At 70.7% G+C, this 57,671-nt stretch carries 45 protein-coding genes and 1 pseudogene (1 of these 46 running past the window's edge); 15 read left to right on the plus strand and 31 right to left on the minus strand.

The annotated features are described in order from the left end of the window. Positions 1-349: 349 nt before the first annotated feature. Complete coding sequence (locus ACZ5VQ_RS43460; protein ID WP_469109835.1) at positions 350-670, plus strand: chorismate mutase; 321 nt, start codon at positions 350-352, stop codon at positions 668-670. A gap of 638 nt (positions 671-1,308) precedes the next feature. Here ACZ5VQ_RS43460 and ACZ5VQ_RS43465 read toward each other — a convergent pair. After that, positions 1,309-2,148, minus strand: a complete 840-nt coding sequence (locus ACZ5VQ_RS43465; RefSeq protein ID WP_469109836.1) for a hypothetical protein — start codon at positions 2,146-2,148, stop codon at positions 1,309-1,311. Continuing rightward, on the minus strand, positions 2,145-3,326 hold the full coding sequence (locus ACZ5VQ_RS43470; protein ID WP_469109837.1) for a hypothetical protein: 1,182 nt from the start codon (positions 3,324-3,326) through the stop codon (positions 2,145-2,147). Before ACZ5VQ_RS43470 ends, ACZ5VQ_RS43465 begins: the two co-directional genes overlap by 4 nt. Before the next feature lie 298 nt (positions 3,327-3,624). On the opposite strand from ACZ5VQ_RS43470, the gene ACZ5VQ_RS43475 reads away from it, so the two are divergent. After that, complete coding sequence (locus ACZ5VQ_RS43475) at positions 3,625-4,626, plus strand: LAETG motif-containing sortase-dependent surface protein (RefSeq protein ID WP_362072393.1); 1,002 nt, start codon at positions 3,625-3,627, stop codon at positions 4,624-4,626. A gap of 127 nt (positions 4,627-4,753) precedes the next feature. Here the strand turns inward: ACZ5VQ_RS43475 and ACZ5VQ_RS43480 are convergent, their stop codons facing one another. The 4 genes from ACZ5VQ_RS43480 to ACZ5VQ_RS43495 all read right to left on the minus strand — a co-directional run bounded on the left by ACZ5VQ_RS43480 (position 4,754) and on the right by ACZ5VQ_RS43495 (position 11,806). Further along, the gene (locus ACZ5VQ_RS43480) at positions 4,754-6,532 is read right to left on the minus strand and encodes a GMC oxidoreductase (protein WP_469109838.1); all 1,779 of its coding nucleotides are present in this window, start codon (positions 6,530-6,532) and stop codon (positions 4,754-4,756) included. A gap of 117 nt (positions 6,533-6,649) precedes the next feature. Next, positions 6,650-8,275, minus strand: coding sequence for a succinic semialdehyde dehydrogenase (locus ACZ5VQ_RS43485; RefSeq protein ID WP_469109839.1), 1,626 nt, complete (start codon positions 8,273-8,275; stop codon positions 6,650-6,652). Positions 8,276-8,402: 127 nt separating this feature from the next. Further along, entirely contained in the window at positions 8,403-10,250 is a 1,848-nt protein-coding gene (locus ACZ5VQ_RS43490) for a serine/threonine-protein kinase (protein WP_469109840.1), read from the minus strand. Positions 10,251-10,324: 74 nt separating this feature from the next. Next, positions 10,325-11,806, minus strand: a complete 1,482-nt coding sequence (locus ACZ5VQ_RS43495; protein WP_469109841.1) for a diacylglycerol kinase family protein — start codon at positions 11,804-11,806, stop codon at positions 10,325-10,327. A 167-nt stretch (positions 11,807-11,973) separates the two neighbouring features. Here ACZ5VQ_RS43495 and ACZ5VQ_RS43500 point away from each other — a divergent pair, with 167 nt between their 5' ends. Continuing rightward, complete coding sequence (locus ACZ5VQ_RS43500) at positions 11,974-12,804, plus strand: hypothetical protein (protein ID WP_469109842.1); 831 nt, start codon at positions 11,974-11,976, stop codon at positions 12,802-12,804. A gap of 146 nt (positions 12,805-12,950) precedes the next feature. Here ACZ5VQ_RS43500 and ACZ5VQ_RS43505 read toward each other — a convergent pair whose 3' ends face one another. After that, positions 12,951-13,637, minus strand: a complete 687-nt coding sequence (locus tag ACZ5VQ_RS43505) for a DUF2848 domain-containing protein (RefSeq protein ID WP_469109843.1) — start codon at positions 13,635-13,637, stop codon at positions 12,951-12,953. Positions 13,638-13,811: 174 nt separating this feature from the next. Between ACZ5VQ_RS43505 and ACZ5VQ_RS43510 the strand changes: the two genes are divergently transcribed. Genes ACZ5VQ_RS43510 through ACZ5VQ_RS43520 form a run of 3 tightly spaced genes read left to right on the plus strand, consistent with a single transcriptional unit; the run spans position 13,812 to position 16,354 of the window. Next, positions 13,812-15,176 (plus strand): MFS transporter, encoded by a 1,365-nt coding sequence (locus tag ACZ5VQ_RS43510; RefSeq protein ID WP_469109844.1) that lies wholly within the window; start codon positions 13,812-13,814, stop codon positions 15,174-15,176. Between the two features lie 51 nt (positions 15,177-15,227). Further along, positions 15,228-16,019: a carbon-nitrogen hydrolase family protein gene (locus ACZ5VQ_RS43515; protein WP_469109845.1), complete on the plus strand. Its 792-nt coding sequence runs from the start codon at positions 15,228-15,230 to the stop codon at positions 16,017-16,019. Then, positions 16,016-16,354: a cupin domain-containing protein gene (locus tag ACZ5VQ_RS43520; RefSeq protein WP_469109846.1), complete on the plus strand. Its 339-nt coding sequence runs from the start codon at positions 16,016-16,018 to the stop codon at positions 16,352-16,354. Before ACZ5VQ_RS43515 ends, ACZ5VQ_RS43520 begins: the two co-directional genes overlap by 4 nt. A 24-nt stretch (positions 16,355-16,378) precedes the next feature. On the opposite strand, the gene ACZ5VQ_RS43525 is transcribed toward ACZ5VQ_RS43520, so the two are convergent. From ACZ5VQ_RS43525 to ACZ5VQ_RS43550, 6 genes and pseudogenes are all read right to left on the minus strand, one after another. Beyond that, entirely contained in the window at positions 16,379-17,005 is a 627-nt protein-coding gene (locus tag ACZ5VQ_RS43525; RefSeq protein WP_200401582.1) for a GntR family transcriptional regulator, read from the minus strand. A gap of 148 nt (positions 17,006-17,153) precedes the next feature. Next, on the minus strand, positions 17,154-18,797 hold the full coding sequence (locus ACZ5VQ_RS43530; protein ID WP_469109847.1) for a serine/threonine-protein kinase: 1,644 nt from the start codon (positions 18,795-18,797) through the stop codon (positions 17,154-17,156). Between the two features lie 115 nt (positions 18,798-18,912). Further along, a pseudogene (locus ACZ5VQ_RS43535) lies at positions 18,913-20,172 on the minus strand (serine/threonine-protein kinase); the annotation flags it as partial. A gap of 115 nt (positions 20,173-20,287) precedes the next feature. Then, positions 20,288-22,129 (minus strand): protein kinase domain-containing protein, encoded by a 1,842-nt coding sequence (locus tag ACZ5VQ_RS43540; protein WP_469109900.1) that lies wholly within the window; start codon positions 22,127-22,129, stop codon positions 20,288-20,290. A 177-nt stretch (positions 22,130-22,306) separates the two neighbouring features. Continuing rightward, positions 22,307-25,072, minus strand: a complete 2,766-nt coding sequence (locus ACZ5VQ_RS43545; RefSeq protein WP_469109848.1) for a protein kinase — start codon at positions 25,070-25,072, stop codon at positions 22,307-22,309. Positions 25,073-25,226: 154 nt separating this feature from the next. Continuing rightward, the gene (locus ACZ5VQ_RS43550; protein ID WP_469109849.1) at positions 25,227-27,434 is read right to left on the minus strand and encodes a serine/threonine-protein kinase; all 2,208 of its coding nucleotides are present in this window, start codon (positions 27,432-27,434) and stop codon (positions 25,227-25,229) included. A 213-nt stretch (positions 27,435-27,647) separates the two neighbouring features. Here ACZ5VQ_RS43550 and ACZ5VQ_RS43555 point away from each other — a divergent pair, with 213 nt between their 5' ends. Next, positions 27,648-27,848: a hypothetical protein gene (locus ACZ5VQ_RS43555; RefSeq protein WP_469109908.1), complete on the plus strand. Its 201-nt coding sequence runs from the start codon at positions 27,648-27,650 to the stop codon at positions 27,846-27,848. Between the two features lie 208 nt (positions 27,849-28,056). Here the strand turns inward: ACZ5VQ_RS43555 and ACZ5VQ_RS43560 are convergent, their stop codons facing one another. Beyond that, positions 28,057-29,763 carry a glycerol-3-phosphate dehydrogenase/oxidase gene (locus tag ACZ5VQ_RS43560; RefSeq protein ID WP_469109850.1) on the minus strand — a complete coding sequence of 569 codons (1,707 nt, stop codon included), beginning with the start codon at positions 29,761-29,763 and terminating at the stop codon, positions 28,057-28,059. A 273-nt stretch (positions 29,764-30,036) separates the two neighbouring features. Here ACZ5VQ_RS43560 and ACZ5VQ_RS43565 point away from each other — a divergent pair, with 273 nt between their 5' ends. After that, the gene (locus tag ACZ5VQ_RS43565) at positions 30,037-31,242 is read left to right on the plus strand and encodes a nucleotide sugar dehydrogenase (RefSeq protein ID WP_469109851.1); all 1,206 of its coding nucleotides are present in this window, start codon (positions 30,037-30,039) and stop codon (positions 31,240-31,242) included. Between the two features lie 735 nt (positions 31,243-31,977). Here ACZ5VQ_RS43565 and ACZ5VQ_RS43570 read toward each other — a convergent pair. The 4 genes from ACZ5VQ_RS43570 to ACZ5VQ_RS43585 all read right to left on the minus strand — a co-directional run bounded on the left by ACZ5VQ_RS43570 (position 31,978) and on the right by ACZ5VQ_RS43585 (position 36,658). After that, positions 31,978-33,102 carry a GuaB3 family IMP dehydrogenase-related protein gene (locus ACZ5VQ_RS43570; RefSeq protein WP_143639123.1) on the minus strand — a complete coding sequence of 375 codons (1,125 nt, stop codon included), beginning with the start codon at positions 33,100-33,102 and terminating at the stop codon, positions 31,978-31,980. A 115-nt stretch (positions 33,103-33,217) separates the two neighbouring features. After that, entirely contained in the window at positions 33,218-34,723 is a 1,506-nt protein-coding gene (guaB, locus tag ACZ5VQ_RS43575; protein WP_469109852.1) for an IMP dehydrogenase, read from the minus strand. A 464-nt stretch (positions 34,724-35,187) separates the two neighbouring features. Then, positions 35,188-35,775, minus strand: a complete 588-nt coding sequence (locus ACZ5VQ_RS43580) for a sigma-70 family RNA polymerase sigma factor (RefSeq protein WP_266497194.1) — start codon at positions 35,773-35,775, stop codon at positions 35,188-35,190. A 271-nt stretch (positions 35,776-36,046) separates the two neighbouring features. Further along, complete coding sequence (locus ACZ5VQ_RS43585; protein ID WP_003948568.1) at positions 36,047-36,658, minus strand: response regulator transcription factor; 612 nt, start codon at positions 36,656-36,658, stop codon at positions 36,047-36,049. Positions 36,659-37,038: 380 nt separating this feature from the next. Between ACZ5VQ_RS43585 and ACZ5VQ_RS43590 the strand changes: the two genes are divergently transcribed. After that, the gene (locus ACZ5VQ_RS43590; protein WP_189837172.1) at positions 37,039-37,374 is read left to right on the plus strand and encodes a WhiB family transcriptional regulator; all 336 of its coding nucleotides are present in this window, start codon (positions 37,039-37,041) and stop codon (positions 37,372-37,374) included. Between the two features lie 86 nt (positions 37,375-37,460). Here the strand turns inward: ACZ5VQ_RS43590 and ACZ5VQ_RS43595 are convergent, their stop codons facing one another. After that, positions 37,461-38,357, minus strand: coding sequence for a LysR family transcriptional regulator (locus tag ACZ5VQ_RS43595; RefSeq protein ID WP_469109853.1), 897 nt, complete (start codon positions 38,355-38,357; stop codon positions 37,461-37,463). 79 nt (positions 38,358-38,436) lie between these two features. On the opposite strand from ACZ5VQ_RS43595, the gene ACZ5VQ_RS43600 reads away from it, so the two are divergent. The 3 genes from ACZ5VQ_RS43600 (at position 38,437) to ACZ5VQ_RS43610 (ending at position 40,966) form a co-directional block, all read left to right on the plus strand. Beyond that, positions 38,437-39,120, plus strand: coding sequence for an MOSC domain-containing protein (locus ACZ5VQ_RS43600; RefSeq protein ID WP_469109854.1), 684 nt, complete (start codon positions 38,437-38,439; stop codon positions 39,118-39,120). A gap of 219 nt (positions 39,121-39,339) precedes the next feature. Continuing rightward, positions 39,340-40,113 (plus strand): SDR family NAD(P)-dependent oxidoreductase, encoded by a 774-nt coding sequence (locus ACZ5VQ_RS43605; RefSeq protein ID WP_469109855.1) that lies wholly within the window; start codon positions 39,340-39,342, stop codon positions 40,111-40,113. A 145-nt stretch (positions 40,114-40,258) separates the two neighbouring features. Next, entirely contained in the window at positions 40,259-40,966 is a 708-nt protein-coding gene (locus ACZ5VQ_RS43610) for an ester cyclase (protein ID WP_469109856.1), read from the plus strand. 120 nt (positions 40,967-41,086) lie between these two features. Here ACZ5VQ_RS43610 and groL read toward each other — a convergent pair whose 3' ends face one another. From groL to ACZ5VQ_RS43630, 4 genes are all read right to left on the minus strand, one after another. Next, positions 41,087-42,709 carry a chaperonin GroEL gene (groL, locus tag ACZ5VQ_RS43615; protein WP_362072429.1) on the minus strand — a complete coding sequence of 541 codons (1,623 nt, stop codon included), beginning with the start codon at positions 42,707-42,709 and terminating at the stop codon, positions 41,087-41,089. 139 nt (positions 42,710-42,848) lie between these two features. After that, the gene (groES, locus tag ACZ5VQ_RS43620; protein ID WP_015035628.1) at positions 42,849-43,157 is read right to left on the minus strand and encodes a co-chaperone GroES; all 309 of its coding nucleotides are present in this window, start codon (positions 43,155-43,157) and stop codon (positions 42,849-42,851) included. Positions 43,158-43,455: 298 nt separating this feature from the next. Continuing rightward, positions 43,456-44,226 (minus strand): polysaccharide deacetylase family protein, encoded by a 771-nt coding sequence (locus tag ACZ5VQ_RS43625; protein WP_469109857.1) that lies wholly within the window; start codon positions 44,224-44,226, stop codon positions 43,456-43,458. Next, on the minus strand, positions 44,223-45,224 hold the full coding sequence (locus ACZ5VQ_RS43630; protein ID WP_469109858.1) for a polysaccharide deacetylase family protein: 1,002 nt from the start codon (positions 45,222-45,224) through the stop codon (positions 44,223-44,225). The genes ACZ5VQ_RS43625 and ACZ5VQ_RS43630 overlap by 4 nt, the downstream gene beginning before the upstream one ends. Positions 45,225-45,314: 90 nt before the next feature. Here ACZ5VQ_RS43630 and ACZ5VQ_RS43635 point away from each other — a divergent pair, with 90 nt between their 5' ends. Beyond that, a complete protein-coding gene (locus ACZ5VQ_RS43635) occupies positions 45,315-46,505 on the plus strand; it encodes a THUMP-like domain-containing protein (RefSeq protein WP_469109859.1) in 1,191 nt (396 codons plus the stop codon). Positions 46,506-46,544: 39 nt separating this feature from the next. On the opposite strand, the gene ACZ5VQ_RS43640 is transcribed toward ACZ5VQ_RS43635, so the two are convergent. From ACZ5VQ_RS43640 to ACZ5VQ_RS43650, 3 genes are read right to left on the minus strand one after another with little or no spacing between them, the layout of a single operon-like run. Further along, on the minus strand, positions 46,545-47,723 hold the full coding sequence (locus ACZ5VQ_RS43640; protein ID WP_469109860.1) for a dipeptidase: 1,179 nt from the start codon (positions 47,721-47,723) through the stop codon (positions 46,545-46,547). Between the two features lie 5 nt (positions 47,724-47,728). Then, entirely contained in the window at positions 47,729-48,283 is a 555-nt protein-coding gene (purE, locus tag ACZ5VQ_RS43645) for a 5-(carboxyamino)imidazole ribonucleotide mutase (RefSeq protein ID WP_469109861.1), read from the minus strand. Further along, positions 48,280-49,503 (minus strand): 5-(carboxyamino)imidazole ribonucleotide synthase, encoded by a 1,224-nt coding sequence (locus tag ACZ5VQ_RS43650; protein ID WP_469109862.1) that lies wholly within the window; start codon positions 49,501-49,503, stop codon positions 48,280-48,282. The genes purE and ACZ5VQ_RS43650 overlap by 4 nt, the downstream gene beginning before the upstream one ends. A gap of 142 nt (positions 49,504-49,645) precedes the next feature. Here ACZ5VQ_RS43650 and ACZ5VQ_RS43655 point away from each other — a divergent pair, with 142 nt between their 5' ends. Beyond that, a complete protein-coding gene (locus ACZ5VQ_RS43655) occupies positions 49,646-50,242 on the plus strand; it encodes a GtrA family protein (protein WP_469109901.1) in 597 nt (198 codons plus the stop codon). A 115-nt stretch (positions 50,243-50,357) separates the two neighbouring features. Here the strand turns inward: ACZ5VQ_RS43655 and ACZ5VQ_RS43660 are convergent, their stop codons facing one another. Together ACZ5VQ_RS43660 and ACZ5VQ_RS43665 are read right to left on the minus strand one after the other, a co-directional pair. After that, positions 50,358-51,629 carry an ATP-binding protein gene (locus ACZ5VQ_RS43660; protein ID WP_469109863.1) on the minus strand — a complete coding sequence of 424 codons (1,272 nt, stop codon included), beginning with the start codon at positions 51,627-51,629 and terminating at the stop codon, positions 50,358-50,360. Positions 51,630-51,782: 153 nt separating this feature from the next. Continuing rightward, complete coding sequence (locus ACZ5VQ_RS43665; protein ID WP_055614806.1) at positions 51,783-52,460, minus strand: response regulator transcription factor; 678 nt, start codon at positions 52,458-52,460, stop codon at positions 51,783-51,785. 503 nt (positions 52,461-52,963) lie between these two features. Between ACZ5VQ_RS43665 and ACZ5VQ_RS43670 the strand changes: the two genes are divergently transcribed. Further along, positions 52,964-54,460 carry an oligopeptide:H+ symporter gene (locus ACZ5VQ_RS43670; protein ID WP_469109864.1) on the plus strand — a complete coding sequence of 499 codons (1,497 nt, stop codon included), beginning with the start codon at positions 52,964-52,966 and terminating at the stop codon, positions 54,458-54,460. Between the two features lie 154 nt (positions 54,461-54,614). Here ACZ5VQ_RS43670 and ACZ5VQ_RS43675 read toward each other — a convergent pair whose 3' ends face one another. The 3 genes from ACZ5VQ_RS43675 to ACZ5VQ_RS43685 form a co-directional block, all read right to left on the minus strand. Further along, on the minus strand, positions 54,615-55,898 hold the full coding sequence (locus tag ACZ5VQ_RS43675; protein WP_469109902.1) for a hypothetical protein: 1,284 nt from the start codon (positions 55,896-55,898) through the stop codon (positions 54,615-54,617). Between the two features lie 77 nt (positions 55,899-55,975). Then, positions 55,976-57,094 carry a neocarzinostatin apoprotein domain-containing protein gene (locus ACZ5VQ_RS43680; RefSeq protein ID WP_469109903.1) on the minus strand — a complete coding sequence of 373 codons (1,119 nt, stop codon included), beginning with the start codon at positions 57,092-57,094 and terminating at the stop codon, positions 55,976-55,978. 62 nt (positions 57,095-57,156) lie between these two features. Continuing rightward, positions 57,157-57,671, minus strand: partial view of a COG1470 family protein gene (locus ACZ5VQ_RS43685; RefSeq protein ID WP_469109865.1) — the 3' portion only. The gene runs 403 nt beyond the window's last position; only the last 515 of its 918 coding nucleotides appear in the window; its start codon lies beyond the right edge, outside the window; the stop codon is at positions 57,157-57,159.

The raw sequence follows: 57,671 nt of genomic DNA on the forward strand, positions 1-57,671 counted from the left end.
GGCCTTGCCGCTCCGGGGCACCCCACTCGAAGAGGAGCCCCCGAACCCCCGCTCCTCAAACGCCGGAGGGGCTGAAGTTCAAGTGGGGGTCTGGGGGCGTCAGCCCCCAGTTGTCTCAGGATCCGAACCGAGTTGGACGGCGCCGCCCGCCCGGGCATACTGCTCCCATGCTCACGCAGAAGACCTTCGTCTTTACCTATGGCAACCGGCCCACCGGCTGCCATAGTCGTGCTGCTTGAGCAACTGACAAGCGACTTCCCAGGCGCCCCGGGCCGACAAGGCCCGGGGCGCCTCGCGGTTTCCGGACCTTGCCGCTCCGGGGCACCCCACTCGAAGAGGAGCCCCCGAGATGAGCACAGCCGCCGACACGGCCGGCCACACCGCCGCTAACACCTCCACGGACCGGACCGGCGCCCGTACCGAAGAAGCCGCCGACGTCGTCACCGGCGCCCGCGAACGCATCGACGCCCTCGACGACCGGATCATCGGCCTCGTCCAGGAGCGCATGGCGATCTCGGCGGTCATCCAGGAGGCCCGGATCGCCTCCGGAGGCCGCCGTGTGAACCTGTCACGCGAGATGGACGTCCTCGGCCACTACAGGGACGCGCTCGGCAAGCCGGGCACCTCGCTCGCGATGACGCTCCTGGAGCTGTGCCGGGGCCGCATCTGAAGACCGCCTCCGGAGACCGCGTCCGAGGATGCTGAGGGCGGGCGGGATCCGCGTACGACGGACGTCCGGTGCACGCACGTACGCATGTCCTCTCACCCGTACGGCGCGTGACCGCCCCTGCGCGGGCTTCGTTGGTCCCGGTGTCCGTGTCAGCCAGGGGCGGGCCCGAAGAACCACGCGTGGCTCCGCTGGAACGATGAGGCGTACGGACGTGCGCCGTGGGACCTCGTTCCAGAGAAGTGACCGGACGGCAGGGGACAGCAGCCCGGTCACCCAAGAGAGGTCGGCTCCGGGGACGCCCGGAGCCGACCGGCGGAATCTGTGCAAGGGCGGTCGAAACGGTTGCGGAGGCCGCGGCCCATCGAGCACGATGTTTGGAACCACCCCCAAGTCCCAGAGCAGACAACAGCATTGGACCGTCTTACCGCCATTGGTCGAGACCATGCGCACTCCCCCGGTGCGCCGGGGCGCCGACCGGGCGGAGAAGCCAGTTGGCGGCGCACCCCCCGGCGCCGTCCCGCAGGCACCGGCGCTGCCCTGACGTCGGTGCTGACCACGAAGGGCCCCGCGGTTGTCCCGCGGGGCCCTTCGCCTGTCCGGTACGGCGTGCGACCGGTCCCGTGTCCCGGGCCGTCCGGTCAGGCGGTCGTCTTCTTCAGCTTGGCGAGCTGCGCCTCGACGAGTTCGGCCGGGACCTCGTCGGCGTCCAGCATGTTCATCGAGCTGAAGGCCACCAGAGTCGAACCGTCGCGCACGACCGTGTACGCGGCCGGGACCTCCGCCCCCTCGATGGAGGCGACCAGCCGGAACGCGACGGACTCGTCGCCCAGCTTCGGATCGGCCAGCGCCTCGACCCCGGAGTACTTGTAGCCGACGTACCGGTACGCGGTGCACTCGCCCGTCGCCTTGCGCAGCCCGGCGAGCACGTCGTCGGCCTCGCCCGACCCGTACGAGAGGAGCGCGAGCGTCGTCACCGAGGCGTTCGTCTCGTCCTTGGCCGTGACTCCTCGGCTGAGGGAGGTCCGTGAGGCCGGGTCGGTGGTGAACAGGAACATGTCGGCGACCGGCTGGCACTTGGCCGGGCCCGCCGGGGAGGACGCGCCCTGGAGGTCGGCGGATCCCGCGCCCTCGACCTTGTACCCCTTGACGTCACCCGTCGCGAGCGCGGCCTTCTTCAACTGCGCCCGGGTCAGGGGATCGCCCGTGTCCGGGGCAGCCGAAGAATCGCCCTTGCCCGGCGCCTCCGCCTTGTCCTCCGCCTTGTCCCCGTCCCCGCCCCCGTCCCTTTCCCCGTCCTTCGCCTGCTCCTTCGACTCGTCGGCCGACTGTGCGGCGGCCGACGCCCGTGCCGCCTTCTTGTCCTTGTCGTCGCCGCCGCCCGCGCACGCCGAGGCGCATCCGAGGCCGGCCACGACCGATGCGGCCACAAGGGTCCGCACGATCCTTCTGTTCACGCCCGTACTCATGTCCGTACTCATGTCCGGGACACCGTTCCACACTCCTCCGTCCCGGACTTCCCGATGTCCCGGCTGCGGTCGTACGGGTCGCTCGTGGGCCCGCTCGGCGGCGCGCCCGTGGGATCGGCCGAGTCGAACTGCGGGTGCAGGAAGCCGTCGTAGACGTCGCAGGCGGAGTTGGCGAGGTCCTGGTCGAAGCGGTTGACCGAGAGCCTGCCCGGGGTGACCTCGTACTTCGCCGGGTTGAGGAGCTCCAGGTCGAGGACGCGGCGGACGATGGTGCGGGAGACCTCGGTGGAGTCCGGGTCGGCCGGGGCCAGCGGGTAGACGAAGGTGTAGTCGGCGTGGATGGCGACGCCACCGTCCCGGCCCGCCTTGAAGGTCGTACGGCCACGGGTCTTGACCACGTCACCGACGAGCCGCACCTCGTCCGGGTCGAAGCGGCTGAAGAGCCAGAGCGGGTCGCTGTCCTTGCCGGGCTCGCGGAGCCAGGACTTCGCATCGGCGATCATGTCCGGCTGCTTGGGGTCGAGGATCTTGTCGAGCGTGGTCTCGGGGGTACCGCCGAGCAGGGTCTTGCGGTCGAGGTTCGTGTCGACGAGCAGGGACTTGGTCTGCGCCAGGGCCCTGGCCACCTGGTCCTTGCCGAACGCGCCGACCGGCTTGGCCTCCGGCAGGACGATTCCGGCGGCGCCGTCGGCGTACCGCACGGCCGGGGAGCCGGCGAACGGCTTGTCCAGCGTGGGCGTTCCGGGAGCGCCGGAGGGGGCGTTCGTCGGGGCCGCGGTCTCGTCGGGCAGCGGGTTCGCCGACTGCGTGCCCCCGTCCGTGTCCGTGCCGGTGCCGAACAGGTCACCCGGCAGCAGGGACGGCTTCATGGCCACCACGGCCAAAGCGATCGCCAGCACGACGCCGATGACCGTCCACACCTTGCGGCGCCGGGCCGCCCGCCCGTTCATCTCCTGCCAGGCGGGCCCGGTGCGCCACCCCGGGGGCAGCTCGCCGCGCGCCTCCTGCTGCCGCAGCCTTTCGGTCACCATGCGGGCCCGCGCGGACGGCTCCTTGGGCGCCTCGGACGTGCGGATGTCCCGCTCGCTGTCCTGGACGAACTGCGCCCACACATCGTCCGGCATGGACTCCCCGGGCTCCCCGGATCCCTCGTGCTCCCCGGGTGACTTCTCCGACGGCTTCTCGGCCACGGCGCTCGCGCCTCTCCCCCATGATCGACCCGCGGATCGACGTGTTCTTCGAATTACTCGACGGACTACTCGACAGACAAACGATGGACAGTTCTAAGGCGTGGGCAAGGGAGTTCACAAGTCCGGGCCTGCTGTGACCCAGCCCACATAAGAATTCTGTGAGTTCGAGGACAACCCTTTACAGGAGTCACAGGTCTCACTTGCGGAACCAACGGCCGTACCCGCGTATCCCGCACGCGGAGGCCTCCCAACCTCTCGTGCCGCAACGCTGCGGTACGCCGGACTCTCCGAGGTCTAAATGAAGCTTCGCCGTGTCATGGCCGCCGCGGCCACGACGGCCGTCATAGCTCCGCTCGCGCTGCTGTCGGCTCCTGCCGCCTTCGCGACGGACCCGACGCCCACCGGGACCGAGTCCGCGTCCACGACGCCGACCGCGACGCCGTCCACCACCGAGACGACGACGCCCAGCGCGACGCCCACGACGACGCCGCCGAGCACCGAGATCCCCTCGGGCACGCCGACCCCGAGCACCAGCACGACGCCCACCGGGTCGCCGACCACGACTCCCGGGCCGAGCGAGGAGCCGACCGACCCGGACGTCCCGTACTGCGAGGACCTCGACGAGAACTACGGCGACGCCAAGGTCTCCGCGGACATCAAGGGTCTGCCCGGCAAGATCGTCGCGGGTGACGGCTTCCACAACTTCAAGCTGGTCGTCACCAACGAGTCGAAGGCCGACATCAAGGGTGTCGCCTTCTACGCCGAGATCGAGAACTACGAGCTCGACGAGGCGAAGTTCCTGAGCCCGTACGTCACGCTGGAGTTCAAGAACACCGAGTCCGGCAAGTGGGAGCGGATCGGCGACGAGAACTGGGCCGGTGACTACTTCTTCTACGTCGAGTCCCTGAAGGCGAAGGCGAGCGAGAAGGTCGACCTGCGCTTCAGCGTCGACAAGGGCGCCCCGGCCGGTGACTCGTACTCCTTCGGCTCCGGCGCCTACCTGGACAACATCAAGGGCCAGGACTGCATCGCCGAGGGCTGGGCGCAGTACGACTTCGAGGTGCTGAAGGCCGGCTCCGCCAACCCGAGCCCGGGCACCGCCGAGCCGGGTGACAACGGCAGCAAGGACCCGGTCAAGAAGCCGCAGGGCAACGTCTCCGAGCTGCCGACCGGCAACCTCGCCGAGACCGGCTCCAGCTCCGCCCTGCCGACCATCGGTCTCGTCGGCGGCGCCGCCGTCGTCGCCGGTGTCGGCGCGGTGTTCGTCGTCCGCCGCCGCAAGGCCGCTGCCGACGTCTAGGACGCGTAGGGCGTAACTCGCTTCACGCGACCAGCGCTTCACGCAAGAAACGAAGGACCTGCACTCGGAGGGGGGTGCAGGTCCTTCGTCGTTCCCTGGCCGTCTGTCGCAGGGAGTGCGGCCGGAGTTACTTCTTCGGTGGCACCGTCGGGATTCCCAGGAACGGCAGGCGCAGCGCGCCGAAGGCGTCCGCGGGGACGGCGGGCGCCAGGGGCTCGACCGGCTTCAGGCGCTCGTACGCTGCCCCCTGCGCCGGACGCGGGTCCGCCTCGCCCTTGTTGGGCCAGTACGACATCGCGCGCTCCGCCTGCGCGGTGATGGTGAGCGAGGGGTTGACGCCCAGGTTCGCCGAGACCGCGGCGCCGTCGACCACCGAGATGCCCGGGTGGCCGTACAGCCGGTGGTACGGGTCGATGACGCCCTCGTCGGCCGACGCGCCGATCGGGCAGCCGCCCAGGAAGTGGGCGGTCAGCGGGGTGCCCATCAGCTCGCCGACGTTCGAGCCGGCGAAGCCGTTGATCTCCGCGGCGATCGCGGAGGCCGACTCCGAAGCGGCCTTGATCTGCTTGGGGTTGGGGGCGCCGTGGCCCTGCCTGGCCGTCAGCAGGCCCTTGCCCGCGCCCTTCGGCTTCAGATACGTGGTCAGGGAGTTGTCGAGGGACTGCATCACCAGGCCGATGATGGTCCGCTCCGACCAGCGGCGGTTGGAGAGCGACCGGGCCACGAGGGTGGGGTGCTTCACCGCGTTGACCAGCCAGCCCAAAACCCTCGACGAGCCCTCCGTGTAGGGGACTTGGAGGATCGACAGACTGCCCATCGAGTTGGAGCCCCTGCCGTAGCGGACGGGCTCGATGTGCGTGTTCTCGTCCGGGTGGATCGACGAGGTGATCGCGACTCCGCGCGTGAAGTCGACCTTCGCCTCACCGGTGGCCTTGCGGTAGCGGCGGTTGTCGGTCTGCGCGCCGACCAGGGCCTCGGAGTTGGTACGGGTCAGCTCGCCGAGCCTGCCGGACAGGTACGGCAGTCGGCCGCTCGACTTCATGCGGTGCAGCAGGGTCTGGGTGCCGTACGTACCGGCGGCGAGGACGACCCGGCGGGCCTTGAAGGTCCTGCCCTCGCCCTTGCGTTTCTCGTCCGTCGGGAGCGTCGTGACGGCGTAGCCGCCCTGCGAGTCGTCGGTGACGGACACGACGGTGGTCATCGGGTGGACGACCGCGCCCGCCTTCTCGGCGAGGTAGAGGTAGTTCTCGTTGAGGGTGTTCTTCGCGCCGTGCCGGCAGCCCGTCATGCACTCGCCGCACTCGGCGCACGCCCTGCGGGCGGGCCCTGCCCCGCCGAAGTACGGGTCGTCGACCTGTTGTCCGGGACTCGCCTTCGCGGTTCCGTCGGCGTCCTCGCCGTCCCCGAAGAAGACACCTACCGGTGCCATGTGGAAGGTGTCGCCCACTCCCATCCGCTGGGCGGCCGCCTTGAGATGGACGTCCGAGGGGGTCATGGTCGGGTTGAGCCGTACGCCGAGCATCCGCTGGGCCTGGTCGTAGTACGGCTTCAACTCCTCCTGCCAGTCGGTGATGTCCTTCCACTGCGGGTCCTCGAAGAACGGCTTCGGCGGTACGTAGAGGGTGTTGGCGTAGTTGAGCGAGCCGCCGCCGACGCCTGCGCCCGCGAGCACCATGACGTTGCCGAGGAGGTGGATGCGCTGGATGCCGTACATGCCGAGTTTCGGCGCCCAGAGGTAGTTCTTGAGGTCCCAGGAGTTCCTGGGGAGGGACTCGGGGGTGAAGCGGCGGCCCGCTTCCAGGACGCCTACGTGGTAGCCCTTTTCTGTGAGGCGTAGGGCGGTCACCGAGCCGCCGAAGCCCGAGCCGACCACGATGACGTCGTAGTCGTAAGTGTCCTGAGGCACGTGTGCTCCTCGTTGAGTGTCCGTGCGGGCCGTATGTGGTTGCTCGCGCTCACGCGGCGGAGCCGCATATCGATGCAGCCCCGCGCCCCTGTCGGGGCGAAGCCCCTGAAAAGACTCCTAGCGGAACCGGAATGCCTTCATGAGCCTCAGGCTGCGGCTCATGAACCGGGCGTAGCCCTCGTCGTCCATGCCGAGGGACGGGGCCATCGGGAGCAGGCGCTGCTGGGCGACCGTCTGGGCCTCGGTGTACTTGAGGATGCCCTCGGAGCCGTGGCGGCGGCCGAGGCCGGAGTCCTTCATGCCGCCCATCGGGGACTGGACGCTGCCGTAGGCGGGCGCGTAGCCCTCGTTGACGTTGACCGTGCCGGTGCGCAGGCGGGCCGCGACCTTGGCGCCGCGGCGGCCGTCCTTCGTCCACACCGACGAGTTGAGGCCGTAGGGCGTGGAGTTGGCGAGTTCGACCGCCTCGTCCTCGTCCTTGAAGCGGTAGATGGAGACGACGGGGCCGAAGGTCTCCTCGTTGCAGACCGCCATCGGCGCCTCGACGCCGTCCAGGATGGTGGGCTCGAAGAAGTACGGGCCGATGTCCGGGCGTGCGACACCGCCCGCGACGAGCTTGGCGCCCTTGGAGACCGCCTCCTCGACGTGCCGGGTCACCGTCTCCAGCTGGCGCTCGCCGACCAGCGAGCCCATCTCGGCGCCGTACGCGAGGGACTTGCCGAGCCGCATCGCCCTGGTGCGTGTGGCGAACCGCTCCACGAAGGCGTCCGCGATCGACTCGTGGACGTACAACCGCTCGATGGAGATGCAGAGTTGACCGGCGGACGAGAAGCAGGCGCGGACCGCGCCGGCCGCCGCCTTGTCGATGTCGGCGTCCTCCAGGACCAGCATGGCGTTCTTGCCGCCGAGTTCGAGGGAGACGCCGACCAGGCGGGCCGCCGCACTCTGGGCGACCTCGCGGCCCGTGCGGGTGGAGCCGGTGAACGAGACGTAGTCGGCGCGCTTGACGACCTCCGGGCCGACGACCGGTCCCTCGCCCAGGACGACCTGGAAGACATCGGCCGGCAGGCCCGCCTCGATCAGCAGGTCGCGGGCCCACAGGGCGGTGAGGCAGGTCTCGGTGTCGGGCTTCATCACGACGGCGTTGCCCGCGACGAAGGCGGGGATCGCGTCGCCTACGGAGAGTTCCAGCGGGTAGTTCCAGGGGGCGATCTGGCCGACGACGCCCCGGGGGTGGCGCAGCTCGGTGACCTTGGTGAGGGTCGGCACGGCGCCCGCGTGGCGCTTGGGCCTGAGGTAGGAGACAGCCTTGCGGCCGTAGTGGCGGGCCGCCACGGCGACGGCCTGCACCTCCTCGTGGGCGTGCAGCCGGGCCTTGCCGGTCTCCAGCTGGATGAGGTCCAGCACCTCGGCCTGGCGGGCGAGCACCAGGTCGTGGAAACGGAGGAGGACGGCGGCGCGCTGCCTGACGGGGGTCTGGGCCCAGACGGCCTGGGCGGCGCGGGCCTTCTCGTAGGCCCGCTCCACGTCCTCGGGGGTGGACTCGGGCAGGTCGGCCAGCTTCTCGCCCGTGAACGGCGTGTGGTTGGCGGTGCGGCCCGAACCGACCACGCCACGCGTGAGCTGCGCGATCAGCTCCGGCGTGACCACGTCAGCAGCCGTGCGGGCGCCCTCCGGGGCGGGCGCGAGGGGGTTGGTGCCGGTCTTTTCCGGGGCCTGTACCGGGGCCTGCGAGTCGGTCATGGCCCGCAGCGTATGCCCGGGCCCGCCGCTTTGGGTACCCGGCGGTAATAGGGTTTCACCGAGTGCACACACGGCGCCAGCGATCACTGGCAATGAATGGCCTGATCAGGGGGTTGTCCGGCGACGATCAGGAACCGGCCGAAAAATCGGAGCGCGGCGACCACTTCCTCGACCCGCCGATCTTCAGCCGGTCGCGCGCCCCCTTGAACACCTCCGTGCCCCTTTTCTCGTCCGCCGTCCCCTTCGGCATGTCGACGCGCAGCTCGTACAGCCGGCTGTCGTCGGTGAGGATCATCAGCTCCATGACACGAACCAGCCTGCCCTCGGTCTCGTAGGTCGTGTCGACGAGCACGGCCTCGTTCCCGTCGAAGGACGTCTTCGTGTACTGCGTCTGCGACTGCCCGTATCCGGCCCACGTCTCGGCCGAGTCCTTCGCCTGGCCCATCGGCGAGCGCGGCGCCTCGTCCCACTGGGTGAGGCGGACCTGGACGACCTCGTCGTTGTCGTAGATGGCCATGCGCGGCTGGTCGTCGGGGCCGCCCTGCTCGTGGAAGCGCACGTACTGCCTGGGGAGGGAGAGGACGGCGTTCAGGTCCTCCTCCTCGTGGGCGACCCAACTGTCCCTGGTGGTCGGCGGGTTCGGGGTCACCGACGGCTCGCCCCCTACGGCGGTCGCACTGTCGTCGGTGAGCGAGGTCCCGGCCCAGACACCACCCGCGACGAGGACGGCACCGGCCAGGACTCCGGCCACGAGGCGCGCGGTGGACCGCTTGCGCCTGGGGCGTACGGGGATGGGCTCGGCCCGGGTGTCCTCCGAAGGGGCGGGGGGATCGGGCGGGGCGGGCGCGTCGGAGGAGGCGGCCGTCTCGGAGGGGGTGGCCGTCTCCGGCCGGGCGGGCGACTCCGGCCGGGACGATGCCACCGGCGCCTTGGGCGGCCCGGACAGCCCGGAAGCCCCCGGCTCCTCGGGCGACTCGGACGGCTCGGACGGCTCAGAGGACTGGAACGCCTCAGGCGCCCTCGGCTTCTCCGGTGCCTCGTCCGAGGCGGGAGGCCTGATGAGTTGCACCGTCCCCGAGTCGTCCGCGAACTCCCTCAATACGGAGGCATCCTGAGGGATCGTCAGATCACTCTGCGCAACCGGAGCCGGCACCGGCCACCGTTCCGCCACCGCCTCCAGCACGGCGACCACCTCGTCCGCGTCCGGTCTCTCGTCCGGGTCCTTCGCCAGGAGCCGCACGATCAGGGCGCCGAGTGGCCCCGCCTGCTTGGGTTCCGGCGGTTCGCCGGACAGGATCGCGGCGAGGGTGGACTCCAGCGTCGTACGCCGGAAAGGGGACCAGCCCTCGACGGCCGCGTACAGGCAGACGCCGAGGGACCACAGGTCCGCGGCGGGACCCGCGCCGCGGCCGGACATCCGCTCGGGTGCGATGAACTCCAGGGAGCCGACGAACTCCCCGCTCATGGTGATGGATTCCTCGCCCTGGATGTGGGCGATGCCGAAGTCGGTGAGCACGACACGGCCGTGCTGTCCGAGCAGCACGTTGGCCGGTTTCACGTCCCGGTGCACGATGCCCTTGGTGTGCGCGGCCTTCAGCGCGCCCACGACGGCGAGCCCGATCCGGGCGGTCTCGGCGGGCGGGAGCGCGCCGCGCTGCAGTACCTCGTGGAGGGACTCGCCGCGGATCAACTCCATGACGATCCAGGGCAGTCCGTCCTCCACGACCACGTCATGGATGGCGACGGCCGCCGGGTGTTCCACGCGCGCGGCCGCCCGCGCCTCCCGCTGGAGCCGGTTGTACGCGCGCTGGTGGGCCGCGTCCTGCGGATCGCCGGGCAGCCGCGGCTCCTTGACCGCGACGTCCCGCTCCACGAGTTCGTCGACGGCCCGCCATACGGTGCCCATCCCGCCGGAGCCGATGCGCTCGGCCAGCCGGTAGCGGCCGCCGATCAACCGCCCCCCGTCATCGCTCATGCCCCATCAGTACCGTGCGGGGCCTGAGCTTGTCGATGTCCTGCGGTGGGTCATGAGGAGGGGCATGCGGTGGGTCATGCGGTGGGCGGGGTCCGGTTCTCGGGAAGAGGCTCGTTCCTGGGCAGGGCCCGGTGCTTGGGGAGTGCCGTACGGCCCACCGCCGCGGCGAGTTTGCGCAGCCGGCGCCAGTCCATCGGCGGCTTGGTCTCCGGCACGCCCGGCCGGTTCCGGGGCACGCGCACGCGCAGCGCGCCGGGCTCGATGCGGCACCGTACCGGGGTGGGCAGGACGAATGCCTCGCCGTCCACGCCGACCTCGATCTCGGGGCGGTCGGCGTCGACGACCACCTCGCGGGCCGTGAGCACCGTGAGCCCGGTGGAGTGCACTCCCAGCAGCAGCCCGGCGGCCTCGGCCGCGTTCTCCACCTTGATGCCGAGGACGCCGAGCAGGCCGGACTCCAACCGCTCGCGGTAGCCGAGGCCCGCCGGATCGTCCATGCGGTAGGAGTTGTTGCTCACGAGGAGGGCCTGGGGCGCGTCGATGACTGCCGCCTCGGCCACCCCGGCCGCCTCCGCCCCGCCGCCCGTCCCGCCGGCCCCACTCGTCGCGCCGGCCCCGGCGGTCCCGCCCGGCTCCTCGATCCGGGCGCTCAGCCGCGGCCCCCGCTGGTGCGTGAGCAGCTCCGGCAGCAGTTCCAGCGTCGTACGCACCTTGTCGTCCCGGTACTCGGGGCTCTGCACGACCACCGCGTACGCCCCGAACGAGGCGTTGTTGACGAAGGGGTGCCCGTCGGCGAAGCCGAGGTCGACACGGACCTCGACCCCGGCCTCGGTGAGCGCGTCGAGGCAGGTGGCGGGGTCGGTCCGGTCGAGTCCGAGGTCCATGGCGAAGTGGTTGCGGGTCCCGGCGGAGACGACGAGGAACGGGATGTCGTGCTCGGCGGCGATCGCGGCGACCAGCGCCTGTGTGCCGTCACCGCCCGCGACGCCCAGCAGATCGGCCCCATCGGCGACGGCGCGCCGGGCGAGCTCGGTGACGTCCTCCTTCTGCGCGGGGTCGAGGAGGTGGACGCGCGCTCCGAGCCGCTCGGCCCTCTCCTTCAGCCCGAACCGCTCGACCTTCCCGCCGCCGGACCGCGGATTCATGATGAGGAAGGGCCTGGCGGGGGCGGGGGTCCGCCGCTCGGACACGCGCACGGCGTGCGACTTGGTCAGGCTGAGCGCGAACTTCCCGGCCCAGACGGCGAAGCCCCACAGCGCCAGGGACACCACGACGACCCAGAGCAGGTTCGCGGCGGCGAAGAGCCCGATGACCGTGGCGGGCGTCGCGAGGGCCAGCACCCCGGCCGCGCCCCTGGCCGGTCCCCGGAGGGTCAGTACCCACCAGAGCGCGGCCGCCGTGATCGCCGTACCGAGCACCCCGATCACTACGAGCAGCACACTCGCGGCCCCGGCGAATCCGATCGGCAGCAGCACGGCGAGGCCGACGGCCGTCAGGGCACCGCGCGCCGCCCACCGCTGGCGCGCGTGCGCACGCCCGTCGAGATCCAGGCCCACGCCCGTCACCTCTCTCCACAGGAAGCCGCGGGGAGGGTCGGCGGCTGTCGTCCCCGTTGTCCGTCGGCGCAGAGCAGTATGCCGTTCCCGGAACCGGCTTGACGTTTTCTTGACCGGCCCTCAGACTCCCAGCTTCACCGCAATACCACCGAAGGAACATTCGAATAATGAAGAGACTCGCGCTGCCGCGTCCCGGCGCCGCAGCCGTTGTGTCCGTCCTCTCGCTCGCCCTGGTGACCGGCTGCTCCGACAGCGGTTCCGACTCCGCATCGGGCAAGGACGACAAGGCCGCGGGCAAGGAGCCGGCCGCGGCAGCGAAGACCCTCAGCGAGGGTGAGCTGGAGAAGCTCGTCATCGCGACGGCCGACGTCAAGGGCTTCAAGGTCGGCCCGGCCGACCAGTCCGAGCAGTTCGCCTCCTCCAAGGAGGAGATCAAGGTCGACAACGAGAAGTGCAAGCCCGTCGCGTACGTGCTCACCGGCTTCGCGCCGGGCGACTCGGCCTCGTCCGTCAACCGGATGGCCCAGGAGGACCCGACGGCCAAGGCGAGCGCGTCCCCCACCAAGGACCTGGAGGACATGACCGAGGAGGAGATGGAGGACGCGATGAACTCGATCACCGACGCCCTCGGTTCGACCGTCACCCTCGTCGCGCTGTCCTCGTACGAGGGTGACGGCGCGAAGGAGACCATGTCCTCGCTCTCCGCGGCGATCGAGGGCTGCGGCGGCGGCTTCACGGCCACGGCCAAGGACGAGCCGCAGAAGTTCAAGAAGGTCGAGGCGGAGAAGGCCTCCGGAAACGGCGACGAGTCGCTGGCGTTCGCGGTGACCGCGGACTCCGAGGGCAGCCCGGTCGTGCACGCGGAGGTCGCGCGGCACGGGAGCACGATCGCCACGTACTACTCGATCAGCATGGCGGCGTTCGCCGACGACGCCAAGGTCTCCGACTACGACGTACCGGCCGCCCTGATCAAGGCCCAGACGGCGAAGCTCGGCTGAGCCGACGCCTGTTGGGGCGACACCGACAAGAGGGCGGGCCGGACTCACCGGCCCGCCCTCCGTCGGTCGCGTGCGGCAGCGGCACCGCGGCCGGCCGCTTCACGGGACCGCGTCGGCGAATCAGTCGCACAGCAGGCCCGGGCGTGTCAGCCGATGGGCTGCGGCATGGGACGGACGTCGTAGGCGAGGCCGATGGTGTCGCCGCCCGCCGGGTCGGCCAGCTCGACGCGCCAGCCGTCGGCGAACTGGTCGACGCCGGGAGCCATCGGGATGGTGCCGGAGATCAGAACCGTCCCGGGCGTCAGCTCGCCGCGGGACCGCAGGACGTCGACCCAGTAGCCAGGGGTGAGGAGTTCGGCGAGCGTCCCGGCCTGGATCTCGGTCTCGGTGCCGTCGTGGCTGACCCAGGCGCGCAGGGTGAGCTCGTCGATGCGGGACTCCACGTCGGCCAGCCGCCAGGCGCGGCGGGCGAGGACGTCGGGGCCGGCGTTCTTGCTCCACGCCACCCCGTGCACCTCCAGGTCGCGGTCGGTGTGGTCGCAGGCGGCGGTCAGCAGCAGTTCCCCGCCCTGAGCGACGACCAGCGCCCACTCCGCCTCGCCGGAGGTGCGGCCGTGCTGGACCGCGACGCGCTCGGTCTGCTGGGCGAGGTACGGGGAGACGGGATAGAGCGCCGGGGTCACGGACGGACCCGGCACGCCCAGCTCGGCGAGCTCCGCGACGTGCGCGGCGACGTCGTCCTGGCTGCGCCCGGCGTACCCGGCGTTGAGTACCTGGACGACATCGACCTCGCGCGTCGATCCGTCGGGCAGTTCGAAGGTCAGCAGGGCCATGAGGGCACTCCCAGGGATCGGGGAACAGGAATCGGGATCGGCGAACGGGATCGGGGAACGGGTCCCGCCGATCCTGATTTCTCCACGGTTAACTTCCGGCGCAGGGCTTGCGCATACGACCTGTATACAAGAAGTATGCCGGAAGGTCGATGTCCCCGAGCAAGGATGGGCACCATGCACGACACCCCGAAGAGCGACGCCGGGGCCGCGGAGAAGCGCTCCGGCGTCCGCCGCGCCTTCGTCGCCAGCCTCACCGGCACGGCCCTGGAGTGGTACGACTTCGCCGTCTACTCCGCCGCGGCCGCCCTGGTCTTCGGTGATCTGTTCTTCCCGTCGGAGGACCCGCTCACCGGCACGCTCCTGGCGTTCTCCACCTACGCGGTCGGCTACGTCTCCCGTCCCCTCGGCGGATTCGTCTTCGGCCGCCTCGGCGATGTGATCGGCCGCAAGAAGGTGCTGATCGCCACGCTTGTCCTGATCGGCGTGGCGACCTTCCTGATCGGTCTGCTGCCCGCCTACGGAACGATCGGCGTGGCCGCGCCGATCGCCCTGGTCGTGCTGCGCTTCGCCCAAGGCGTCGGCGTCGGCGGCGAGTGGGGCGGCGCCGTACTGCTGTCCAGCGAGTTCGGCGACCCGCGCCGCCGGGGCTTCTACGCCTCCGCCGCCCAGGTGGGCCCGCCCGCGGGCAACCTGCTCGCCAACGGTGTGCTCGCCGCCCTCGGCGCCCTGCTGACCGAGGCGCAGTTCGAGTCGTGGGGCTGGCGTGTGGCCTTCCTGCTGTCCGGCGTGCTGGTCGCCTTCGGACTGTGGATCCGGGCCAAGCTGGAGGAGACCCCGGTCTTCAAGGCGATGGAGGCCGAGCAGTCCCGGCCCGAGGCCCCCATCCGCGAGGTCTTCACCACCCAGCCCCGCGCCCTGACCGCCGCGATCCTGTGCCGGGTCGGCCCCGACGTGCTGTACGCCATGTTCACCGTCTTCGTGCTGACCTACGCCACCCAGGAACTCGACATGTCGCGCGGCTCCGCCCTCGCGGCCGTCCTCATCGGCTCCTCGGTCCAGGTCTTCCTGATGCCGCTGGCCGGCGCGCTCTCCGACCGCGTCAACCGGCGCCTGCTGTACGGCGTCGCCGCGGTGGCCGCCGCGGTGTGGCCGTTCGTGTTCTTCCCGATGGCCGCCGGCGGTTCCTGGCTGCCGCTCGCCGCCGGGGTCCTCGTCGCCCTGGTGATCCACTGCTGTCTCTACGGACCGCAGGCAGCCTTCATCGCCGAGCAGTTCTCACCCCGGCTGCGCTACACGGGCTCCTCGTTGGCCTACACCCTGGCCGGGATCATCGGCGGCGCCATCGCCCCGCTGCTGTTCACCACCCTGCTGAGCGCCTACGACAGCTGGGTACCGCTGGCCGTCTACATCGCCCTCGCCTGCGCGATCTCGGTGGTGGGCGTCCTCCTGGGCCGCAACCCCGAGGCCGCCGTCGACGAGGACGCGGAGCTCGCCGCGCCGAAGACCCGGGCCGCGGCGGACGTACCCCTGCCCCGCTGACAACAGCCACCCAACCCCGCCCAGACTCGCCCCGGACAAGGAGGCCCCGCAGTGCGGATCGCCATCGGCCAGCTCACCACCGGCCCCGACCCCGACAAGAACCTGCGCCTCGTCGAGGAATGGACGCGTCGCGCCGCGGACGCCGGAGCCCGCGTGGTCGTCCTCCCGGAAGCGACGATGGCCTGCTTCGGCACGCCGCTGGCCCCGCTCGCCCAGCCCCTCGACGGGCCGTGGGCCGACGGGGTCCGCGAGATCGCCCGGGCGACCGGCACGGTCGTCGTGGCCGGCATGTTCACCCCGGCCGACGAGGGACGGGTGGCCAACACCCTGCTGGCCACCGGCCCCGGCGTCGAGGAGTCGTACGACAAGATCCATCTGTACGACGCCTTCGGCTTCCGCGAGTCCGAGACCGTCGCCCCGGGCTCCCGCCCCGCCGTGATCGACGTGGACGGCGTCCGGCTGGGCCTGGCCACCTGCTACGACGTCCGCTTCCCCGAGCTGTTCCGGGCGCACGCCGACGCCGGGGCGGTGGGCACCCTCCTTGCGGCCTCCTGGGGAGCCGGCCCCGGCAAGCTCGACCAGTGGGAGCTGCTGGTGCGGGCCCGCGCCCTGGACGCCACCGTCTGGGTCGCCGCCGTCGGCCAGGCCGATCCCGGCACCCCTCCGGGCCCCGCCCCGACCGGCATCGGGCACAGCCTGGTGGTCGGCCCCGACGGGACCGTACGGGCTTCCCTCGGCGCCGAGCCGGAGCTGCTGGTGACGGATCTGGACGTCGAGGAGGTCGGCGCGGTCCGCGAGAAGACGTCCGTACTGGCGAACCGGCGGCCGGAGGTGTGGCGATGAGCGGGCCCGAGCTGGAGTTCCACCGGCCCGACGGGCCCTGGCGCCCCCCGGCGGGCGCCGGACCCGGCGTCGAGGAGTGCCTGCTGGCCGAGGACCCCGAGAGCGGCCGGCGCACCGCGCTCGTCCGATGGGCGCCGGGCACCGACACCTCGGCCGCGGGCGTATCCCGGCACGACGTGTGGGAGGAGGTCTATCTCGTCGAGGGAGCGATGTACGACCTGACGCTGGAGCGCACCTTCACCGCGGGCATGTACGCCTGCCGTCCCCCGGGCATGCCGCACGGGCCCTGGACCTCGCCGGACGGGGTGACGATGCTCGTGATCACGTACCCCTGATCCCGGGGGGCGCTTTCAGGCGTCTCAGCCGTCGAGGAGCACCTTGAGGGTCGACTCCAGGTGGTGGTCGATGGCCGCGCACGCGGCCCGCGCGTCACCGGCGGCGAGGGCGTCCACGATGGCCTCGTGCTCGTCGAGCACCGCCTTCTGCCGTCCCTGCTGGTTGAAGACGGCGACGACCCCGGCGCGGACCTGGCGGCTGCGCAGACCGTCGTAGTGCCGGTCCAGCAGGGTGTTGCCGACGGCCGCGACCAGGGACGCGTGGAACCGGTGGTCCACGGCGATGAACTCCCGGGTCTCCTCGGCGCCGGTGAGCGCGCGCTGCTGTTCCAGCAGGGCGCGCAGCTCCTCCAGGGGCACCCGCCCGGCCGCGACGAGCCGCTCGGCCGCGTACCGCTCGACGAGGCCGCGCAGCTCCATCAGCTCGCGCACCTCCCGCCCCGTCAGAGGCGCCACCCGGGCACCGCGCTTGGGCACGAGCTCGACCAGGTCCTCCGCGGCGAGCAGCAGCAGCGCCTCCCGGATGGGGGTGCGGGAGACACCGATACGATCGGCGAGCTCCTGCTCCGACACGAAGGCCCCCTGCATCTCGGGGTCCGTCAGCACCGTGTCCTTGAGATACGCGTAGGCCTTCTCCCGACCGGACGCCACGGCAACCCCCAGACATCGCATACAGTTTGTATACCGACGCTACCACGCGCGTTCCCGCACGACACCGGGCCGTGAGCCGTCGCGAACCCACAGTGGGAGCTTGCACGAACCGCCGTGGGAGCTTGAGCGTCCCGTCCACGCGGCGGGCTCAGAGCGTGTCGATGTCCAGGTTCACGATCGCCGTCTTGGCGACCTCGCGCCCGCGCTCGGTGAAGTCACCCTTGCCCGGGTAGCCGATCATGAGCTTGTACATGTCGCCGGACTTGGTCTTGTAGTAGAGGACCTGCATCTCACGCGGACGCGGGGACTCGGTGTCCGTGGTCCGGTAGGTGATGGTGTTGAGGGCCGCCTTCCGCTCCTTGTACGTCGTCGACTCGGGCTTGCTCTTGGGAGCGGGCTCGGAGTCCATGTCCATGCCGTAGCTGCCGCTCTGCCTGTAGCTCGCGTCGTCGTCGTACATCTCGGCCGCCGCCGACCCGGCGATCTCACCGCTGGTGTCCTCGATCTTCTTGGCCAGGGTGAGGCTGATCCAGAGGCTGCCGCTCGAGTCGGTGAACTGGACCCAGTGTTCGTCCTTGGCGGCGTCGGGCTTGGGCACGGTCTTCTCGTAGCCCTCCGGTACCGCCACCGTCGCGCCCAGTGCCTTCAGGTCCTTCTTCTCCCAGTTGTCGGGCAGGGGCCCCGCGAACGGGTCCGCGACCACCAGGTACGCCGCCAGCGCCGCCGCGACGACCACGGCACCGATCCCGATCCACCCCTTGCGGCCGACCCGGATCGACCTGCCGCCGGGCTCCGCCATCCGTACGACCTGCGTGGGCGCGGGCTCTGGCGGACGCGCGGCCTGCTCCAGGAGCGCGCGCACCCGCGCGGCGTCCGGGCGGCGGGCCGGGTCCTTGTCGAGGAGGCTGTTGATGGCGTCGGCCAGCGGTCCCGTGGCCGCGTTGGGCGCGGCCGGCGTGGCGTTGAGGACGGACTGGAGTGTCGCGGGCGTGTTGTTGCGGCGGAACGGCGACACGCCTTCCGTGGCCGCGTACAGGACCACGCCGAGGGACCAGAGGTCGGAGGCCGGACCCGGGCGCTGCCCCAACACCCGCTCCGGCGCGATGAATTCGGGCGAGCCGACGAAGCCCCCGGTGTCGGTCAGGTTCGTCTCGCCCTCGATCTGGGCGATGCCGAAGTCGGTGAGGACGACCCGGTCGCCCGTGCCGAGCATGACGTTGTCGGGCTTGACGTCGCGGTGCAGGATGCCCGCAGCGTGCGCGGATTCCAGCGCGCCGAGCACCTCAAGGCCGATTCTCGCCGCCTCGCGCGCCCCGATCGTGCCCTCCTGAAGAGCGTCACCGAGCGAACGTCCCCGTACGAGTTCCATGACGATCCACGGCTGGCCGTCCACGACCGCGACATCGTGGACGTTCACGACGGCCGGGTGGTCGAGCCGGGCCGCGGCGCGCGCCTCGCGGCGCATCCGCTCGAAGACGTTGGCCCGTTCGCGTTCGGGAAGGTGATCCGGTACGCGCGGCTCCTTGACGGCGACCTCCCGGTCCACCGTCTCGTCCTTCGCCCGCCACACCGTGCCCATACCGCCGTGACCGAGTTTGCCGAGCAGCCGGTAGCGGCCGGCGATCAGCCGACCGGTGCCCGGCTCCTGCGGCGCCTGCTGGTCGGGCACGACCTGGGTGGGCGCGGCGTACGGGTTCCCGGGGTGCGGCACGGCGACCGGTGGCCGCGGCGGTTGCAGGCCGAAACTCGTTGGTTCCTCGGGTCCGTAAGGGGCTCCCCCGTTGTTGCTCATGGGTCCATCCCTATCGCGGCAAGCGCTTCGGGAGCCACCCTGGGCGCCTTCCAGTCACAGACCCGTGACGCACGGCGTCGCTTATGTTCCTTTTACGCGGCCGCGCGACTCACGTGCCCGAGGGGGCGGCTCCGCCGGATCCTGGGCGGGTCGCCGTGGCGGTGGGCGCAGTACTCGGGGGCGCTGGGCTCGGGGTGGCCGGGCTCGTGGGCGCGCTCGCCGTCGGGCCGGTCGTCGACGTGGTTGTCGCGGTGGTCGTAGCAGTGACCGTCGCCCGTGACGAGGGCACGGAACTCGTCGGCGACAAAGGCCCGTTGCCCCCGCCGTCCATCAGCAGCGCGGCCGCCGACACACCCGCCACGGCCATCGCGGCGACGAGCGCGACGGCGATCAACACGTTCCGCGTGGCGGAGCGCGAGGAGGCGGCGGGCCTCATCGGCGAGGTCACGGGCGAGTTGGACACGGGCGACGACGCACGCAGTGGCTGCGGCGGCCTCGGCGCGTCCCGCCGGGTCGGTCTGTAGCCGGGCGACACCTGCGGCATACGGCCCGTGTCGAGGAACGCCCGCAGCAGCCGCTCCGCCTCCACCGCGTCGAGCCTGCGCTCGGGGTCGCGCTCCAGGAGTCCCCGTACGACGGGAAGCAGGGGCGCGGCGGCCGCGGGCGGGCGTATCTCGTCGACCACCACCGCGTGCAGGATTCCGCCCAACGAGTCGCGGTGGAAGGGCGATTCGCCGCTCAGGGCCGTGCAGAGCAGCGCGCCGAGCGACCACAGGTCGGACTCGGGCCCGGTCCTGACGCCGGACATCCGCTCGGGCGCGGTGTACTCGGGCGAGCCCACGAACGACCCGCTCTCGGTGAGTGTCGTCGACCCCGCGACCTGGGCGATCCCGAAGTCGGTGAGGACGACACGGCCCTCCCCGGTGAGGAGTACGTTCGCGGGCTTCAGGTCCCGGTGCAGTACACCCGCGCCGTGCGCCTTGCGCAGCGCGCCGAGCAGGTCGATCCCCATCCGGGCCGCCTCGGCCGCGTCCACGGGCCCGCTCCGGGAGATCCGCTCGGCGAGCGAGCCGCCCTCGATCAACTCCATGACGATGCAGGGGCGTTCGTCCTGCTCGACGACGTCGTGCACGACGATGATGTGCGGGTCCCGCAACTGGGCGACCGCACGCGCCTCACGCAGGGTCCGTTCGCGTTGCAGCCGGGACTCCTCCGCCGAGAGCGAGGTGTCGAGGACGAGTTCCTTGACCGCGACCTGCCTGCCGAGCAACAGGTCCGTGGCCCGCCATACGACGCCCATACCGCCCCGGCCGAGTCTGGCCTCCAGCCGGTAACGGCCCGCGATGACACGGACGTTGTCCCCCTCGGTCACCATGCGCCCCATCATGCCGCACCGGACGGAGGCCTTCCGGGATGCCCCGGCGCGGGTGGCCGACAAGCGACGTACGCGGTCGCGTGTCGGGCCGGCCGTACCTACGGGGTGTTCGGGGTCACTGGGCGCCCGGGGGCCGCCAGCTGCGCAGGATCGTGTCGAACCGTTCCTTCGCGGTGTCCCAGTCCGCCGCCGGCGAGGACATGTAGATCACGTACTCGACGCCGTCACGGCTGAGATACGCCTGCTCGATGGCCCGGCGCGGGCCGGGGAACTCCGTGTCCTTCGGCAGCGCGGTCCAGGTGAAGTCCCAGAGCGCGCCCGGGCGGTCGCGGAAGGTGTTCTCCTCCAGACCGACCCGCCGGTAGTCCTGCAGCCGCCCCAACTGCTCCTCCAGGTCGAGCAGATGCGTGTACGGGGTGTCGAAGTCCGGGGCGTCGTCGACGGCGATGCGGACGAAGTGCTCGCCGTTGTCGGGCGTGTAGTCGACCTGGGTGTTCTCGACCTGGCGCTTCCAGCCCTTGGGCAGCGCAAGGCTGAAGCCCTGGGGGTCGTTGACGCGCTCCCAGCCGTCCGGCACACCGCCGGTACCAGCGCCGGTGTCGGGGGTCTGGTTCCCCTTCCCGTCGTCCGTCGCACCCGCCGAGGACGACGGGGTGGAGGAGGACGGGTCGGGCGAGGACGAGCCGGATGAGGACGTCGAGTTGCTGTCGCTGCCCCACCCGTCCGCGTACAGCAACGCCGCCACGCCTCCGCCGCCCACGAGCGCGGCCAGAATGACGACGAGGACGAGCGTGCTGACCTTGCGGCGCTGCGTCCCGGCGACCGCCGGCTGGTTCATGGTGGCGACGGCCGGGTCGTGCGTGGGACGGCCGTGGCTGTCGTAGGTGTCGTGGCCGCCGTAGGTGTCGTGGCCGCCGTAGGTGTGATGGCCGCCGGGGGTGCCGGGTCCGCCCTGGGTCCCGTGAGCACCCTGAGGGCCGTACGTGCCCTGCGCCCCCGGGACACCCTGAGGCCCGTAGGCGGCGTGGGCCGGGCCGTAAGTCCCCTGGGGCACAGGTGACTCGGGAGACTGAGGGGTCTCACCAGACTCGTGCGAGGCGGCCACATGTTCCGTCGGCACATAGGCCTGCGCCGAACTCGGTGCGCGCCCCTCCGCGGCCTCGGCGAGCATCTGCTCGGCCTCCTCCGGCCCGGGCCGCTCGGCGGGATCCTTGCGCAGCAGCGCGGCGATGACCGGCGCGAGCGGGCCGGCGTGCGTCAACTCCTCGGGCTCCTCGCCGACCACGGCCTGCATGGTGGTCAGCGGGGTCGTCCGCCGGAACGGAGACCTCCCCTCGACCGCCGTGTAGAGCGTCGCGCCGAGCGCCCACAGATCGGAGGAGGGACCCGGGTCGTGGCCGCGTACACGCTCAGGCGCCAGATAGTCGACCGAGCCGACGATCTCCCCGGTGCGTGTGATCGTCGTGTCGCCCTCGACCTGCGCGATCCCGAAGTCGGTGAGCAGGACGCGCCGGTCGTTGGAGATCAGTACGTTGCCCGGCTTGACGTCGCGGTGCAGTACGCCCGCGGCATGCGCGGCCCGCAGCGCGCGCAGCACCCACAGCCCGACCCGAGCCGCCTCCCGGGGCTCGACGCGCCCGGACTCCTTGACCGCGTCGGCGAGCGAGTGGCCCTCGACCAGCTCCATCACGATCCACGGGCGGCCGTCGTGCTCCAGCACGTCGTGCACGGTGACGACGGCCGAGTGGTTGATCCGCGCGGCCGCGCGCGCCTCGGCCCGGGTCCGGGCGAGGAGTACGGGCCGGTCGTTGTCCGCCACATAGAGCGCGGCCGTCAACTCCTTGATGGCGACGGCCCGGTGCAGCACCTCGTCGTGCGCGCGCCACACCCGACCCATGCCGCCACTGCCGATGGAGTCGACGAGCCGGTAGCGCCCCGACAGCAGCAGGCCCTGCATCTGATTCACGTTTCCCCGCAATGCTCTTGACAGGGTCAGACTAAGGACCGGCCCCGGCCCAGGGAACCGGCGGGGCCCTACGGAGACAGCACTGTGACGGTTTGCCCGGACGTTAACGGGCGGTTGACACCGGGCAATCGGATGTCAGCCGGACGTCGGCCAGTGGCCTGACAGGTCTCAGCCAGTGGCCTGATAGGTCGCCGCCGCCTGCTCGTAGAGCCGCGTCACCTCGTCCCGCTCGGCCTCCGGACCGAGCACCTGCACCACGTGGTACCGCCCGTCGACGATGATCGCGAGATTGCGTACGAAGACCTCGCGCCCCTGGGCGTCCTGCCAGGTGAACTGCCCCTCGGCCATGGTCCGTCCGCCCACCTCGATGCGCCGCATCCCGCTGGACGTGGCCCACGTCGAGTCGCGGAACGGCTGCAGCTCGCGCTCGTCCTCACGCTGGTACGTCATCGGATCGGTGCCGTACTCACTGGTCGTGTCGCGGCCGGGCACGACCAGCAGCTCGAAGTCGCCCTGGGAGTAGACGATCTGGCCGCGGCCGTTCTTCCCCGTACGGTCCCAGCCGTTGGCGACCGCGACGCGGAAGCCCTCGGAGTCCTTGCGCAGGGTGAAGCCCTGTGCGACCTCGGGTCCGGTGGTCCGGGTGCTGGAACTGGACGACTGCGTCGGGCTGTTCTCCTTGCTCGGCGACTTCTCGTCCTGCGGATCCGTGCCCGCGTTCCCGTCCGTGCCGGTGTCCGTGTCGGCCGAGTGCCCCGGGGTCGGACTGACGAGGTCCCCCGCGGAACCGGTCCGCTCACCGGCGTTGTCGGACTTGGGCATGAAGGCCACGGCATACGCGACGGCCGCCGCCATGGCCAGCAGTATCAGCAGAAGCAGCGTGCGGCCGAGCCGACGGGGCTTGGCCTCCCTGCCCCGCTTGGACCGCTTGTGGCGGCCGTGCGGGCTGGTGTCGGGCAGCCCGGCGCGGCGCCTTCGGACGAGCTCGCCCCGGCGGCGCACGACGGGCAGCCGCTTGGGATCCACGGGCGGCGCGGCCACGACGTACGTCCCCGCCTCCGGCTCGGGCGCCGACCGCACCAGCGAACGCAGCCAGCCGCGCAGCTCCTCGAAGTCCAGCCGCTCGGTGGGGTCCTGGCGGAGCAACGACTCCACGACCGGCCGGAGCGGCCCGCACTCCTCGGCGAACGCGGGCGGCTCGGCGCACACCAGCTGCACCAGCTCGGCAGTGTTCTCCTCGGGGTAGGGCGCGTGCCCCTGAACGGCCCGGAAGAGCAGCGCCCCCAACGCCCACAGGTCGGTCGCGGGCCCGATCGGCGCCGCCAACTGCCAGTTCTCGTGCACGGGCCCGGCCTGCTCGGGCGCCCAGCGCTCGGTGACCGGTCCGACGACAGCCATCCGCGCCTGCCGCGCCCGCTCGGCCGCCAGCGCGGTGGCGGGGCCCCGATGGGCGGCGGGCGCGGAGTCGGCGGTCAGCCGGCTCCACTGGGTCGGGGCCTCAGTGGTGGTGCTGGCGCTGTGGGCAGGGTCCGCGGTGTGGGCAGGATCCGTGCCGTAGGCGGGATCGCCGGTGTTGGCGAAGTGGCCGGCGATGCCGTTGCTGTGCCCGGTGTGGGACACGCCGTTGCCGTTCCCGGGGAATCCGGTGCCGTCACCGTGGCCCGGTAGGCCGCTTCCGTTGCCCCCGCTGCCGCTGCTTCCGGCGCCGGGACCGGGCAGCGCGGGAGGCTGGCTCTGTCCGTTCCCGCCCAGTTCGGGCGCACCATGACGCGGCGCCGCGCCGTGCCAGGAACTGGACCGCCCCACCCCGTACGGATCGGCGATCTGCCCCGGCGGAGAGGTGTGCTCCACTCCGAGCCCGGAGGTCTGTCCGACCTCGGCCTCTCCCTCGGCGGGCTGGGACCGCGGCGCGGGCAACGCCGCGTTCCGGCCGTCCCGCTGTTCCTCCTGCACGCGGGCCGCGGCCCGCGCGCCCGCGCGGTAGGCCGCGATGGCCCCGGCCCGCGCGGCCCGCACATCACCGCCGGCGTCCAGCGCCCGCTGCCCCGCGGCCGACGCCTGTGCCCGGGAGACGGGCGACAGCCCTCCGCCACCGCCGGGCACGGCCTCGACGGCGGCACGACCGCCACCGGCAATCCGCGCACCGGGCACACCACCCGAACCGCCCTGCTGGGACTGCCCGTGCTGACCATGCTGACCGAGCTGGCCATGAGGCCCGGACGAGCCTGTGGGACCAGACGAACCGGCCGAACCAACCGGGCCTGTCTGCCCTGGCGGACCGCCCGGCGTTCCGGAGCCGCCCGCGTCACCCTCACCGTCGGCGGCCGGCACCGGGTCGTACCCGCACAGCGCCTCCTCCGCGGCCCCCGCGGCAAGCCCCGTGAGCATCACGCGCCCGTCGTCGCAGACGAGCACCGTGCGCGCGGTGATGTTCCGGTGCACCCATCCATGGCCGTGCAGCACCCGCAGCGCGGTCAGCACGTCGGAGGCCACCTCGGCGGCCCGGTACGGACTCAGCGGCCGCTCCGCGAGCAGCGCCGCCAGTGGCCGCGCGGCCACCATCTCACTCACTATCCACAACGACCCGCCCTCGGCGAACACGTCGAAGACCTGGTCGAGCCGCGGATGGTCGGGGATCTGGGCCGCGGCCTGCGCGGCCTCGATCGCACGCCGCACCGCCGGTTCGGTGGGCCGCCGTGTGGTCCGCGCGGACGGCCGCCGCACTCCGGCGTCCCGGGCCACGAACCCGTCGGGCAGCCCGTCCGCGTCGAGCACCTCCGCCTCGACGATCTCGGGCAACGGCACCTGCCGGACCAGGACTTCCTGCCCGCTGTACGTGTCGAAGGCCCGGGTCTCGGCGAGTTCGTACTCGTCCGACGGCGGCAGCGGCAGACGGTAACGGTCGGCGAGTACCCGTCCCGCATAGTCGTCCACGATGCCTCCCCCGGCCGCCCGGTTGGTCAATTCCGTTCGCCATGCGTCCCGTTGTGGCTGCAGATGTGGCTGCGTACGGTCCGCAACCACTCACGATACGTGCCGGAGGCAACCCACAGTGAGGAGATACGAGATCTCAGGAATCTCGTGCCCCTCAGGACTTCGGTTCGAACGACTTCGTCAGCGTCCGCCACGTGTTTTTACGAAGCTCGGTGTCCCATTTCGAGCCCTTCGCGGTGTACATGAGCCCATATCCGAGGCTGTCGTTGACCACGAACCCGCGGTCTATCGACCGGTACTGGGTCCCACCATCAACGTAGGTGAACTCCCAGTCGGCCGTGTTCCAGCCGCGGTAGTCCACCTTCTCTATTCGGATGCGCTTGTACTGCGACCGCTGCATGAACTGCTCTTGGTTCTTCCAGTCCGCCACCGGGTCGCTCTTGGGCGTCGTGGTCCACCCGACCAGCAGCTTCTGCCCGTCAGGACCGGCGAACCGGGACCCTGCCGCACTCGTGGCCTCGTACTTCCATCCCTCGGGCAGCCCGATCGAGAATCCCTGCCCGCTCTTGTACGTCTCCGCGGCGCCGTCTCCCGAACCACTGCCGGAGTCGTCGTTCGAACCGCCGGTCCCGCTCGAAGCGCTCGCACTCGGCGAACTGCCGGTGTTCGCGCCCCCGCCGGCGGAGTCGGTCTTCTCTCCGCTGTCCTTTTCGGTACCGCTGTTCTCGTCCTGCTTGGTGTCGCTGCCCGCACTCGCCCCGCTGGACGCCGACTTGTCGTCGCCGCCCTTGTTCTCCTTGGCCCCGGAGTCGTCACCGCCACTGAGCGTGACGGCGAGGATCGTGCCCAGCACGGCCAGCACGACGACCACGGCGGCGATCACCAACGCCCGCCGGGGCACCACATCGGTGAGCGAGGCCCTGGGCGCGACGGTCCGCGGATGCGTCTCCCCGGCACCACCCGAACCCCCGCCCACCGAACTGAAGTTCACTTCGGAGGCAGCAGAAGCACGCCCCTCGGCCGAACCAGCCGCACCCGCGGAGGCAGAACGAGAAACAGCTTCAGAGGCCGAGCCCGAGGAAGAAGCAGCGGCAGAGGAGGGCGAAGCGGGGGCGGAGGTAGAGGGGGAGGCCGCAGGAGCGGCCGAGGCCGAGTTCAAGTTCGAGGGCGAGGCCTTGGCGGCCTTGCCGTCCGACCCCTCCGGCGTCGTCGGGGCCTCGGTGTCCGCGGCTTTCCCGGCACCGGCTTTCCCGGCACCGGCCTTCTCCGCACCGGCCTTCCCGGCTCCGACCACCGCGGCGGCCCCCGCCGCAGCAGCAGCGGCCCCCTTGCCCTTCCGCACGGAACGCAGCGCCCCGCGGAGCCGCTCCACCGGCTCCTCGCCCTTCTTGCTCCCGCCCGCGGCCCTGCCGCCCGAACTCTTCTTCTTGGCAGGGGCGTCCACCGGAAGCTCGGGCAACGGCACGACCTTCGTCGCGTCCGCCGACTCCGGCTCGTCCTCCTTGGGCTCGGGCGCGTGGATCACCTCGGTGAGCATCACCCGGGCGCCGGCGTCGTCGAGCCGCTGCTCGGGGTCCTTGACGAGCAGCCCGTAGATGGCCTTCTCCAGCGGTCCGGCGTTCTTCGGCTGCTCCAACGGCTCCGTCATCACCGCGGTGAGCGTCGCGATGGCGGACCCCTTGTCGTACGGCGGGACGCCTTCCACCGACGCGTACAGCAACCCGCCGAGCGACCACAGGTCGGCCGCGGGGCCGGGCTTGTGCCCCCGCGCGCGCTCGGGCGAGATGTACGAGGGCGCGCCGACGAGCATGCCGGTCGAGGTGATGGACGGGTCGCCCTCCACCTGCGCGATACCGAAGTCGGTGAGCACGACCCGGCCGTCCTCGGCGATGAGCACGTTCGACGGCTTCACGTCCCGGTGCAGGATGCCCTCGCGGTGGGCCGAACGCAGCACGTCGAGGATGGCCAGCCCCACCTCGGCCGCCCGCTTCGGCGTGAGCAGCCCGTCCTCGCGGATGACCTCGGCGAGCGACTTGCCCTCGACGAGCTCCATCACGATCCACGGCCGGTTGTCCTCGTCGACCACGTCGAAGACCGTCACCGCGCCGTTGTTCCGGATCCGCGCGATGGCCTTGGCCTCACGGAAGGTCCGCGTGATCAGCCGCCGCTTCTCGTCCTCGTCGATCCGCGCCGGCAACCGCAGTTCCTTGACCGCGACCGTCCGGCCCAGCGTCTCGTCCTTGGCCCGCCACACGGTGCCCATGCCGCCGCGGCCGAGGACTCCTCCCAGCCGGTATCGCCCGGCGAGAAGACGATCGCTCTCGTCCTGCCGGGATGCTCCCGCGCGCTCCGCCTCCGACATGCGTCCCCTCATGCAACCCGCCCTGACAGAGCCTCCATTGTCACCCACCCGACCACCGTCCGACGCCCCGGGTGCCCCCTCGCGGAAGCATTCCTTCCCCGCGCCGCCCCTCACCTGCCCCGCCCGTCACCCGGCCGAGCCCGTCCCTCACGATGAGCGGCGACAAGGAAGGACCTCATGCCACCTCATGAGGACGCTACTGACCCTTCCTGTGTGCCTGCCCCTCCTCACCCCGACCTCGACCGCCTCGACAACTCCCGCGCCCCGGCCGTGGACACCGCCCCGACCGACGCGATCCGCCCTGCCGACGCCATCCATCGCGTCCTCACCTTCCGCGTGGGCACGGATGCGATCACAGACCCCGACCTCGAACCGGCCCTGCTCGCCGCCGAGTTCTGCCCCCGCACCCCGTAGAACGACCGGGTTCCGAGCAAAGATCCCAGCTCAGGACACTCGTTCGGGTGACACCCGGGAACCATCCGCTCGGACTCCCGGACCGCCACCACAACCCGGCCGCCATCGCCACAGCCAGGCGGCCACCACGGTCAGGCAGCTCTACCTTTCTGAAGCCACCACCGCCAAGCCTCCTCGGCGCACGCGCGCCTTCCACCACCGTGCCCGCCTACAACGGCACGATGTCCGGCGCCCCCAGCCGAGCAGCGTCGGCCGTCAGATCGTCCGGCTGCCGCTGCGACTCCCGCTCCGCCTCCACCCGCTTCTCGTAGTGCTCGACCTCGCGCTCGATCTGGTCCTTGTCCCAGCCCAGCACCGGCGCCATGAGCTCCGCGGCCTCCCGCGCACTGCGCGTACCCCGGTCGAAGGTCTCGATCGAGATGCGGGTCCGCCGTGTCAGCACGTCGTCGAGATGCCGTGCCCCCTCGTGCGAGGCGGCGTAGACGATCTCGGCGCGCAGATAGTCCTCGGCGGCGGACAGCGGCTCGCCCAGGGAGGCGTCGGCGGCGATGAGATCGAGCAGCTCCTCCGCGAGTGCCCCGTACCGGTTCAACAGGTGTTCCACGCGCACCACATGGAGCCCGGTCCGCGCGGCGATCCGCGCTCGCGCGTTCCACAGCGCCCGGTATCCCTCGGCGCCGATCAGCGGGATGTCCTCGGTGACGCACTCCGCGACGCGCTGGTCGAGCCCGTGCACCGCCTCGTCCACCGCGTCCTTGGCCATCACCCGGTACGTCGTGTACTTGCCGCCCGCCACGACCACGAGCCCGGGCACCGGGTGCGCCACGGTGTGCTCGCGCGACAGCTTGCTCGTGGCGTCCGACTCGCCGGCGAGCAGCGGCCTCAGCCCCGCGTACACCCCCTCCACGTCATCACGCGTCAGTGGCACGGCCAGTACCGAGTTCACGTGCTCCAGCAGATAGTCGATGTCCGCGCTGGACGCAGCCGGGTGGGCCTTGTCGAGGTCCCAGCCGGTGTCCGTCGTCCCGATGATCCAGTGCCTGCCCCAGGGGATCACGAACAGCACGGACTTCTCCGTACGCAGGATCAGTCCGGTCGTCGAGGTGATCCGGTCCTTCGGTACGACCAGATGGATGCCCTTGGACGCCCGGACGTGGAACTGGCCCCTCTCGCCCACCATCGCCTGTGTGTCGTCCGTCCACACCCCGGTGGCGTTGACGACCTGCTTGGCGCGGATCTCGTACTCCCCGCCCCCTTCGACGTCCTGCACCTTGGCGCCGACGACGCGTTCGCCCTCGCGCAGGAAGCCGGTCACGCGCGCGCGGTTGGCGACCTTCGCTCCGTACGCCGCCGCCGTGCGCACCAGGGTCGCCACATAACGGGCGTCGTCCATCTGCGCGTCGTAGTACTGCAGTGCCCCGACCAGGGCGTCCTTCTTCAGGGCGGGGGCGACACGCAGCGCGTGACGGCGTGACAGGTGACGGTGCATCGGCAGTCCGCGCCCATGCCCGCGCGCCATCGACATCGCGTCGTAGAGCGCGACGCCCGAACCGGCGTACAGCCTCTCCCAGCCCTTGTGCTGCAGGGGATACAGGAACGGGACGGGCTTCACGAGGTGCGGCGCGAGCCGCTCCAGCAACAGCCCGCGCTCCTTCAGCGCCTCCCGTACGAGCGGGAAGTCGAGCATCTCCAGATAGCGCAGACCTCCGTGGATCAGCTTGCTCGACCGGCTCGACGTGCCCGACGCCCAGTCACGCGCCTCGACCAGACCGGTGGACAGACCGCGGGTCACGGCGTCCAGTGCCGTGCCCGCACCGACCACGCCTGCTCCCACGACCAGCACATCCAGCTCGTGCTCGGCCATTCCCGCGAGTGACTCGGCGCGCTCCGCCGGTCCCAGTGTCGCTGTCCGCACAGTTGCCTCCCGCTGTTCTGTCGCGCCGGGCTCACCCGTCCGGCGAGGCCCGGCTCACATCCCCCATGCCCAAATTCTCAACCCGTTGCCCGCCTTCGGCCACCACCGGCCGTCCGCCTGTGGATATCTCTCGGTGACTTCCGGAGAAACACAGCCGAGCAATCCCGCAAATCGATCATATTTACTCCTAGTCTGACATTGCACTCGCCCGTTCTGTCCACAGGGCTTGCACCCTTGTCCCCCTTCGGTTACTGGGAAGGACGGCCCACCGCCATGCCCGCAGATCTCGCCGTCATCGGTCTCGGCCAGCTCGGCCTGCCCCTGGCCCAGGCCGCCGTCACCGCCGGCGTCCCCACACTCGGCTACCAGTTCGGCGACCCCGCGCCACTGGCCGCCGCCGACCTTCGCCGGATGCTCTCGACGGGCTTCCGGCCGGCCACCAACCCGGCCGAACTCGGCCGTGTCCGTACCGCGGTCATCTGCGCGCCGACCCCGCGTGGCGCGGACGGCGCGCTCGACCTGGATCAACTGGCCGACGCCGCCCGCACCCTGGCCGCACACCTGCGCCCGCACACCACGGTGATCCTTGAATCCCCCGTCTACCCCGGCACGACGGAGGAATTCCTCCGTCCGCTCCTCGAAGAGGGCTCCGGCCTTCGCGCGGGCCGCGACTTCCACCTCGCGTACTCACCCAGCCGCGTCGACCCGGGCAACCGCGACCACACCCCCGCCAACACCCCGAAGGTCATCGGCGGCCTCACCCCCGCCTGCACCGAGTCGGCCGCCGCCTTCTACGGGCGTCTCACCGACAAGGTGGTACGCGCGCGTGGACCACGGGAAGCGGAGACCGTGCAGCTCCTGGAGACCAACTACCGGCACGTCAACATCGCCCTCGTCAACGAGATGGCGGTCCTCTGCCACGACCTGGGCGTCGACCTGTGGGACGTCATCCGCTGCGCCGAGACCAAGCCGTTCGGTTTCCAGGCCTTCCGCCCCGGCCCCGGCGTCGGCGGCCACGCCGTCCCCCGGGACCTCGCGGGCCCGCGGACCCACTCCCTGCGCATGGTCGAACTGGCCCAGCAGGTCAACAACCACATGCCCCAGTACGTCATCCAGCGCGCGGCCACGCTCCTCAACGAGCACGGCAAGTCCGCCCGCGGCGCACGCGTGCTCCTCCTCGGCATCACCTACAAGCCCGACCACGCCGACCAACAGGGCTCCCCCGCCAAGGAGATCGCGACCCGCCTGATGGAACTCGGCGCCGCCGTCAGCTACCACGACCCGCTCGTCCCGTCCTGGAGCATCCTCGACCGCCCGGTCCCCCGCGTGGACTCCCTCTACGAGGCGGCCGCCGACGCGGACCTGACGATCCTCCTCCAGCAGCACCGCACGTACGACCTGCAGGGGTTGTCGGTGAAGGCCCAGCTGCTGCTGGACACGCGGGGGGCTACGCCTACGGGGGCGGCGCACAGGTTGTGACCGGGGGCGCGCGGGGCGGTCCTTAGCCTCTGCAGCTGGTGGCCCCGAGCGCTCCACGCCGGTACCGTACAAAAGGTGTAGCCCACCGCAGCGGTCACTGCGGCAGGCTCCAGGATGGTTCACGGAGTGTCCGCCCCTACTGTGTATGGGGGCGGCCGCTCACCAACCGAAAATTCGCAAGACCCACCTCCTCCGGCACCACGCCGCCGACAGCGGAACCGGTACCGTAGAAAGGGTGGAGCCCACCGCAGATGGCGCTGCAGCAGGCTCCAGGATGGTTCACGGAGTGTCCGCCCCTAGTGTGTGTGGGGGCGGCCGCTCACCATCCGAAAATTCGCAAGATCCACCTCCTCCGGCACTTCACCGTCCACAAACGGATCCGGTCCCAGCGGGTGGGCTTGCGATGGCGGCCCATGGGCGCCCCCTTCCACGACGCCGCCCAGTGGCCCGGTAGACGGCTCGTCGGAACTCGGGCCGGGCCCCGAGGGCCGGGGTCCGGAACCATGTCCTTGGAAGGGGGCACCCCACACAACTGGGGCGCCGAACAGGGACGCTATCGCCTCGACACGGCCGTCCAGCGCGCATTCGCCCCGAACGCAACCACGCGCCCCCTGCCGCACAACGCGCCCCACACCAGGGCCACTTGAGCACGCGAAGGGGCCGGGTCACCCACGTGAGTGAGTGACCCGGCCCCTTCGTCAGTTCAAGCCGAGCCGAACCGGCCTCGGCCCGGCGTCACCGCTTGTGCTGCGAGTCCGCCACAGTGACCTCGACCCGCTGGAACTCCTTGAGCTCGCTGTAGCCGGTCGTCGCCATGGCCCGCCGCAGCGCGCCGAAGAAGTTCATGGAGCCGTCGGGCGTGTGCGAGGGCCCGGCGAGAACCTCCTCGATCGTGCCGACCGTGCCGAGGTCGACCTTCTTGCCGCGCGGCAGCTCGTCGTTGACGGCCTCCATGCCCCAGTGGTGGCCCCGGCCGGGCGCGTCGGTGGCGCGCGCGAGCGGGGAGCCCATCATCACGGAGTCGGCGCCGCAGGCGATCGCCTTGGGGAGGTCGCCGGACCAGCCGACACCGCCGTCCGCGATCACGTGCACGTACCGGCCGCCGGACTCGTCCATGTAGTCGCGGCGGGCCGCGGCAACGTCGGCAACCGCGGTGGCCATCGGAACCTGGATGCCCAGCACGTTGCGCGTGGTGTGCGCGGCGCCGCCGCCGAAGCCCACCAGGACACCGGCCGCGCCCGTACGCATCAGGTGCAGGGCCGCCGTGTACGTGGCACAGCCGCCGACGATGACCGGGACGTCCAGCTCGTAGATGAACTGCTTCAGGTTCAGCGGCTCGGAGGCACCGGACACATGCTCGGCCGACACCGTCGTACCGCGGATGACGAAGATGTCGACGCCCGCGTCCACGACGGCCTTGGAGAACTGGGCGGTGCGCTGCGGCGAGAGCGCGGCCGCGGTGACCACGCCCGAGTCGCGCACCTCCTTGATGCGCTGCCCGATCAGCTCCTCCTTGATGGGAGCCGCGTAGATCTCCTGGAGACGGCGGGTCGCGGAGTCCACGTCCAGCTCCGCGATCTCGTCGAGGAGCGGCTGCGGGTCCTCGTACCTCGTCCAGAGGCCTTCGAGGTTCAGGACGCCCAGGCCGCCCAGCTCGCCGATGCGGATGGCGGTGGCCGGCGAGACGACCGAGTCCATGGGGGCGGCCAGGAACGGCAGCTCGAAGCGGTAGGCGTCGATCTGCCAGGCGATCGAGACCTCCTTCGGGTCTCGCGTACGGCGGCTCGGGACGACGGCGATGTCGTCGAAGGCGTACGCCCGGCGGCCGCGCTTGCCGCGCCCGATCTCGATCTCAGTCACGTGTGTGGCCTTTCCCTCTTCGCTTCTGCGCCTCCCAGTATCCCCGACACCCACGACGAGGGCGGTCCCGGATGCTCCGGGACCGCCCTCGTCTCAGGTGTCGGCTGGGTGGCGACTACTGATTACGGCTGTAGTTCGGCGCCTCGACCGTCATCTGGATGTCGTGCGGGTGGCTCTCCTTGAGGCCCGCCGACGTGATCCGTACGAAGCGGCCCTTGGTCTCCATCTCGTCGATGGAGGCGGCGCCGACATAACCCATGGTCTGGCGCAGACCGCCGACGAGCTGGTGCAGCACGTTGGCCAGCGGGCCGCGGTAGGGCACCTGGCCCTCGATGCCCTCGGGCACGAGCTTGTCGTCGGAGGCGACCTCGGCCTGGAAGTAGCGGTCCTTCGAGTACGACCTGCCCTGGCCGCGGGACTGCATGGCGCCGAGCGAGCCCATGCCGCGGTACGACTTGAACTGCTTGCCGTTGATGAAGAGCAGCTCGCCGGGCGACTCCTCGCAGCCGGCGAGGAGACTGCCCAGCATCACCGTGTCGGCGCCAGCCGCGAGGGCTTTGCCGATGTCTCCGGAGTACTGCAGTCCGCCGTCGCCGATCACCGGGACGCCCGCGGCGCGGGCCGCCAGAGCGGCCTCGTAGATGGCGGTGACCTGCGGGACGCCGATGCCGGCGACCACGCGGGTGGTACAGATCGAGCCGGGTCCCACGCCCACCTTGACGCCGTCGACACCGGCGTCCACGAGGGCCTGGGCGCCGTCACGGGTGGCGACGTTTCCGCCGATCACGTCGACGCCGACACTCGACTTGATCTTCGCCATCCAGTTGAGGGCGTTGCTGTTGTGCCCGTGGGAGGTGTCGACGATCAGGAAATCCGCACCGGCCTCGGCGAGCGCCTGCGCCCGCTCCAGCGCCTCGGGGCTGGCGCCGACCGCGGCACCGACGAGGAGACGGCCCTCGCCGTCCTTCGCCGCGCTCGGGTACTTCTCGGCCTTCACGAAGTCCTTGACCGTGATGAGGCCCTTGAGGATGCCCGCGTCGTCGACCAGCGGAAGCTTCTCGATCTTGTGGCGGCGGAGCAGCTGCATGGCGTCGTTGCCCGAGATGCCGACCTTGCCGGTGACCAGGGGCATCGGGGTCATGACCTCGCGCACCTGACGGGAGCGGTCGGTCTCGAAGGCCATGTCACGGTTGGTGACGATGCCGAGCAGCTTCTTGTTGCCGTCGGTGACCGGCACGCCGCTGATCCGGAACTTGGCGCACAGCGCGTCGGCCTCGGCGAGCGTCGCGTCCGGGTGAACCGTGATCGGGTCGGTGACCATGCCGGACTCGGAGCGCTTCACGAGGTCGACCTGGTTGACCTGGTCCTCGATGGACAGGTTCCGGTGCAGTACGCCGACACCGCCCTGCCGTGCCATGGCGATCGCCATGCGCGACTCGGTCACCTTGTCCATCGCCGCGGACAGCAGCGGAATGTTCACGCGCACGTTGCGGGAGATCCGGGACGAGGTGTCGACCGCGTTGGGCAGCACCTCGGATGCGCCCGGCAGCAGCAGCACGTCGTCGTAGGTCAGCCCGAGTGTCGCGAATTTCTCGGGCACTCCGTCGACGTTTGCAGTCATGACACCTTCCCCAAATGGCCTTGATCGGTGCGGATGTCCATGCTAACGGGAAGCATGGCTCTCTCATTCCACGGTTACGGGTGCCCCTGGGCTTCGTAGCTTCGTACGTGGAGGACGGCCGCCGCGTTCATCCGGCGCCCGCCCGTCGGGGGCACGGGCCTTGGGCGGGCCGTGCCCTGCGTCGCCGCCCCGCGCCTCGCCCGGGGCGGCGGAAAAAATTTGCCGTACTCATGAGAAAGCCGACCCTGCCGGGAGGCTCGCGCGGAGATCCACGGGCCCCGGCGGACCGGCGCACCGACCGTCCGCTCGCCCCACCGACCGCACGTCCGTACATCCGCTCGCCCCACCGACCATCCGACCGCACGTCCGCTCGGCCCACCGGTCGCCGGACCGCACCTCAGCCCGGTTTCGTCCGACCGCACCTGCCAGCAGGCACCCCGCCCTGGGGGCACCCCGCAGTCCGCCTACTGCTCCGCCAGTGCCCGCAAGCGGCTCAGCGCCCTGTGCTGGGCCACCCGGACCGCGCCCGGTGACATGCCCAGCATCTGGCCCGTCTCCTCGGCCGTGAGGCCCACCGCGATCCTCAGCAGGAGGAGCTCCCGCTGGTTCTCGGGGAGGTTGGCCATGAGCTTCTTGGCCCACTCGGCGTCGCTGCTGAGCAGGGCACGCTCTTCGGGGCCGAGCGAGTCGTCGGGCCGCTCGGGCATCTCGTCCGACGGCACCGCCGTCGAGCCGGGATGGCGCATCGCGGCGCGCTGCAGATCGGCGACCTTGTGCGCGGCGATGGCGAAGACGAAGGCCTCGAAGGGGCGCCCGGTGTCCTTGTACCGCGGCAGTGCGAGGAGCACCGCGACACAGACCTCCTGCGCCAGGTCCTCCACGAAGTGCCGTGCGTCACCCGGCAGTCGGGACAGCCGCGTACGGCAGTATCGCAGCGCGAGGGGGTGGACATGGGCGAGCAGGTCGTGCGTGGCCTGCTCGTCTCCGTCGACCGCGCGATGGACGAGCGCACCGATTGCCCCTTGGGCAGTGGCCGCCTCGTCGTCACGCATCGGTCCATGGTGCCTTGGCGTCGTCCTGTCCGTGGCACCGCGTCCGTAGTTGTGCACCGAAGCGTTATGAGCAGGTGCGCCGGAACTCATCTCCTGCGCCCTCCCCTCCCGCTCGACCGACTCGTTCCCGAGGAACTCCACACCTCAAGGATGCGGCATCCGCCGGGAAACGGGGATCGGGCGCCCGAACGGCCGATTTCGATCCCCCGTCGGGTCCGGCCCCACCCGCCGTGCGGCGGGCGGGGACACCCGTACCCCCGCGGCGGTTCACCTAGCGGACCAGGCCCCATCGGAACCCGAGCGCCACCGCGTGCGCGCGGTCCGAGGCACCGAGTTTCTTGAAGAGCCGTCGCGCGTGGGTCTTGACGGTGTCCTCGGAGAGGAACAGCTCACGGCCGATCTCCGCGTTCGACCGGCCGTGGCTCATGCCCTCCAGGACCTGGATCTCACGCGCGGTGAGCGTCGGCGCGGCACCCATCTCGGCCGACCGCAGTCTGCGCGGCGCGAGCCGCCAGGTCGGGTCGGCGAGAGCCTGGGTGACGGTCGCACGCAGCTCCGCGCGGGAGGCGTCCTTGTGGAGATAGCCACGGGCACCGGCGGCGACCGCGAGCGCGACACCGTCCAGGTCCTCGGCGACGGTGAGCATGATGATGCGCGCACCGGGGTCGGCGGACAGCAGCCGCCGGACCGTCTCCACGCCGCCCAGACCGGGCATGCGTACGTCCATCAGAATCAGGTCCGAACGGTCGGCACCCCAGCGGCGGAGGACTTCCTCGCCGTTGGCCGCCGTGGTCACGCGCTCTACGCCGGGCACGGTCGCCACCGCACGGCGGAGCGCCTCTCGGGCAAGCGGGGAGTCGTCGCAGACGAGGACGGATGTCATGGCCGTCCTCCGCAGCTGATGCGCGTCACCTTGAGCCTCCAGGCTGGTACGAATCGTCACCTGTGCGGTTGACGCTCTCGGACGCTTGCCCGAGCGCTTGTTCTTTCAACCGCCTCCGCACTCTCAACGACGGTCACCCGAAAGAGTTACGGGGCGGTGAGCCACGTTCGGCACTCTACGTGAGGGCACGGACACGGTGGAGACACCCACGGCCGACCCTCAAGGTTTCATCACAACCCATGCCCCATTTAGCCGCTTTTCTTCCCATTTACTGGTGTCTGAGGCTAGATTCGCAATGAGTCATATTTTCATCTCCTTAGATCGTAGATGTACGGTCATGGGCACGTAACCGCCCAGAACGGCTACAAGGGGACAACGAAATGGCAGATTTCTCCCGCCTTCCCGGACCCAACGCGGATCTGTGGGACTGGCAGCTCCTCGCGGCCTGCCGCGGGGTCGACAGCTCGCTCTTCTTCCACCCCGAAGGCGAGCGCGGTGCGGCACGGAGCGCTCGTGAGAACTCGGCCAAAGAGGTCTGCATGAGGTGCCCGGTACGCGCGGAGTGCGCGGCGCACGCCCTGGCGGTGCGCGAGCCGTACGGCGTGTGGGGCGGCCTCACCGAGGACGAGCGCGAGGAACTCATGGGGCGGGCGCGCAACCGCCTGGTCTCGGCGTCGGCGTCGACGTCCGGCGGAGGCACTCCGTCACATCACTGAAGGAACGTTTCTTCGAACGGGCACGCGCACGTGCCCCTACTTTCCGACAGGTCAGCCCTCAGACAGGCCGGCCGCTTTTCCTTGGGTCAGCGTGTCGCGGCCCGGGCCAGCTGATTCAGCGTGGCCGCCACCGCGGGCACCTGAGCGAGGTCCGGCAGTGTGAGCGCGACGATCTCCCGCCGCAGGGCAGGCTCGACCATCACCGTGCGCGCACCCCTGGGGCGTACGGACTCGATGGCGAGTTCCGGCAGGACCGCGACCCCGAGACCCGCTCCGACCAGGCCGACGACGGCCGGGTAGTCGTCGGTCGCGAAGTCGATACGGGGTGTGAAGCCCGCGCGCTCGCAGACCTCGACGAGCTGGCCGCGACAGCGGGGGCAGCCGGCGATCCACGGCTCGTCGGCTAGTTCGCCGATGGCGACCGTGCGGGCGCGGGCCAGCCTGTGCCCTTCGGGGACCAGGCCCACGAGCCGGTCCCTGAGCAGGGGCCGCACCACCAGGTCGTCCCACTCCTCGGCGCCCGCCGCGCCCTCGTACCGGAACGCGAGCGTCACGTCGCAGTCGCCCTCGCGCAGCATCTCGACCGAGCGTGGCGGCTCGGCCTCCTCCAGGGAGACGCGGGTGCCGGGGTGCGCGGCGCGCAGGGCGGCGAGCGCGGCCGGTACGAGCGTGGAACTGCCGCTGGGGAAGGAGACGAGCCGGACCCGGCCGGCCCGCAGGCCCGCGATCGCGGCGACCTCCTCCTCGGCGGCCGTCAGCCCGGCGATGATGCCCGCGGCATGCCGTACGAGAGCCTCGCCGGCCTGGGTCAGTCGCATCTCGCGGCCCGTACGGATCAGCAGGGGTGTGCCGACGGAGGCTTCGAGTGCCTTCATCTGCTGGCTGACGGCGGGCTGGGTGCAGCCCAGTTCGCGCCCCGCCGCCGAGAAGGAGCCGGTGGCGGCGACGGCGCGCAGCACACGGAGATGACGGGCCTCGATCACCCTCCGAGTATAAGCGAATCTTGGACATGGCGGAGAATATTGCGTCGAGGCTTTGGCTCGCATCGCCTAGCGTGCAGTCATGAAGCTTCTGTCTCTGAACCTCGGCCGCCCCAAGGCCGTCGACTACACGGACCAGGCGGAGGGCGTGACCGGGATCGACAAACGGCCGGTGGACGGGCCGGTGCGGGTGTCCGCGCCCGGGCCCAAGGGCGTCGGCGCGAGCGGGCTCGCCGGGGACGCGGTGTGCGAGCTGCGGCATCACGGCGGCGATCACCAGGCGGTGTACGCCGTCGCCCGCGAGGACCTCGACGACTGGGAGCGCGAGCTGGGGCGCCCCTTGGCCAGCGGAATGTTCGGAGAGAACCTCACGACGGAGGGCGTCGACGTGTCCGGCGCGCGGATCGGTGAGCGCTGGCGGGTCGGCTCCGAGGTCGTTCTCGAGGTCACCTCCGGGCGGATTCCCTGTCTCACCTTCCAGGGCCATCTGGGCGAGAAGGGGTGGGTCAAGCGGTTCACCGCGAAGGGCGCGCCCGGTGCGTATCTGCGGGTGATCGAGCCGGGTGAGCTGCGGGCGGGCGACCCGATCGAGATCGTCCACCGGCCCGAACACGAGGTGACCGTCGCCCTCCAGTTCCGCGCCGTCACGACCGAACGGGGCCTGCTGGCAAAGGTGTTGGAGGCAGGGGACGCTCTGCACCCGGAGGCGCTGAAGAATGCACGGGAGTACGTGGAGAAGTACGGGCGGGGGCGCGAAGTGAGCTGAGACCGCCGTCCCGCCGGGCCAGTTGGAGGAGCCCGGCGCCGACGGGCGGCCGACCCGGACACTTCGCGCAAATCCCGCTGCCGTCCGCCGCACCGCGAAGGCCGGGAGATGACGGGGCAGTTCGTCGTTGTGGAGGTTGTGGGGAAGGGACGGCCGACGGGTGCACTTTCGGGTCATTCGACGCACGGACAGCATGAGACAGGTCACTAATCTTGGGCCATGACAACGGCTCTGATTACGGGATCGACCGCGGGCATCGGTGCCGCCTTCGCGCGGCGGCTCGCCTCCGACGGGCACAACCTCGTGCTGGTGGCGCGTGACAAGAAGCGGCTCGGTGAGCAGGCGACGGAACTGCACGACCGGCACGGCATCGAGGCGGAGGTGCTGACGGCGGATCTGGCGACGGACGAGGGCATCGAGGCGGTGGCCGCCCGCCTCTCGGACCGCAAGAACGCGGTCGACCTGCTGATCAACAACGCGGGCTTCGGCAACAAGGGCCTCTATCTGGACGTACCGATGGCGGACGAGCTGAAGATGCTCAAGGTGCACTGCGAGGCGGTGCTCCGGCTGACGTCGGCGGCGGCCGAGTCCATGCGGGCGCGTGGGCGCGGCGGTGTCGTCAACGTGGCGTCCACAGCCGCGTTCGTGCCGCGCGGTACGTACGGGGCGTCGAAGGCGTGGGTCGTGCAGTTCACGCAGGGCGTGGCGAAGGACCTGTCCGGCAGCGGCGTCCGGCTGATGGCGCTGTGCCCCGGGTTCGTGCGGACCGAGTTCCACGAGCGGGCCGGGATGGGCACGGACAACATCCCGAACTGGATGTGGCTGGACGCCGACAAGGTGGTCACGGCTGCCCTGGCCGACCTGGCACGGGGCAAGTCGCTGTCCATTCCGGACCCGCGCTACAAGGCCCTGATGGGAGTCGCGAAGGTGACACCGCGGGCGTTGCTCAGCGGGATCAGTTCGAAGACGGGGCGGAAGTACGGGCCGAAGTGAGCCCGGTGGCGCGCGGTGACACGGACGGACACTTAGGCAACGGCACAGGCACAGGTGGAATCCCCTTCGGCTGAAAGACGGCCTGAGGGGATTTTCACTAAAATGGGCGTATTCAACCGGACTCGAAGTGCCGGGAGGCGGCGCCATGACTTTCGTACAGCTGATCGACTGCAAGACCAGCCGGATCGACGAGATGAACCGGCTCATGGACACCTGGGTCGAGCAGACCAAGGGCAAGCGGACCGCGACGCACAACGTGATCGGGAAGGACCGGCACGACGCGTCGCACTTCATCGAGATCGTGGAGTTCCCGTCGTTCGAGGAGGCGATGCGGAACTCGAACCTTCCGGAGACCGACCGGATCTTCCGGGAGATGGTGGCGCTCTGTGACGAGATGCCGACGTTCACGGATCTCGACGTGGTGCGGGACGAGCGGCTCTACAAGGCCAGCGTGCGCAATCTCTTCGGGCTGCTCGCCGGGAAGGGCACGCTGCCGACCTGGGACGAGACCGTCGCGGAGAACTACCACGACCACGATCCGGCCAACGCGCAGGACGCGATCGGGATGGACGCCATGCGCCGCGAGGTGGAGATGTGGCGGTCCGGCTTCGACTTCGTGTTCACCATCGAGGACCAGATCTCCGACGGCGACCGGGTCTGTACGCGCTGGACCTGGAACGGCACCCACAAGGGTGACTTCATGGGGATACCGGCCAGCGGCAGGCAGGTCACCATGACCGGTACGACCATTCACCGGTGCCGCGAGGACGGCAAGGTCGTCGAGGGGTGGTGGCAGTACGACCGGCTGGGGCTGATGGACCAGCTCGGAGTGCTGGACCAGCTGGAGGTCTGACCGCGCCGGGCCGCGCCGGCGACAGCACGAAGGCCCGGTCCCCCGCGACGGGGTACCGGGCCTTCGCCGGGCGCTCAAAGGGACGTACGCCCCCTCGGGCCGCCCGGAAGCGGCTTGCGCCTAGTGGGAGTGGCCGTGACCGTGGCCCGCGTCGCCCTCTTCCTCGGCCGGCTTCTCGACGACCAGGGTCTCGGTCGTGAGGAGCAGGGAGGCGATGGAGGCGGCGTTCTCCAGGGCGGAGCGGGTGACCTTGACCGGGTCGATGACGCCCTGCTTGACCAGGTCGCCGTACTCGCCGGTGGCGGCGTTGAAGCCCTGGCCCTTGTCGAGCTCGGCGACCTTGGAGGTGATGACGTAACCCTCCAGGCCGGCGTTCTCGGCGATCCAGCGCAGCGGCTCGACGGCGGCCTTGCGGACGACGGCCACACCGGTGGCCTCGTCGCCGGTCTTGCCGAGGTTGCCCTCCAGGACCTTCACGGCGTGGACGAGCGCGGAGCCACCACCGGAGACGATGCCCTCCTCGACCGCGGCGCGGGTCGCGGAGATGGCGTCCTCCAGACGGTGCTTCTTCTCCTTGAGCTCCACCTCGGTGGCGGCGCCGACCTTGATGACGCACACGCCGCCGGCCAGCTTCGCGAGGCGCTCCTGGAGCTTCTCGCGGTCCCAGTCGGAGTCCGTGGCCTCGATCTCGGCCTTGATCTGGTTGATGCGACCGGCGACGTCGTCGGACTTGCCGCCGCCGTCGACGATGGTGGTGTCGTCCTTGGTGATGGTCACGCGGCGGGCGGTGCCCAGCACGTCCAGGCCGACCTGGTCGAGCTTGAGGCCGACCTCCTCGGCGATGACGGTGGCACCGGTGAGACCGGCCATGTCGCCGAGCATCGCCTTGCGGCGGTCACCGAAGCCGGGGGCCTTCACGGCGACGGCGTTGAACGTGCCGCGGATCTTGTTCACGACCAGGGTCGACAGGGCCTCGCCCTCGACGTCCTCGGCGATGATCAGCAGCGGCTTGGAGGAGTTGGTCTGGATGACCTTCTCCAGCAGCGGCAGCATGTCCTGGATGGAGGAGATCTTGCCCTGGTGGATCAGGATGTACGGGTCGTCCAGGACGGCTTCCATGCGCTCCTGGTCCGTCACGAAGTACGGCGACAGGTAGCCCTTGTCGAAGGCCATGCCCTCGGTGAAGTCCAGCTCCAGACCGAAGGTGTTGGACTCCTCGACGGTGATGACACCGTCCTTGCCGACCTTGTCCATCGCCTCGGCGATGAGCTCGCCGACCTGGCTGTCCTGGGCGGACAGACCGGCGACGGCGGCGATGTCGGACTTCTCGTCGATCGGGCGCGCGGTCGCGAGGAGCTCCTCGGAGACCGCGGCGACGGCCGCGTCGATGCCCTTCTTCAGGAGGGCGGGGGACGCGCCGGCGGCGACGTTCTTCAGGCCCTCGCGGACGAGCGCCTGGGCCAGCACGGTGGCGGTGGTCGTACCGTCACCCGCGATGTCGTTGGTCTTGGTCGCCACCTCCTTCACCAGCTGGGCGCCGAGGTTCTCGTACGGGTCGTCGAGCTCGACCTCGCGGGCGATGGTGACACCGTCGTTGGTGATGGTGGGTGCGCCGAACTTCTTGTCGATGACGACGTTGCGGCCCTTGGGGCCGATCGTCACCTTGACCGTGTCGGCAAGCTTGTTGACGCCGCGCTCGAGGGCGCGACGGGCGTCCTCGTCGAACTTCAGGATCTTCGCCATGGGAGCGGTTCAGCCCTCTCGGAAAACGTGGGTGAAACGAACTGCGCCCCCGACGCCCGGCTTCATAAGGTCGCGGGGGCCAGGGGCGCAGTTCACTGCAATGCTGGTAATGCCGGGAATGCTGGTGGTGCCGGGTGAATTACTTCTCGACGATCGCGAGCACGTCGCGAGCCGAGAGGACGAGGTACTCCTCGCCGTTGTACTTCACCTCGGTGCCGCCGTACTTGCTGTACAGCACGACATCGCCGGTCTTGACGTCGAGCGGAAGACGCTCGCCGTTCTCGAAGCGGCCCGGGCCAACGGCCAGGACGACGCCCTCCTGGGGCTTCTCCTTGGCGGTGTCCGGGATGACCAGGCCAGAGGCCGTGGTCTGCTCGGCGTCGAGCGGCTGGACCACAATGCGGTCCTCAAGCGGCTTGATGGCAACCTTGGAGCTGGTGGTCGTCACGATCCGACCTCCCCCTTCGGAGATCTCACGGGGTTAACTGTCTGAGGTGGCGACCAGGTGGATCCGTCGTCGCGGGTGCCGGACCTGCCCGTCGCTATTGGCACTCTCCTGCGGTGAGTGCCAGGCCTGAGACTATGACTGCGATTAGCACTCGGTCAAGCGGAGTGCCAGTTGCCTCCGGCGGTCGGGGGATGTCCGGCGCCCGGAACCGGGGGTGAACGCCCTGGGGGCTGCCGCCCCCAGACCCCCGCTGATCGGCCTGAACGGCCTCGTCCTCACACGCCGGACGGGCTGGGAGCTACAGGTAGTCCTCCAGGCGGGCGACCGTGAAGCCCTGGTTCTGGACCCGGTTCAGGATCTTGGCCGTTGTCCGGGTGAGACTCGTGCCGTTCCGGCCCTCCGGGCAGTGGAGGATGTCGCCCGGGCGGAGGCGGTCCGTGTCGCGCCAGAGGACGATGGCGGACACTCCGCAGTCGGCGGCCGCGCGCACGGTGTCGGCGTTGTAGTCGCCGTAGGGCGGGCGGAAGAGGCGGGGGCGGATACCGAAGCGCTGCTTGAGCTTCTCCTGCTGGCCGCAGATCTCGGCGCGCTGGCCGGCGTACGGGAGGCCCGGCAGGTACGGGTGGTCGAGCGTGTGGTTCTGCACGGTCGCGCCGACCGCGCGGAGCCGGCCGAAGTGGGCGTACCCCGGCCCGACGACACTGTCCGTGAGGAACATCGTGACCGGCAGCCGCAGTTCGCGGACCATGTCGACGAACCCCGGGTCCTTCTCGGCGCCGTCGTGGAAGGTCAGGAAGACGACCCGGTCGCGGGTGGGGACGCGGTCGACGACGGGCGGCAGACCCGGTCCCGCGGTGCGGGCGGAGGGCCGCCGGTCGGGCGGGTTCGGCGCCGGGGTGAGCGGGGCGGTCAGGCCCCAGCGGCGGTACGGGTCCTCGGTGGGGCCGTACGTGCGTACCTTCTGCGCGGCCTTCTTGCCCAACCGCTCGATGGGGTCCACGGACTGGGCACAGCCGGCCAGGCAGACCAGGCCCGCGAGCAGTGCGGCAGCGGCCGGCCGCTTCCTCACAGGTAGTCCTCGATGCGTGCCACCGCGTACCCCTTGTCCGTGACCAGCTTCAGGAACCGTCGGACCATGTCCGGCATCGTGCCCTTCCAGTGCTCCTTGCCGCGGAAGTGGCTGAGGACGATGTCTCCGGGGTGGAGGTCGCGGTCCAGCTCGCGGTAGTCCCAGCGGTCGACGAAGACCTCCTCGTTCCACAGCGGGGCCGCCTTGATGCCGCAGGCCGCGGCCGCGCGCAGGGTGTCCTCGTTGTAGCTGCCGTAGGGCGGGCGGAAGAGGGCCGGACGCTTGCCGTAGCGCTTCTCGATCACGTCCTGCATGCCGCAGATCTCCTGCTTCTGCCGTTCGTAGGAGAGGTTCGGCATATAGCGGTGGTTGAGGGTGTGGTTGTTCAGGACCACGCCCCTGTCCTGCATCTTCCTGAAGTAGCCGTAGTCCTCTTTGACCAGGTAGTCGCTCAGGAAGGCCGTGTACGGGATCTTCAGCTCGCTCATCATCCGCAGGAACGCCGGGTCCTTCTCGGCGCCGTCGTCGATGGTGAGGAAGACGACCTTGTCCTTGGTGGGGATCGTGGTGAAGACGGGCGGCAGGCCTTCGTGGTCGTCCACCTCGAAGCCCTTACGGGTGCTGATGCGGGGCTTCCGCTTGGGGGCGGGAGGTGCGGACAGCGGGGGCCCGGCCAGCCCCCAGCGCTTTGCCGCGGTCGCGCGGGCGCGCTGCTCCTGGCGGAGCTTGGTGGCGTAGGCGTCCATGGCTCGCGCCGGTGGGGCCTTGAGGAGTTGCTGGCCCGCCGCGGGCTCGGCGGTGGTGGATGGTGCTTCTCCGCAGCCGGCCGCCAGTGCGGAGACCGTCAGGAGGGCGAGAGCGGTGCGTGCCGCGTGGGACGGCCGGATTGCGACCTGCGGGGCGGTGGGGGCCTGTCGCGCGGTTCCCCGCGCTCCTGAGGGGGTGCCCCCTGAGCCGCCATTTACCTCATTGCCATCATTTTGTCGTACAAGTCGCATGAACCCGGATCCTCACAGGTCACACCCCTCACAGGCCCTCGACACATCCGGCGACCGCGTCCCGTCCACCGACTGGCCCACAATGGGGCGGTGAACGACCTCGATCCGCTCTCCTCATTCGCTGCCCTGCTCACCGACCAGGGACGTGCCCTTCTCGAAGAGGTGCGGGACACCGAACCCGCTCAGGAGCTGGCCGTCGCGACCCGGCTGCGGCGGGAGTACCCCGTCGGGCTCGTGTCGGCGGCGCTCGGGCAGGCGCGGTTGCGGCAGCGGGCCGTGGTGAAGTTCGGCGCGGCGGACGCGGGGCGGATGTACTTCACGCCGAACGGGGTGGAGCAGTCGACCCGGGCGAGTGTCGCCGCGTACCGGGCCCGGCGTTTCCAGGAGCTCGACGTGCGGTCCGTGGCGGACCTGTGCTGCGGGATCGGCGGGGACGCGATCGCACTCGCCCGGGCCGGGATCCGGGTGCTCGCCGTCGACCGGGACCCGCTGACGGCGGCCGTCGCGCGGGCGAACGCCGACGCGCTCGGGCTCGACGAGCTGATCGAGGTGCGCGAGGCGGATGTCACGGAGGTCGCGACGGACGCGTACGACGCCGTGTTCGTGGATCCGGCGCGGCGGGGCGGGCGCGGGCGCGTCTTCGATCCCGAGGCCTATTCGCCGCCGCTCTCGTGGGCCGTGCGAACCGCCCTCGAAGCGCCTCTCGCCGCGCTGAAGATCGCACCCGGGATTCCGCACGAGACCGTCCCCGCCGAGGCGGGTGCCGAGTGGATCTCGGACTCCGGGGACGTGAAGGAGGCCGTGCTGTGGTTCGGCACGGGAGAAGCGGGGTCCGTGCGCGCGACCCTGCTGCCCGGGCCTCGGACCCTCGTAGGCCGGGGGCTGCCCGACCCTCAGGTACGGCCCCTGGGGCGGTACCTGTACGAGCCCGACGGGGCCGTCGTCCGGGCGCATCTGGTCGCGGAGGTCGCCGAGGAGCTGGACGGCGGCGGGCTGATCGACGAGACCATCGCCTACATCACCGCGGACTCGCTGAAGGCCACGCCCTACGCCACCGCTTATGAGATCACCGACCAACTTCCCTTCGGCGTGAAGAAGTTGAAGGCGTTGCTGCGGGAGCGCGGGGTCGGTGTCCTCACCGTCAAGAAGCGAGGATCGGCCGTCGAGCCGGAGGAGTTGCGGCGCAGGGTGAAGCCGCAGGGGCCGAACTCGGCGACCGTGTTCCTGACCCGGGTGGAGGGCGCCCCGACCATGCTGCTGGGGCACCCCGCACCCGCGTGACCGCCGCGCCCGGCCCTGTCTGGCCGTACCTAGCCGTACCTAGCCGTCCAGTTGCTCCAGGGTCGCGTTCGACGGGCCCCTGCGGGACTGCTCCTCGCGGGCCACGTCCTCCGCGGCGCCCAGCACCCGTACCGCGTTCTGCCAGGTCAGCTTGGCGAGGTCGGTGGAGGACCAGCCGCGGTCCAGGAGTTCCGCGATGAGGTTCGGGTAACCGGAGACGTCGTCGAGGCCGTCGGGCGTGAACGCCGTGCCGTCGTAGTCGCCGCCGATGCCGATGTGGTCGACGCCCGCCACCTCGCGCATGTGGTCGAGGTGGTCGGCGACCGTCGGAACGGTCGCGACGGGGCGGGGGTTGGACTCCTCGAAGAGGCGGTGGACCTTCATCGCCTCGGCGGTCGTGTCGAGGTGGTGGAAGCCCTGCTCGCGCATGTTCTCGTCGGCGGCGGCCGTCCAGTCGACGGCCGCCTGGAGGACGAACTTCGGCACGAACGTCACCATCGCCACACCGCCGTTGGCGGGCAGGCGCTCCAGCACGTCGTCCGGGATGTTGCGCGGGTGGTCGCAGATCGCGCGCGAGGACGAGTGGGAGAAGATCACCGGCGCGACGGACGTGTCCAGCGCGTCCCGCATGGTCGTGGCGGCCACGTGGGAGAGGTCCACGAGCATGCCCAGGCGGTTCATCTCCCGTACGACCTCGTGGCCGAAGGGCGACAGGCCGCCGACGGACGGCTTGTCCGTCGCCGAGTCCGCCCACGCGATGTTGTCGTTGTGGGTGAGGGTCATGTAGCGGACCCCCAGCTCGTACAGCCCGCGCAGGGTGGCCAGCGAGTTGTCGATCGAGTGGCCGCCCTCGGCGCCCACCAGCGAGGCGATACGGCCCTCGCCGCGGGCCGTCTCCATGTCGGCGGCCGTCAGCGCGGCACGCAGGTCGGCCGGGTAGCGCGCGATCAACTGCCGTACGCAGTCGACCTGTTCGAGCGTCGCCGTGACCGCGCCGGGCAGATCGGAGCGTACGTACACCGACCAGAACTGCGCGCCGACGCCGCCCGCGCGCAGCCGGGCCAGGTCCGTGTGCAGATGGGCGCTCTGGTCGGCGGCGATGTCGCGGGCGCCGATGTCGTAGCGGACCTGCTCGCGCAGCGCCCAGGGGAGGTCGTTGTGCCCGTCGACGACGGGGAAGTCGGCGAGCAGGGCGCGGGCGCGGTCCAGGGACGACATGCGCGTCACTTCCCGAAGCCGAAGCCGTTGCCGGCGCCGGCCTCGACCTTGGAGCGCAGGCGCTTGCCCTTCTCCGTGGCCTGGTCGTTGAGTTCCTGCTGGAACTCGCGCATCCGGCCGAGGAGTTCGGCGTCCTGGGTGGCGAGGATGCGGGCGGCCAGCAGGCCCGCGTTGCGCGCGCCGCCGACCGAGACCGTGGCGACCGGGACGCCCGCGGGCATCTGGACGATCGAGAGCAGCGAGTCCATGCCGTCGAGGTACTTCAGCGGGACCGGGACGCCGATCACCGGCAGCGGGCTCACCGAGGCGAGCATGCCCGGCAGATGGGCCGCTCCGCCCGCACCCGCGATGATCACCTTGAGGCCGCGCCCGTCCGCCTCCTCGCCGTACGCGATCATCTCGCGCGGCATCCGGTGCGCGGAGACCACGTCGACCTCGTACGCGATCTCGAACTCGTCGAGGGCCTGCGCGGCCGCTTCCATGACGGGCCAGTCGGAGTCCGAGCCCATGACGATGCCGACTACGGGCGACTCGGGGGACGCATCTGCGGACGTGCTCATTCGGTGATCGTGCCTCTCAGGTAGGCGGCTGCGTGACGGGCGCGGTCCAGGACGTCGTCCAGGTCGTCGCCGTAGGTGTTGACGTGGCCCACCTTGCGGCCGGGCTTCACGTCCTTGCCGTACATGTGGATCTTGAGCTGGGGGTCGCGGGCCATGCAGTGCAGGTACGCGGAGTACATATCGGGGTAGTCGCCACCCAGGACGTTCACCATGACCGTCCACTTCGCGCGCGGGCGCGGATCGCCCAGCGGCAGGTCCAGGACCGCGCGGACGTGGTTGGCGAACTGGGAGGTGATCGCGCCGTCCTGGGTCCAGTGGCCGGAGTTGTGCGGGCGCATGGCCAGCTCGTTCACGAGGATGTCGTTTTTCCCGTCGGGTCCACGGGTCTCGAAGAGCTCCACGGCGAGATGGCCGACGACGCCGAGTTCCTTCGCGATGCGCAGGGCCAGCTCCTCGGCCCGCAGCGCGAGCTCGTCGGAGATGCCGGGCGCGGGCGCGATCACCGTGTCGCAGACCCCGCCGACCTGCTGGGACTCGACGACGGGGTAGGCCACGGCCTGGCCGTGCGGCGACCGAACGACGTTGGCCGCCAGCTCCCGTACGAAGTCGACCTTCTCCTCGGCGAGGACCGGGACTCCGGCGCGGAAGGGGTCCTCGGCGTCCGCCGCGGACCGCACGACCCACACGCCCTTGCCGTCGTAGCCGCCGCGGACGGTCTTGAGGACGACCGGGAAGCCGTCGCCCTCGGCCCCCTCGGGGAGCCCTTCCGCCGCGAAGGCCACCACGTCCTGTGGATCGCTCACGATCCGGTGCCGCGGGCACGGCACGCCGATCTCGTCGAGCTTCGCTCGCATCACGCCCTTGTCCTGGGCGTGCACGAGCGCGTCGGGCCCGGGGCGCACGGGAATGCCGTCCGCCTCCAGGGCACGCAGATGCTCGGTGGGTACGTGTTCGTGATCGAAAGTGATCACGTCGCAGCCCCGCGCGAAGGCCCGCAGCGTGTCGAGGTCGCGGTAGTCGCCGATGACGACATCGCTGACCACCTGCGCCGCGGAATCCTGGGGGGTGTCACTGAGGAGCTTGAACCTGATGCCGAGCGGGATGCCCGCCTCGTGTGTCATACGAGCGAGCTGGCCCCCGCCGACCATGCCGACTACCGGGAACGTCACGCCCCCAGGGTATCGGCCATATCGGGGCACCTCTGTCGCGCGCATGATCATCGGAAGTTCCGCATGTTCATCACATCCCGGCCACATATTCGAGTCCAAGCCAGGCACCGAAGGGAACCGCTGGTTAGCATGGCGGAGTCGACGAAGGTTGACGAAATTGACGTATCCGACGAGACGGGGGCTGGGCGACACCATGGGCAAAGGTGGTAAACGCAGGGCACATGCCAGGCCGCCCAGCGCTGTCCGCATGCGGATCGACCGGCTGACCAGGGAAGTCGCCAAGTTCGGCGCGGTCGGCGGAGCCGGTCTGCTGGTCAACCTGATCGCCTTCAACCTGGTGCGCAGTACCACGGATCTTCAGGTCGTACGGGCCAGTGTGATCGCCACGGTCGTCGCGATCGTCTCGAACTACATCGGTTTCCGGTACTTCACGTACCGCGATCGCGACAAGAGCGGCCGCACCAAGGAGCTGACGCTGTTCGTGCTGTTCAGCACGGTCGGCCTCGTCATCGAGAACGGCTTCCTCTACGCCGCCACGTACGGGCTCGGGCTGGACAGCCCCCTCGCCAGCAACGTCTTCAAGTTCGTCGGCATCGGTATCGCGACGCTCTTCCGCTTCTGGTCCTACCGCACCTGGGTTTTCCGGGCGGCTCCGGCGCGTGAGGCCGTGGCCAGCGCGGAATCGTTCCTGGAGAACCCGGAGCCCTACCTCCAGCAGGACCGCCAGGCCTACCTGGAGGACGAGGACCGCCCGACCCGCCAGTTCCGCCAGGTCCAGCGCGTGCGCTAGGGGCTTTGAGGGGCGCCCGCGCCCCGCTCTTAGGGGCGCGGGAAACTGCGCGACAAGCCACAACGCGCCCGCAGCTCCCCACGGCGCTTCCCGCACAACGACGAGTCGCCGCGCGCTAGCGAACCGTCTCCTCCTCGCCGTCCTGCGGCCGTTTGAGCGGCGTACGCGACAGGAACAGCCCGAACACCGGAGGCTGCGCCTGGAGCATCTCCAGGCGCCCACCGTCGGCCTCCGCGAGGTCACGGGCCACGGCGAGCCCGATCCCCGTGGAGTTCCGGCCGCTGATGGCCCGCTCGAAGATCCGGGCGCCCAGATCGGCCGGGACACCGGGCCCCTCGTCGGTGACTTCGATCACAGCCTGGTTGCCGGTGACGCGCGTGCGCAGCGCGACCGTGCCGCCACCGTGCATCAGGGAGTTCTCGATCAGCGCGGCGAGTACCTGGGCCACGGCTCCGGGCGTCCCGACGGCCTGGAGATGGTGTTTGCCGGAGCTGACGATCGCGCGGCCCGCGTTGCGGTAGGCCGGGCGCCACTCCGCGAGCTGCTGCTTGATGACCTCGTCGAGGTCGAAGGTGACGGCGGAGCCGGTGCGCGGGTCCCTGGAGTTCGTCAGGAGCCGTTCGACCACGTCCGTGAGGCGCTCGACCTGGCCCAGCGCGATGGTCGCCTCCTCCTTCACGATGTCCGGGTCGTCGGTGAGGGTGATCTCCTCCAGCCGCATCGACAGCGCGGTCAGCGGCGTACGCAGCTGGTGCGAGGCGTCGGCCGCAAGGCGCCGCTCGGCGGTCAGCATGCGGGCGATGCGCTCGGCGGAGCCGTCCAGGACGTCCGCGACCCGGTCCAGCTCCGGGACGCCGTAGCGCTTGTGGCGCGGCCGCGGATCCCCTGAGCCGAGCCGCTCGGCGGTCTCCGCGAGGTCGGTCAGCGGGGAGGCGAGCCGGTTGGCCTGGCGCACCGCGAGAAGCACGGCGGCGACCACCGCGAGCAGGGCGACCGCCGCGATGATCAGGAGCGTACGGCCGACCTCCCGGGTGACCGCGGAACTGGGCTCCTGGACCGTGACCGTCTCGCGCTGTTCTCCCTTGCGGGTGGACTTGATGACGTCACCGGTGGGCTTGTCACCGATGTGGATGTCGGGGCGGCCCGGGATCTCGATGCGCGCGTACCGGTCGCCCGTGACCTGGTCCTTGAGGACACCCGCGCTGATCAGCTCGTCACCGAGGATGCGGCTGTCGACGATGCTCACCAGCCGCACCGCCTCGGAGTCCACCCGCTCCTGGGCGCTGTTGCTGATCGTGCGGGTCTCGACGATGACGAGCGAGACCCCGAACACGGCGATCACGACCAGCACGACGGCCAGAGTGGAGTTGATGAGACGGCGACGCACGGGCCCCTCCGGGCAACTGATCAATCAGGGCTGGGGCCACACCCCGCACGGGGCGCGGGACCGTCACACTCTGCGGCTCCTCCCCCACTCTCGGCTTCGCTCGACCGGGGGGACCCCCCATCGTGGGCACGACCAGCCGCCCGGCAACAGCGGCTAGCTCTTCTCGAAGCGGAAACCCACTCCACGTACCGTCGCGATGTACCGCGGATTCGCCGCGTCATCGCCCAGCTTCTTCCGCAACCACGAGATGTGCATGTCCAGCGTCTTCGTGGACGACCACCACGTGGTGTCCCACACCTCACGCATGAGCTGGTCACGCGTGACGACCCGCCCGGCGTCCCGGACGAGAACCCGCAGCAGGTCGAACTCCTTGGCCGTGAGCTGGAGCTCCTCCTCGCCCATCCAGGCCCGGTGCGACTCGACGTCGATACGCACCCCGTGCGTGGCGGGCGGCTGCTGGGGCTCGGCCGCGCCGCGCCGCAGCAGGGCCCGGACACGGGCCAGCAGCTCGGCGAGGCGGAACGGCTTGGTGACGTAGTCGTCGGCGCCGGCGTCCAGGCCGACGACCGTGTCCACCTCGTCGGCGCGCGCGGTCAGGATGAGGATCGGCACGGTGTGCCCCTCGGCGCGCAGCCGCCGGGCCACCTCCAGGCCGTCCATGCCGGGCAGCCCGAGGTCGAGCACACACAGATCGATGCCGCCCTGGATGCCGGCGTCGAGCGCGGTGGGGCCGTCCTCGCGTACCTCGACCTCGTACCCCTCCCGGCGCAGGGCGCGGGCCAGGGGTTCCGAGATGGACGCGTCGTCCTCGGCGAGCAGTACTCGGGTCATGAACTGATGGTAGTCCGCTGCGGACCAGTGCAGACAGGGTGATCGACACCCGTGATTCGCCCGCACCGCGCGGACGATGGAACCCTGTGGGTTAGGGATGTAAATCTATGAACGGCCTTCGATTCAGGCGCATAGTTCCATCCATACCTGTGATCCATCTCTCAAGTCATGTCATATGCGGCAATGCCATGCCGTGGGGCCTTATGGTGACCAGACGCCTGTAGCACCACGCAGGGACCTTTGGCGGGAGCTTGACGCCGAAGGTCTCTTTTGTGTGCGGGCTGGTGTCTACCAGCCTTGAAAGGAATGACCTGTGGCCGGGCCCCGAGCGCGAGGACGCGTGCGGGGCGTGGATCCCGGTGGTCGCCGTCCACCGCTCCGACGATCCGGAGCGGACTCTCCCCGTGGGCGTGGGGCGGGACGGCCCTCCCCGCCGGTGCCGGCCGCCTCCCCCACCGGGCGCGCGACGCTCTGCAGCGCGTCCCGACCAGCAAGGAACGACCATGGCGTCCAGCCTGACGAAGGACTCGGTCTCTCCGGGCACCCCCGGTTCCGAGAAGACCTTCTTCGGCCACCCCCGCGGACTGGCCACTCTCTTCATGACCGAGATGTGGGAGCGTTTCTCCTACTACGGCATGAGGGCACTCCTCCCGCTGTACCTGGTCGCACCCGGCGGCCTGCACCTGAGCGCGACCGCCGCGACGGCGATCTACTCGGTGTACCTGTCGCTCGTGTACCTGCTCGCCCTCCCCGGCGGCTGGTTCGCGGACCGTGTGCTCGGCCCCCGCAGGACCGTCGCCGTCGCAGGCCTGGTCATCATGCTCGGCCACCTGACGCTGGCGCTGCCCTCGTCCGGCACCTTCTACGCCGGCCTCGGCCTCGTCGCGATCGGCTCGGGTCTGCTGAAGGCCAACATCTCGACGATGGTCGGCCACCTCTACGACGGCCCGGACGACCCGCGCCGTGACGGCGGCTTCACCGTCTTCTACATCGGCATCAACCTCGGCGCGTTCGCCGCGCCGCTGGTCATCGGCACCATCGGCGAGAACGTCAACTGGCACCTGGGCTTCGCGCTCGCCGCGCTCGGCATGGCGCTGGGTCTGGTCCAGTTCCTGATCGGCCGCCGCCACCTCGACACGCGCTCCGACGTCGTTCCGACGCCGCTGTCCGCCGCGGAGAAGGCCTCGACGCTGCGCAAGGGTCTGCTGTGGCTGGCCGTCGCCGCGGTCTTCTACTCCGTCGTCGGTTTCTCCGGCCACTACACGCTGAACTGGATCCTGGTTCCGCTGACGGTCCTCGGCCTGGTCATCCCGGTCTGGGTCATCGCCCGTATCAAGCGGGACAAGTCCCTGGACCGTGTCGAGCAGTCGAAGATGTCCGCGTACATCTGGTTCTTCATCGCCGCGGCCGTCTTCTGGATGATCTACGACCAGGGCGGCTCCACGCTGTCGATCTTCGCCGAGTCGTCGGCCGAGAACAGCGTGTTCGGCTGGGACTTCCCGGTCTCCTGGTACCAGTCGGTGAACCCCGTGCTGATCATGGCCCTCGCCCCGGTCTTCGCCTGGGCCTGGCTGGCGCTGAACCGCGCCGGCCGGGAGCCGAGCACGATCGTGAAGTTCTCCTCGGGTCTGGTCCTGGTCGGCGCGTCGTTCTTCCTCTTCCTGGCTCCCCTGTCGATCGCCGAGGGCGGTCACAAGGCCGCCGCGATGTGGCTGGTCGCCATCTACTTCGTCCAGACCGTCGGCGAGCTGACGATCTCCCCGGTCGGTCTCTCCGTCACCACGAAGATGGCCCCCGCGAAGTACGCCTCCCAGATGATGGGTGTCTGGTTCCTCGCCGTCACCGCCGGCGACGCCACGACGGGCCTGCTCTCCATCGCGGGCGTCGACCTCAACGGCATGGGCGTGGTCGCGCTGGAGGCCACCCTCGCCGTCATCGCGGGCGTCGCGGTCTACATGTACCGCAACAAGGTCAAGTCCCTGATGGGGGACGTCCGATGATGGGTTCTTAGGGGCGCGGGGAACTGCGCAATCTTTCAGGGGCGCGGGGAACTCCGCAGTCTTCAGGGGCGCGGGGAACTGCGCAGTCTTCAGGGGCGCGGGGAACTGCGCGACCGGCCACAACGGGCCCGCAGTTCCCCGCGACGCTCAACCCCTACGGCGTCCGACGCGAAGCGTGTCCATGCCGCCGAGGCATGAACGTGAACACGGCCCCACCGAGCAGAATCGCGGTCCCGGCGACAAACCCGAGCGCCCGCAACCCCCCACTGTCATCGGCCCCGGTGTCCGCCAGCCCTCCGCCGGAGTCACCGGACCCACCGGCTCCCGACGTCCCGGCTCCCCCGGCGGAGCCGCCCGCGGCGCCACCCGGCTGCGCCGACGTGTCAAGCGTCAACGACACCTCGGACTTCTCCGGCGTACACGTCGTGGTCGTCCCGAGCGCCTTCACCGTGAGCACACCCGGCGAGAGCGTCGACTCACCATCGGCGCCCGGCTTGTACGTGCCGGTCATGTCGGAGATCACCATCGGATCCCCGGACTTGATCGCCTCGGGGTTCGTCGGCCCCTCGACATGGACCGTGCCCTTGTCGGCACCGCCGAGCACGACCTCCATCGACGGCTTGACCGAGTCCGCCGGGATGTCGGCGGGGCTGTCCATCACGGATCCCTTGAACTGGACGGTGAGGGCATAACTCCCGCCGTCCTTCTTGGCGTTGATCTGCACGGGAGAGGTCGCGTTCTTGTCGCCGATCGGCGTCTTGCACGCGTAGGGGATCTTGACCTCCTTGCCGGTGAAGTCGGTCTCACCGCCGCCACCGGTGGTACCGCCCGTGTCGCTGCCCCCGGTCTCGCTCTCGGTCGGGGTCGGCTCGCCGCTCGTCGGCGGCGGGCTGGTGGGATCAGGGGGATCCGTGGGATCGGGAGGCGGAGTCCCCTCCCCCGCCGTGACCTTGATCGTCGCCGCGGGCTTCACCGTCTCCGTCGGCGTGCACTTCGTGTCCGTCGACATGACGTTGATGGCGTACGCGTCCGGCGTCAGCGTCACCTCACCCGCCGTCGTCAGTTTCAGTTTGCCCTTCATGTCGGACAGGACCATCGCCCCGCCCTTGGGGATCGCCGGGTTCTCGCGCGGCCCCTGCATCGCGATGGACGCGGCCTGCGCGCCGGCCGCCTTGAGGGTGCCGGACGGCTGGACCGAGTTCGCGGGCAGGTCGATGAGGTCGGGGTTCTTCGACGCGGCCTGCGTGAACTTCCAGACCACCTCGACCTCGTCACCGACCTTCGCCGTGGCCGGCGCGGTGATCTCCACCTTGGTGGTGCCCTTGACCGTCGGCAGCCCGGAGACCGGAGGCGGTACGCAGTCGGTCGCGTAGGACACCTCGGCGGCCTGGGCCGGCGCCGCGGCCACGCCCAGCAGGACTCCCGCACCGCCGAGCATCATCGCGACCCCGGCCGCGCCCGCTCTCCGGCTGCCTCTGGGCCGTTTCGGCCCCGGCCGGACTCTCCGTTGCGTGCTCACGTGTTTCCCTTCCTGGTGGGGGTCGTCGGACTGTTCTCGTGCGGTGCGGAGAGCGGATCGGCCTCGGCCGCCCCCGGATCGGTGTCCGGGGTGAACCAGGGCAGGGTCGGGTTCGTACGGGATCGCGCACGCGTCGTGGTGTCGGCCTCGGACTCATCCGGTGAGGCCGACGGGAGACTCAACTTCGGCATCCGCAGGGTGACTTCGGGCAGCCGGAGACCGCCGCGCCGCACACCGTGCGCACCGCGGCCGGGACGCCCCGGTCGCGCGAAGCGCCCTGTGCGCCCGCCGCCGCGTCCTGCGGATCCGCGCGGCCGCATCCGGTCGACCACGGCCATCCCGATCCGGAACAGCGCGGCCGGTACGACGACGCAGACCAGGATCCAGAAGAGCGTCACGCCCCACGGGCGCCCCACGCCCCACGGCTGTTCGGCGAGCACCTTGCCGCCGAACTTGAGCGAGACCGTGTAGTCGCCGTGCGCGCCGGCGGTCAGCTCGACCGGCAGGGTGATCCGTTCCTTCTCGCCGGGTTTGATGGTGCCGCGCCACTGCTGTTCCTCCCACTGCGGGGCGAACACGCCGTGGGAGGTGCCGACCTGGAACACGGGGTTCTTGACGGCGTTGGTGCCGACGTTGCCGACGGTGAAGACGAGCTTGCGGGACGGCGGCGCGCCGAACCAGGCGAGCAGGCCGCTCGACCCGTCGAGCCGGGTGTCGGTGAGCACCGAGAGCCGTCCGCCGCTGTCCTGCTTGGGCAGCGGCTCGACATCGTGACCGGCGACCAGGAACGGGGCGTCCGCCTCCGCCTTCTCCCCGGTGACCGTCGCCACGTGCACCACGCAGGGGCACGGCTTGGGCGGCTCGGCGACCGGCAGTTTCTTGCTGAAGGCGCCCTTCGCGTCGGTCGTGACGGCCCGGCCGTCCGCGTTGGCACAGGAGTTGGTCCCGCCGATCACACCCCGGTCGGTCGAGGACTGCCCGCAGATCAGCATCATCAGCAGCGCGTTCGGCCGCCACCCCGTACCGCTGACGGTGATCGAACCGCCCGTTCCCGCCTGGGACTTGGACAGCTTGACCACCGGTTTCTCCGCCGCCGAGGCGGTCGCCCCCGCCATGGGGAACAGAACGAGCGCGAGCACCACGACAACCGCCGGAATCCGCACCCCTGTTTTCGCGCTCACGTCACCGCTCCCGTCAACTCGACTTCCGTACGCGGCTGTCCGGCGTCCGGTGTCTCCCGCGGCCGCCTACGACGTCGTACGAACCAGTGGCCGCCGGCCGCACACACCGCGAGCCCGGCCGCCGTGCCCGCCACCGATCCCCACGGCACGAACCGGGCCGACGCGCCCGCCTCGTCGTGAGCCCCGCCCGCCGCGGTGACCGTGACCTCGACGTCGACGGAGTCGATCGCGGGCGGGTCGGGCCAGGGTTCGGTGAGCGCGACGCGGCGCCCGGGGAGCAGTTCGACGGGCAGGGTGCGCGGGGCCCGGTCCAGCACCTCACCGAAGAGCCCCTCGGCACGTACGGCGAGTTTCGGCGTCAGCACGGTGGTGCCGCGGTTGACCAGTTCGTACGAGATGCGCCCGCCGGTGACCCGCACGTGCTCGACGGTGAGCGCGGAGAGGGTCGGGCCCGCGACCCGCAGATGGACGCGTACGGCCGCGGTCCGGCCCGCGGCGCTCGCGACGATCG

Source organism: Streptomyces sp. NPDC033178 (assembly GCF_055577685.1).

Excerpts from the sequence above, each read along its gene's own strand:
- ACZ5VQ_RS43460 (WP_469109835.1), top strand. The coding sequence starts at position 350 with ATGAGCACAGCCGCCGACACGGCCGGCCACACCGCCGCTAACACCTCC.
- ACZ5VQ_RS43465 (WP_469109836.1), bottom strand. The coding sequence starts at position 2,148 with ATGAGTACGGACATGAGTACGGGCGTGAACAGAAGGATCGTGCGGACC.
- ACZ5VQ_RS43475 (WP_362072393.1), top strand. The coding sequence starts at position 3,625 with ATGAAGCTTCGCCGTGTCATGGCCGCCGCGGCCACGACGGCCGTCATA.
- ACZ5VQ_RS43485 (WP_469109839.1), bottom strand. The coding sequence starts at position 8,275 with ATGACCGACTCGCAGGCCCCGGTACAGGCCCCGGAAAAGACCGGCACC.
- ACZ5VQ_RS43490 (WP_469109840.1), bottom strand. The coding sequence starts at position 10,250 with ATGAGCGATGACGGGGGGCGGTTGATCGGCGGCCGCTACCGGCTGGCC.
- ACZ5VQ_RS43500 (WP_469109842.1), top strand. The coding sequence starts at position 11,974 with ATGAAGAGACTCGCGCTGCCGCGTCCCGGCGCCGCAGCCGTTGTGTCC.
- ACZ5VQ_RS43505 (WP_469109843.1), bottom strand. The coding sequence starts at position 13,637 with ATGGCCCTGCTGACCTTCGAACTGCCCGACGGATCGACGCGCGAGGTC.
- ACZ5VQ_RS43510 (WP_469109844.1), top strand. The coding sequence starts at position 13,812 with ATGCACGACACCCCGAAGAGCGACGCCGGGGCCGCGGAGAAGCGCTCC.
- ACZ5VQ_RS43520 (WP_469109846.1), top strand. The coding sequence starts at position 16,016 with ATGAGCGGGCCCGAGCTGGAGTTCCACCGGCCCGACGGGCCCTGGCGC.
- ACZ5VQ_RS43530 (WP_469109847.1), bottom strand. The coding sequence starts at position 18,797 with ATGAGCAACAACGGGGGAGCCCCTTACGGACCCGAGGAACCAACGAGT.
- ACZ5VQ_RS43540 (WP_469109900.1), bottom strand. The coding sequence starts at position 22,129 with ATGCAGGGCCTGCTGCTGTCGGGGCGCTACCGGCTCGTCGACTCCATC.
- ACZ5VQ_RS43550 (WP_469109849.1), bottom strand. The coding sequence starts at position 27,434 with ATGTCGGAGGCGGAGCGCGCGGGAGCATCCCGGCAGGACGAGAGCGAT.
- ACZ5VQ_RS43565 (WP_469109851.1), top strand. The coding sequence starts at position 30,037 with ATGCCCGCAGATCTCGCCGTCATCGGTCTCGGCCAGCTCGGCCTGCCC.
- guaB (WP_469109852.1), bottom strand. The coding sequence starts at position 34,723 with ATGACTGCAAACGTCGACGGAGTGCCCGAGAAATTCGCGACACTCGGG.
- ACZ5VQ_RS43580 (WP_266497194.1), bottom strand. The coding sequence starts at position 35,775 with ATGCGTGACGACGAGGCGGCCACTGCCCAAGGGGCAATCGGTGCGCTC.
- ACZ5VQ_RS43585 (WP_003948568.1), bottom strand. The coding sequence starts at position 36,658 with ATGACATCCGTCCTCGTCTGCGACGACTCCCCGCTTGCCCGAGAGGCG.
- ACZ5VQ_RS43590 (WP_189837172.1), top strand. The coding sequence starts at position 37,039 with ATGGCAGATTTCTCCCGCCTTCCCGGACCCAACGCGGATCTGTGGGAC.
- ACZ5VQ_RS43600 (WP_469109854.1), top strand. The coding sequence starts at position 38,437 with ATGAAGCTTCTGTCTCTGAACCTCGGCCGCCCCAAGGCCGTCGACTAC.
- ACZ5VQ_RS43605 (WP_469109855.1), top strand. The coding sequence starts at position 39,340 with ATGACAACGGCTCTGATTACGGGATCGACCGCGGGCATCGGTGCCGCC.
- ACZ5VQ_RS43610 (WP_469109856.1), top strand. The coding sequence starts at position 40,259 with ATGACTTTCGTACAGCTGATCGACTGCAAGACCAGCCGGATCGACGAG.
- groL (WP_362072429.1), bottom strand. The coding sequence starts at position 42,709 with ATGGCGAAGATCCTGAAGTTCGACGAGGACGCCCGTCGCGCCCTCGAG.
- ACZ5VQ_RS43630 (WP_469109858.1), bottom strand. The coding sequence starts at position 45,224 with ATGCGACTTGTACGACAAAATGATGGCAATGAGGTAAATGGCGGCTCA.
- ACZ5VQ_RS43640 (WP_469109860.1), bottom strand. The coding sequence starts at position 47,723 with ATGTCGTCCCTGGACCGCGCCCGCGCCCTGCTCGCCGACTTCCCCGTC.
- purE (WP_469109861.1), bottom strand. The coding sequence starts at position 48,283 with ATGAGCACGTCCGCAGATGCGTCCCCCGAGTCGCCCGTAGTCGGCATC.
- ACZ5VQ_RS43650 (WP_469109862.1), bottom strand. The coding sequence starts at position 49,503 with ATGATCATGCGCGCGACAGAGGTGCCCCGATATGGCCGATACCCTGGG.
- ACZ5VQ_RS43655 (WP_469109901.1), top strand. The coding sequence starts at position 49,646 with ATGGGCAAAGGTGGTAAACGCAGGGCACATGCCAGGCCGCCCAGCGCT.
- ACZ5VQ_RS43665 (WP_055614806.1), bottom strand. The coding sequence starts at position 52,460 with ATGACCCGAGTACTGCTCGCCGAGGACGACGCGTCCATCTCGGAACCC.
- ACZ5VQ_RS43670 (WP_469109864.1), top strand. The coding sequence starts at position 52,964 with ATGGCGTCCAGCCTGACGAAGGACTCGGTCTCTCCGGGCACCCCCGGT.
- ACZ5VQ_RS43675 (WP_469109902.1), bottom strand. The coding sequence starts at position 55,898 with ATGCTCGGCGGTGCGGGAGTCCTGCTGGGCGTGGCCGCGGCGCCGGCC.
- ACZ5VQ_RS43680 (WP_469109903.1), bottom strand. The coding sequence starts at position 57,094 with ATGGCGGGGGCGACCGCCTCGGCGGCGGAGAAACCGGTGGTCAAGCTG.